Here is a 54,710-nt window from a genome sequence, read left to right as displayed (position 1 = left end):
CTATTGCGGGCGTGGCGGGTGTCGTGACTTGCGCCGACCAGGCCCCGCTGCCTGTCAGCTGAGCGTCCCCACACGCGAGGGCAGTTCATGTCGGCCGCCATCGCGGGCGTGGCGGGTGTCGTGACTGTGCCGACCGGGCCCCGCTGTCTGTCAGCTGAGCGTCCCCACGCGCGAGTGCAGTCGGGTCGGTCGCCGTCGAGAGCCGGGATCACGGCGTGACGGGTGTCGTGGTGCGGCTCGTCCGGTCGCGTCCCAGAATGTGGGGATGACATCCGCCGCGCGAGTGATCCTCGCTCCGGACAAGTTCAAGGGGTCGCTCGCCGCGCCGGAGGTGGCGGCGGCCCTGGCTTCCGGACTGCGGAAGCGGGCGCCGGGTGCCGAGATCCGGCAAGTGCCGGTGGCCGACGGGGGCGACGGCACGGTCGAGGCGTTCGTCGCGGCGGGTTGGACGCGGGTGGAGGTGACGGCGCCGGGACCGACCGGGGTACCGCACCCGACGGCCTACGCCCGGCACGGTACGAAGGCTGTCGTCGAATTGGCGGCCGTGGTCGGGCTGGCGCACCTACCCGGGGGACAGCCCGACCCGTTGGGGGCGAGCACATATGGGCTCGGTGTGGTCTTGGCGCACGCTATGGAGCACGGCGCGAGCGAGATCGTGCTCGGTCTGGGCGGCAGCGCCTCCACCGACGGCGGCGCGGGCATGGTGCAGGCGCTCGGCGTTCGCATCCTGGACGACGAGGGGCGCGAATTGCCGCGCGGCGGAGCGGCTTTGACCCGCGCGGCGCGGCTGGACCGCTCCGGCCTGCACCCCGGTATCGCCGGTACCGAGATCACGCTGGCCTGTGACGTCGACAATCCGCTGCTCGGACCGACCGGCGCGACGGCGGTGTACGCGCCACAGAAGGGCGCCGGGCCCGCCGACCTCGACGTTCTCGAAAACGCGCTCGCGATGTGGGCGCGGCTCGTCGGCCCCGAGTTCGCGCGGCTCCCCGGCGCGGGCGCGGCGGGCGGTACGGGTTTCGGCGCGCTCGCCGTACTGGACGCTCGGGTGCGCAGCGGTATCGAGGTGGTGCTCGAATCGCTCGATTTCCCCGCCTTGCTCACCACCGCGACCCTCGTGGTCACCGGAGAAGGATCGCTAGATCGGCAGAGCCTGCACGGCAAGGCGCCGATCGGCGTGTGCGCGGCCGCCCGGAAGGCAGGCGTGCCGGTGATCGCCGTGGCGGGCCGCACGCTGCTCACGCCCGAGGAGATCCGGTCCGCGGGTTTCGCTGATTGCTATGCGCTCGCCGATCTGACCTCCGACCCGGAACGCTCGATATCCGAGGCGGCGGCGCTGCTCGAACGCGTCGGCGGGCGGATCGCCGAGGAGTGGCTGGGTTAGCTCGCCGACGCCAGCAGGTTCGCGGCCAGCTCGGTCTTGTGCCGGTCGCCCCACTCCTCGAGCGGACGCAGCGCGACGGCCAGTTCCTCGCCGAGGGGGGTGAGCGAGTATTCGACCCGGGGCGGTACCTCGGGATAGACCTCGCGGTGCACCACGCCGCTGGCCTCCAGCTGGCGCAGGTTCTCGGCGAGCACCTTCTCGCTGACCCCGTCGAGCAGCCTGCGGATGTGGCCGAAGCGCTGCGGGCCCGCGCCGAGCACCCACATCAGGTGCATCTTCCACTTGCCGCCGACGACATCGATCGCGACCGTCATGCCACACACTTCGTGATCCGCGTCACCGCTCATGCCCACCGCGCTCCTCTGACCTCGTTTCGGACCTCGAGGTAAGCAACCGCACCTCGACGTTCGGTCTTCCCGACCCTACCTGCGGGAACGACGATGAACACCGGCGCCGATCCACGTAATCACGAGAACCGAAGGGACACATCATGTCCGAGCAGAACACCGCCCGCGCTGTCTCCGTCGTCGGCCTCGGGCCGATGGGTCAGGCGATGGTCCGGGCCTTCCTGGCCGCGGGCGTCGAGGTGACGGTGTGGAACCGCAGCCCCGAGAAGGCCGACGCCATGGTCGAACTCGGCGCGAAGCGCGCCGCGACCGTCGCCGACGCGCTGGACGCCAACGAGGTCACCGTGCTCAGCCTCACCCACTACGCCGCGATGTACGACGTGCTCGGCCCGGCAACCGGCCATCTGAAGGGCAAGGTGATCGCGAACCTGTCGTCCGATTCGCCGGAGAAGGCCCGCAAAGGCGCGCAGTGGGTTCGCTCGCACGGCGCGCAGTTCCTCTCCGGCGGCGTCATGTCGGCGGGGGACAACATCACGCATCCGGCGTCCTACATCTTCTACAGCGGCCCGCGCGCGGTGTTCGACGCGCACGCCGAGCTGCTGCGGCCGTTGAGCCCGCAGGAGTACCTCGGCGCCGACGACGGCTTGGCGCAGGTCTTTTACCAGGGGCTGCTGACCATCTTCCATCCCTGGTTGCTCGCCTTCGACCAGGCCACGGCGATGATCGACCGCTCCGGCCACGACATCGCCGCTTTCGTCCCGTTCGCGATCCGCTCCGCCGCCGCATTCCCCTATTTCATGGAGGAGTTCTCGGTCGCCAATCAGAACGGCGGCTGGGCGTCGCTGGCGAGTTTGAAGATGATGGACGCGGGCGCGCAGCACGTCATCGACGCGAGCGAAGAAGTCGGCGTGGACGCCGTGCTCTCGCACACCGCCCAGGGGCTGTGGCGTAAAGCCGTCGCCGCCAGCGAGGAGGCGGGGAAGCCCATCTCCACTTACGCCCTCCTCCGCAATCCCTGACCGATCCTGTTATCCGGCCTCGCCGAATCGGCCGGTTCCTCGTCCGTGCGAGGAGCCGACCGGCTTCGCGAGGCCGGTTTGCGTTCCGGGGTCGATATGCAGCCCATCAACGCCAACGCCGACCGCTGGATCAACCGGTACGGCCGCGAGCGAGTGAACGCCGTCATCGTGCGGCCGATTCGTGAAACGAGAGCAGTGCTCTTGACTACGCCGCGTCGTGTGTGGAACACTTCTCTCTATAGAGAGCAGTGCTCACAATAAGGAGTAGTCATGGACCTCGGCACCCGCTACATCGGCCCCGCCGGATTCGACGCGATCTTCAACCGGATCGCCAACCTGTTGCCCAAGCTCGGCATCAGCGTGATGGGGTCGCGCCTGCTGGCGGTGCGCGGGCGCAAGAGCGGCGAGTGGCGCACCACGATGGTCAACCTGATGGTGCGGGAAGACGGCGAGCGCTTCCTCGTCGCGCCGCGTGGGCACACGCAGTGGGTGCGTAACCTGCGCGTGGCGGGCGGCGGCGAACTCCGCCTCGGCCGCAAGGTCGAGGCGTTCACCGCCACCGAGGTGGCCGACGCCGACAAGGTGCCGCTGCTGCGCCTCTACCTGCGGAAGTGGGGCTGGGAGGTCGGCAGGTTCTTCGAGGGCGTGACCAAGGACGCCACCGACGAGGAACTCGCCGCCATCGCGCCGGGGTTCCCGGTCTTCCAGCTGAACTAACTCGGGCGGGCGAGGAATTCGATGGCGGCGGCGTAACCCTGGATGCCCATGCCCGCGACCACCGCGGTCGCGATCGGGGAGATGTAGGAGTGATGCCGGAACTCCTCGCGCGCGTGCACGTTGCTGATGTGCACCTCGACGATCGGCAGTTCCGGAATCACCAGCGCGTCCCGCAGCGCCACCGAGGTGTGGGTGAGTCCGCCGGGATTGATCACGATGCCCGACTCGGCACCCCGCGCCTGGTGGATGCGGTCGATGAGCGCGCCTTCGGAATTGGACTGGAAGGCGACGACCTCCCGGTCGAACCTCGCCGCCGTCCGCCGGCACAACTCCACCACGTCCTCCAGCGTCGCCGACCCGTACACCTCCGGTTGCCTGGTGCCGAGCATGTTGAGGTTCGGGCCGTTCAGAACCAGGATCGGGCCCGGCGTCGCGGTCGCAGCCATGCACGGCAAGATACCGCGCCGCCGCCGGGCCCGACCGGCTACAGCCCCTGTGGACCTTCCGAGCGCAGGTCGTCGACCTTGCGCATGGCCTCGCGCAGTTCCTCCAGCCACGTCTCCGCGTGCTTGCCCGCCAGCTTCACGGTCCAAGCCAGCGCGTCGGCGCGGGAACGGGCGACGCCCGCGTCGACCAAGGTGTCGAGCACCTTGCGCTCCGGCTGGCGCAGCCGGGTCATGACGGGGACGGCGAGATGGGTGAACATGATCCGTTCCCCGTCCACCGAGACGCCCCAGGCCACATTGCGCCGGTAGCGGTGCTGTGCTTCGTTCGCGATCTGCATGCGGGCCGGACGGGTCGACTCGCGGAACCGGGCGACCGCGCCCTCCTTCGTCGCGCGCGGCACTTCTTCGGTCGAAGCGCCGGCGTCGTCGGCGTCCGGCTTCTTCTCCGGCTGCGGAATCGGCAGTTCCCCGATGACGACGATCTCGTCCCGGTCCACCTCGATCACCGGCGGGCCGGTGAACCAGTCATTCGGCAATCTTCCGGCGAACCAGTCGGGCACGTCCGACGGGTCCGGCAGATCGGCCTGCTGCCAGCCGCCCGTGCGGCCGAAGCCCCGGCCGCGGTGTGCGTTTCTCATTGGCGGGTCACCTACTTACTGCTCTGCGGTGCTTTCAGTGATTACAAGATTACTTCTCAATGCGCCGCTGGGGGTTCCGCTGTGTGCGAACAGGGGTCCGATTGCTTCGATCCGCACCCTTAGGGGTATTTATTGATTCGAAACGTCGAGGGCGGCGGTAACCGCGCGACTTTTCGAGAAGGCCGGTACGGTAGCGGCGCCGGTTGCCGCCGACCGGCTGGGCGATGATCATGAAAGGCCCCCCGAGATGCGACATCCCGGGGCAGAATTGGGATGCTGAGCATGGGTAACGTCCGCGCTACGGAGGCATCGCGGTCTGGTCTTTTTCGGGTACGGTGGTCTTGTTACTGGAGTGACAAGAGTGAAGAGTGGGCGACATGGACGTGTGGGGATCCCGCCGCTTTCGTGTTCGCGGCGCAATGGCACTCATGGGGGTGGCGGCGCTCGCGCTCGGGATCGGGTCGTGCGGGATACACGAGAAGCAGAACGAAGCCGAAGCGGTCGTCGAGCGCTTCACCGATCTGCTCGACGATCAGGACTACACCAAGGCGGCAGACCTGACGTCGTACCCCACCGCGGCTACAGCAACCCTTAAGCAAATGTTTACCGGGCTGCAGGGCGCCAAGGTCGACTACCGCAAGACCCAGTTCATCGGTCTCGATGCCGAGTCGGCGATCTTCAGCATGGACGTCGAGTGGAATTTCGGTGAGAAGAAGACCTGGAACTACAGCCTGGAAGGCAACGTGCGCAAGCTGGCCATCGGCTGGCGGATCTCCTGGGAGCCCGCGGTCGTGATGCCCCAGCTCACGCACAACCGGAAGGTGCAACTGGTGCGCACCTATCCGACGCCTGCGCCGCGAGTCAACGACATCGCCGGTGAGCCGTTGATGACCGAGCAGGTCATCAACGTCGTCAAACTGGATCCCGCCAAGATGCCCGACCCGATCGCGTCCACCGACGCCCTCGCCAAGGCCATCGAGCCGGTCGCGCCGTTGATCACCGGGGCGTCGCTGATGCAGCAGCTGGCCACCTCGCAGGGCAAGCCGATCGTCGCGGTGAACCTGCGCGAGGGTGACTTCGCGATCCTGGAACCGCGAATGGCGCCGATTCCCGGTGTGGTGATGGAGAAGCAGCCCCGGCTGATCTCCGCCGACCGCCGGGTCTGGTCGCCGATGCTCGACGCGCTGCGCAAGGTACAGCAGGAAAGCCAGGAGGCGCACTCCGGATGGGGCGTCCAACTGTTCGAGCAGGACGGGCGGTTCATCACTCAGCTCGCGGGCCAGCAGGGTCCGCCGGGACCGGACATCGCGGGCACGATGGATCAGCGCTTGCAGCGTGCCGCGGAGGACGCGGTGGTCAGCGTGCCCACGCAGGCCTCGATCGTGGCGATCCAGCCGTCCACCGGCGCGGTGGTGGCGGTCGCGCAGAACAGCCAGGCCAGTGAGCACGGGTCGGTGGCGTTCACCGGGCTGTATCCGGTGGGCGGCGCCATGGAACTGTTCCGCGCGGTCGCGGCGTCGGCGAAGGGAAAGGCGCCGCAGGAAGTGTCGGTGCAGGACGCGGCCGAAGCGGCGACCGCGCTCGGCGTCGGCATCGACTTCAAGGTGCCCGGCCTCGACGAGGTCACCGGCCGTCTGGCCGTCGCGGGACGCAGCGCGGAGCAGGTGTCGCAGGGTGGCGGTTCGGACGCCGTGCTGGCCAGCCCGTTCGGCATGGCCATCGCCGCGGCCACGATCGTGCGCGGGTCGGTGCCGCCGCCGATGATCGAGGCCGGTCGCCCGAGCGCCACCGATGCCCGGCTCGACCCGCTCCCGCCGCAGACCGCCGACCGGCTGCGCGCCATGCTGCGCGACGCCTCGAACGCGCCGGAGCTCGCGAGTGTGCGCCGCTACCGCGACGTCGACGCGTTCGCCGCGACCGCGGGCCCGGACGGGTGGCTGATCGGGGCGATGGGCGATCTGGTCTTCGCGATCCACATCAACGACGTGGACAGCAAGGACGCGACCCCGCGGATGGCGGCCCGGATGCTACAGGCGCTGGCTACTCCGGAACCGTGATCGCCGGACGACTTCGGTCACCGCGCGCCAGCCGAGCAGGAACACCGCGAGCACGACGCCGGCCACCAGGACGAAGCTCACCGCCGTGCCCTGCCCGCTGACCACGCGCAGCAGCATGCCCACGGCCAGGGTGCAGGCCCAGATCACGACCCCGGCGGGCCACAGGGCGGTGATGTCGAACCGCGCGTCAGCGGCGGCGCGCCACCGCGGCGACACCACGACGAGCCAGCCGACGACCAATCCCGTCGCGAACGGCCATACGGTGCGCAGCAGTCCGGCGAGCACCGCCTCGTCGTGGCTGCGCCTGCCGATCGCGCAGAAGACGACGACGAGCAGCGCATCGAGCACGAACGGCAGCAATTTCCTCACGCGGGCCAGCGTAACGGGGACCTCGACGCGGTCGCGGTCACAACCGCCGCTGCTCGAATTCCCGCTCGAACTCGGCGTCGTCGGCCTGCCGCCTGCGGAACAGGAACAGGAACACGATCCACCCGGCGATCGCGACCAGGATGAAGCTCACCATCCGATAGACGAAAGCCGCGGCGACCGCCTGCGCGGCGGGCAGACCGGCCGCGGCGGTGAGGCCGTAGATCAGCGTGGCGTCGACGTAGACGATGCCGCCCGGCGCGAAGGGGATGGACCCGACCGCCTTGCCCACGGCGAAGGCGAGCAGCAGACCGGCGATGCGCGGATCGGCGCCCACCGCGTAACAGGCCGCGCCGAGGCAGGCCACGTCGGCGAAACGGTGCACCAGCGCCCAGAGCGCCACCAACACGCCGTCGCGCTTGCCGAGCTTCACCGATTCGAGCTGGTCGAGTACATCCTCGATCTTGGCGGCGCCGGACTCCGGCGCGCGCTTGCGCAGCCGGTTGACCAGCGCGAGCAGCTTGCGCAGCAGTGCCTCGAGCGAACCGGGATGGCGCGACACGTGGTTGCCCGCCCACACCAGGGCGACGACGGCGGCCACCGAGAGGATCAGCTTGAACGGGCCGACGCGCCCGCCCGCCAGCAGCGTGCCGCCGACGCCGAGCAAGGCCAGGCCCACCGCGGCGACCACGCCGGAGAACACCAGCTGCCAGGAGGCGACGATCGGACTGGCGCCCCAGCGCCTGGTCTGCCGGTAGGTGAACGCGGTGGAGAACACCTGGCCGGCGGGCAAGGTGACCGACATCGCCGTCGCACCGTAGACCACCGCGACGGATTTCCGCTGGCTCACCGCGACGCCGCCCGCGTTGAGCAGCTGCTTCTGCACCCGGCCGAACCCACTCATCGACAGCGCCTGCAGCCAGATCGATGCCGCCAGCCACCCCCAGTGGATCTCGGTGAGCTTCTGCCAGGACTCGTGCAAGCGCGGCCAGAGGTACACGCCCTCGGCGATCAGCAGGGCCAGCAGTGCGGCGCCGAGCACCCATTTCAGCCAGCGGAATCTGCCACGGCGGGAACCCGCCGTGGGCGGCGGCGCAGGATCCCCTGCCAGTTCCCCGTCGGCCGTCACGCGGTTAGCCTAACGAACGCACCGTTTCGACCTCGGTATCGTCGGGCGCGTCGGCCCGTTCGCGGGGCCAGGCCAAGAGCGTTTTCCTGCGTCTGCCGCGCAGCTGCACCTCGTCGCCGGTTTCCCACTGGTCCTGCTCGCTTTCCTCGGCGAAATACAGCGCACTACCCGAGGCCAGCGTTCGGCCGGGACGTTCTTTGGCCAGCTCGGTGAGCCGGGATGCCTCGTTGACCGGGTCTCCGATCACCGTGTACTCGAAGCGGTTGGCCGCGCCGATGTTGCCCGCGACGGCCAGGCCGGCCGAGACGCCGATGCCGATGTCGAGGCCCGGCACTTCCCGCAGGGTTTCGCGCAGTTCGCGCGCGGCGGCGAGCGCGGCGGTCGGTGCGTCCGGGCGATCCAGCGGCGCGCCGAAGATGGCCAGCGCCGCGTCGCCGACGAACTTGTTGACGAAGCCGTGGTGGCGGTCGATCACGTCGACCACGATGCGGAAGAACTCGTTGAGCAGGCTGACCACCTCGGTGGGCGGGCGTTCGGCCGCGGCGGCGGTGGAGCCGACCATGTCGACGAACAGCACCGCGACGAACCGGGTCTCGCCGCCGAGCTCGGTGCCGTAGTCCAGCGCCCGCTGCGCCACCTCCTCGCCGACGTGCTGACCGAACAGTTCCTGGAGTTGGCGGCGCTTGGCGGCCTCCTCCATCATCCGGTTGAAGCCGACCTGCAGCAGGCCGATCTCGCTGCCGTCGAAGACCTCGACCTGCACGTCGCGCGCCCCGGCCTGGACCCGGTCGATGGCCTGGCTGAGCTGGCGTACCGGGTCGGAGATGCTCGAACCGGTGAGCATCGACAGCGCGAGCGCCTGCATGATCACCACGCCGCACAGCAGCAGGATGGAGATGGCCAGCGACTGCGCGGAGAACTTCACGTCCGAGGAGATCTGGGTGACGCACAGCAGCACGATGGCGATGGTGGGGGCGAAGGTGCCCATGCCCCAGGTCATCGCCATCCTGGTGCCGACGCCCGGGGTGAGGGTGTGGTCGAAGGTGCCCTCGGTCAGCGCCTGGGCCGCGACCGGGCGCAGGATGCGTTCGCCCAGCATGTAGGTGAAGCCGAACACGATGGTCGCGGCCATGCACTCGGTGACGATGACCGCTCCGGCCAGCGCGGGAGTGTCCCGGATGATCAGCGCGGCCAGCACGGCGCCGCCGATCAGCCACAGCGCGAGATGCAGGATCGCCTGGCGCAGCGGTGCGTGCAGCGCGGCCATCTGCTCTTGGCGGCTCGGCGGGCCGCCGCGCATCTGCCAGCGCATCACCGGACGCAGCATGAGCGCGGACGCGGCCATGCTGAGCAGGCCGCCCGCCACGAAGACGACGGCCGGGATCAGCAGGCCGGTGCGCCTGGCACCGGAGGCCTCACCCTCCGGGACGGGTAGCCCGTACTGGATGAACGCCCACACCAGAACCGCGCCGAAAGCGTTCGCCAGCAGCATCGATGTCAGGTACAGCGGCCAGCGCGTTCGCATGGTCTGTTTGACCGCTTCCAAGGGCGCCGACACGGGCTCCAATCTAGCGTTTCGATCATGTCGGCATGTCCGCGGCGCTGGCCGCCGGTCGCGCCGCCACTGATCGCGGACGGGGTACGGCCGGGCCGGTTAGGCTCACGGAGGTGACCGACGCGAAGTCAAGTCCAGAGCGGAAAATCACCCTGTCCCGGCCCGCCGCGGAGACGGTGCACCCGGTCGTCCGGGTGTCGGCGGAATGGGGCTGGCGGCTGCTGGTGCTGTTCGCGCTGGCGATCGCGGTCACGGCGATCGTGCAGAAACTGGCGACGGTGGTCATTCCGCTCGCCATCGCCCTGCTGGCGGCGGCCCTGCTCGCACCGCTGGTGGACTGGATGCAGCGATTGGGCGTGCCGCGGGCGGTGGGGGTGTTCGTCGCGCTGGTCGGCTCGATCGGTGTGGTCGCGGGCATCATGACCTTCGTCGTGGAACAGTTCGTCGCCGGTGTGCCGCAGCTGTCGAACAAGTTCACCGACAGCATCCATCAGATCCAGGACTGGCTGATCAACGGCAGGCTGCATCTGAGCAACGAGCAGATCCGCAACGTGGGCGACGCCGTCGTCAAGGCGATTCAGTCCAATCAGGACAGCTTGACCAGCGGGGCGCTCACCACCGCCACCGTGATCGGCGAATTGCTGACCGGCACTTTCCTGACGCTGTTCATCCTGATCTTCTTCCTGTACGGCGGCGACCAGATCTGGGATTTCGTCACCAGGATCGTGCCCACCGACCATCGCGAGCGGGTCCGCACCGCCGGGCGGCTCGGGTTCGGCACGCTGGTCGGATTCGTCCGCGCGACCGTCGTGGTCGCCGCGGTCGACGCCATCGGCATCGGCGCCGGGCTGGCCATTCTCGGGGTGCCCTTGGCGCTGCCGCTGGCCTCGCTGGTGTTCATCGGCGCGTTCATCCCGATCATCGGCGCGTTCCTGGCCGGGTTCATCGCGGTGTTCATCGCGCTGGTGACCAAAGGGCTGGTCACCGCGTTGATCGTGCTCGGCATCATCATCGCGGTGATGCAGCTGGAGGGACATGTGCTGCAACCGCTGCTGCTCGGGCGCGCGGTCAGCATCCATCCGCTGGCCGTGGTGCTGGCGATCACGGCGGGCGTGGTGCTCGGCGGGATCGCGGGCGGTCTGCTCGCCGTGCCGTTCGTCGCGGTGATGAACACGGCGATCCGGTCGCTGCTCGACGGGCCGGAGGAGTTGTACGAGGAGCTGCAGACCGGCGACGATCATCGCGGGCTGTACGCGGCCGAAGCCGACCGACCCGATCCCGGCCGGTTCGATCTGGCCGCGACGCTGACGGAAGCGGCCGCGAAGCGGGCGGCGGAGCGGAGGGCGGGATCCGATGACGACGCGCAAGCAGGCGAAGGCAGCGCGCAAGACTGAGTTGCGCTCGGCCGACGTGGCCACCACCCCGCTGTGGCGGGCCGCGCAGGCGCTGCGCCTGGTCACGCTGCTGTACGCGGTCGGCCAGCAGATCGCCTCGGTGCCGTACTACACGAACCAGCGGTTGAGCTGGGTGCTCGTCGCGCTGATGGCGGTGTGGTCGGGAGCGTCGGCGATCATGCTGTCGCAGTGGCACTTTCCCGAGGTCGCGCGGCTGCGCACCTGGGTGGTGATCGGTGACCACGTGGTCGTGATCGGGCTGATGGCCGCCACCCGCCTGGTCGCCGATTACGGCTGGTACCACGGCCACCAGACGCTGCCGACCACGCTGTGGGCCACCAACGCGGTGATCGGGGCGGCGATTCTGCGCGGACCGTTCGCGGGCGTGCTGTCCGGAGCCTTGATCGCCGCGGTGTCGCTGACCGTGCGCGATCAGTGGGGCGAGGATGTGTGGACGGACGCGACGGTGCCGGTGCTCGTCTCGGTGGGGCTCGCGCTCGGTTTGGCCGCCAACACCGCGCGCCGCGCCCAGGACCAGTTGGAGCAAGCGGTGCGCCTGACCGCGGCGGCCGAGGAGCGCGAGCGGCTGTCCCGCGAGGTGCACGACGGGGTGCTGCAAGTGCTCAGCTACATCAAGCGCCGCGGCAGCGAGATCGGCGGCCCCACCGAGGAATTGGCGTTGCGGGCCGGTGAGCAGGAGGTGGCACTGCGCGTGCTGATCACCGAACAGGCCGATCACCGCGACGCGGGCGGAGCCGAGGTCGACCTGCGTCGGCTGCTGACAGCGCAATCCACCCCCACGGTGTCGGTGTCCACGCCCGGCGACCCGGTGCGGGTAGGCCGCTGGATGGCGAACGAGATCGCCTCCGCCGTGGCCACCGCGTTGTCCAATGTCGAATTGCACGCCGGGCCGGATGCGAGGGCATATGTCCTGCTGGAGGACACCGGCGACGAACTGGTGATCAGTGTGCGCGACGATGGTGTCGGCATCCCGCCGGGCCGGCTGGCCGAGGCGGAAGCCGAAGGGCGCATGGGGGTTTCCCGATCGATCGTCGGGCGGATCGCCGCCCTCGGCGGCAGCGCGGACCTGCTCACCGAGATCGACGGCGGAGTCGGGTTCGGCACCGAATGGGAATTCCGGGTGCCCAGATGAGCAAAAAGGGAGGCGCGGATGACAGACCAGGCGGACGGATCCATCTCGGTGATGGTGGTGGACGACCACCCGATGTGGCGGGACGGCGTCTCCCGCGACCTCACCGAGGCCGGATTCCGGGTGACGGCCACGGCAGACGGTGTCGCCGCGGCGGGCAGGCGCGCGGCGGCGGTGCGCCCGGACGTGGTGCTGATGGACATGCAGCTGCCCGACGGCAACGGCGCCCAGGCCACCGCCGAGGTGCTGCGGGTGTCTCCGCAGAGCCGGGTGCTGGTGCTCTCGGCCTCGGCCGAGCGCGACGACGTGCTCGACGCGATCAAGGCGGGCGCCACGGGCTACCTGGTCAAGAGCGCGTCGGCGGCCGAACTGGTCGACGCCGTGCACGCCACCGCCGCTGGTCAAGCGGTGTTCACTCCCGGCCTGGCCGGACTCGTGCTCGGCGAGTACCGGCGGATGGCGACCGCGCCGGCGCAGCCGGACGAGCCGCACCGGCCCGCGCTCACCGAGCGCGAGACCGAGGTCCTGCGAATGGTGGCGAAAGGGCTGTCCGCCAAGCAGATCGCGGCACGGCTGGGACTGAGCCATCGCACCGTCGAGAACCATGTGCAGGCGACATTGCGCAAGCTGCAACTGGCGAACCGGGTGGAGCTGACCCGCTACGCCATCGAACAGGGGCTCGAGTGATCCGGGCGGACGCCCCCGAATCAGGGATCGCCCTGATGCGGTCGTTGCCCCCGGCTCGGTAACCTCGGTCGCATGGGCGGGCCCGAATCGGTATCGAACGCGGTCGGCTCCGGCGGCGCGGTGGGCGATCGGGAACTGCGCGTGTCGGACGCCGAACGCGAACACGTCGGTCAACTGTTGCAGCGCGCGGTCGGCCTCGGCATGCTCTCGCTCGGCGAGTTCACCGAGCGGATGGACACCGCGCTGGCCGCCAGGACGCGCGGCGAACTGAACGCCGTCCTCATCGATCTGCCCGGCGTCCGCCTGGTCGGGCAGCCCGCCGCGCCGCCGTCGGCCTTCGTGAACTCCTCGCCCGCTTACGCCAGGCAGGCTCCGGGCTCGAACGCCACGGGCAGCGTGATCCGTTCGCGCCTGTCCGGCGTGAACCGTCGCGGCGCGTGGCAGGTGCCGCCCACGCTGCATCTGAACAACTGGCTGTCCGGGGTCACCTTGGATTTCACCGAGGCGATCATGTCGACCCAAGTGGTGGAGCTGCGGGTCGACGACTTCTTCGGTTCGATCACCCTGACCGTGCCCGCGGAGGCCACCGTCGACCTGAACGGGCTGGAGCTGATCGGTTCCAGCGTGAACAACAAGGTGCGCACCGGGCCGCCGCTGGGCCCGTTGCATCTGGTCGTGCACGGCAAGATGCGCTTCGGATCGGTCACCGCGAAACATCCGTTCATCGCGCAGTGGCGCCGCTTGATCGGTCGCTGAGCGGCCGGGTCAGACGGCGGTCGGCACCGCGGCCAGCGTCGGGTAGTCGGTGTAGCCCTCCGCGCCACCCACGTACATCAGGTGCGCCTCGCGAACCGGGTTCAGCGGCGCGCCCGTGCGCAACCGCTCGACCAGATCGGGGTTGGCCAGGAAGGAACGGCCCAGCGCGATCACGTCCGCGCCACCGGCGAGCAGGCGCTGCGCGGCACGCCCGCCGCCGTCCTCGGGCAGCGGGACACCCCAGCCCAGCTTCGGGTTGGCGATCAGGACGCCCGGCCACAGCGCCCGAATCCGCCGGAACAGCGGCTGATCCGGGTCGGCGAAGACGTAGTGCAGGTAGGCGAGGCCCCGGTCCGCCAGCGCCGAGACGAGTGCGGGATAGATCTCCTCGGTGTCGCCCTCGTCGACGCCGTTGACGGTGACTGCGGGGGAGATCCGCACACCGACACGCTCGGCGCCGATCGCGTCGGCGACCGCCTCGACCACTTCCACCGTGAAGCGGATGCGGTTGGTCACGCTTCCGCCGTAGGAATCGGTGCGCCGGTTGGTGTTCTGCGCGAGGAATTGATGCAGCAGATAACCGTTCGCGCTGTGCACTTCCACCCCGGCGAATCCGGCCGCGATGGCGTTTCGGGCTGCGGAGACGAAATCGGCGACGGTGGCTTCGATATCAGCGGTGGACATCTCCAGCGGCACAACGGCATCCTGCGCGCCGCTGGGGGTGTGGATGGGTTCCGGTAGCGGAATCGATGAGGGCGCCATCGGGGTCAGGCCGCTGTTGTCCGGATGGCCGACCCGGCCGCCGTGCTGTAGTTGCAGGAACATACGCCCGCCCGCCGCCGAGACGGCGTCGGTCACCGCACGCCACCCCGCGATGTGCGCGTCGGTGTAGATGCCGGGGATGTTCGCGTAGGTCTGGCCCACCCGGTTCGGCGTGGTCGCCTCGGCGATGATCAAGCCCGCGCTCGCGCGCTGGGTGTAGTAGGTCGCCATGAGCGGGGACGGCGTCCCGTCGGCCGCGGCGCGATTGCGCGTCATCGGCGCCATCGCGAGACGGTGCGGCAGCACCAGGGAGCCGAGGGGCACGGGCTGGAAGAGGGCGGAATCCGCTGCGTTCGTCATGTTGATACGGTAAAACTTGACACTGATGTGAGATTCAAGCCGGAACGGGAAAGGCCAGGTGACGCATGCGAATCGGGGAACTTGCCGAGCGCACCGGCGTGAGTGAACGGTCGCTGCGGTACTACGAGCAGCAGGGCATGCTGGCCTCCGATCGCACGCCCGGAGGTCATCGAGACTATCCGGAGCGGGCGGTGGACCGGGTCATCCACATCCAGGAGTTGCTCGCGGCGGGACTCACCAGCAAGAAGATCGCACGCATCCTGCCCTGCATGCGCGACGCGGACGGCGGTCCCAACGAGTACGCCACCCCGGCGCTGGTCGCCGAACTGCAGACCGAACGGGAGCGGATCACCCGGACCATCAACGATCTCGTGCGCTCGCGCGAGGTACTGGACGAGGTGATCGAACGAGCCGACGAGCGGTCCTCGGCCTAGGTGTTGACCCCGATCCGGCGGGCGAACGCGCGCAACGGCACCTTCCGATCGTGGTCGAGCAGTTCGGACACGATATGCCGGGGCAGGGTCTGGTATTTCAGCCAGTCCGCGCCGCCCACCCGTTCCGCGGTGAGCAAGGCGTCCAGCGCACGCTGATGCCGGCCGGTGCGGGTCAGCGCGACCGCCGTGTCGGCGAGGTGCCGGGCCCGGGACGCCTGCGGGAGACTGCCGTTGGCCGGCATGTCCTTGGCGGCGGCCAGCGCCTCCGGGTAGCGCTCCGAGGAGACGTTGACGTCGACCGTCTGCATGACGACCTGAGACGGGCCGAAATACGTCTCGTAGTCCTGCCGATCCGCGCCGATCCGAAGGGCGATCTCGCTCGCGGCCTCCACCAGGGACAACGCGTCGTGCACGTCCTGCGCCCGGCCCGCCGCGGTCGCGCCCTGCAACACCAGTGAGCCGTAGGCGGACAGGTGCATCGGTGTGACCTCGCCGGAGGGCTCCAGAGCCGCGGCCGCGTTCAGCGCGACGCCGCGTGACTCGTCGTAGCGGCCCTGCACCAGCAACTGCCAGGCCACCGATCCGCGGATGGTGGCCAGCAGCAGGGGATCGCTGCCCAGCTCGGCGGCCGCGAGCGCCTGCCGGATCGCCAGGAACGCCGGATCGGTCTGGCCGAGATGCACCAGCGTGCACCCGGTCACCCAGTACATCCGGGCCAGCAACTCGTTGGCGGGCGCGACCGAACCGTTGCGCGCGGCGTGCACGGTGGCGCGGAGCTGGGTCAATCCGGGCGGCAGGATCGAGGTCAGCAGTTCGTAGCGGCCGGACCAGTAGGCGCCCCAGGCGTATTCGACCGCGCGGCGGCCGTCGTCGAGAGTGACCGCCTCCTCCTCCTTGGTTTCGCCCAAGAGGTCGTCGACCGGCGTCAGGGCGCGGCGGATCGCCACGATGCCCGCGTCCGGGTTGGCGGACGGCACGCCCTGGCGCTTGCCGATCAGGTCGGCGATGTCCACGTCCAAGGCGCGCGCGATCTTCTGCAAGCTGGCGATGGATGCGGTCTGCCGGCCGCCCTGCTCGAGTTTGCGCACCAGATCCACACTGACACCCGCCTGATCGGCGAGTTGGCGCTGCGTGAGCGCCTTCCCGCGGAACTGACGGATCCGAACTCCGATCGACGAGTCGTCCATACCCAAGTCCTTTTGTTAAATCTGGGTTTCAGAGTACGACGCTATGTTATCCGCGACTACCGGAGTGGGACATTGCGTACGACTCGTTCGCTGCTGGTTGGAATACCGTTGCCTTTCTGCAACTTTGACTGCAAAGGGCGGCGGCGATGAAAACCATGCCGAATAACACCGTGCAGGCCGGGCGCGCTGATCGCGCGTGGCGGCCTGGTGCACGGACCACGCGACCGGCGCGCCACAGCGCGATTCGATCGGAACGCCGCGTCAGCGCACGGCCCGCGAACACCGGAACAAGGATGCGCGACCGGCGCGAGTTGCTATGCCGAAAGTCCGCCGTTATGACCGAATTCGGCTCTCATGATGCGGAGTAGAGCGATGTTCGAGGGCTGTCACACACCCCATGAAGTCGCACATCTGCTGCGGCATACCTACGGGCTTCCGGTCCAGCTTCTCGCCGGACGCCCGATCATCACCACCGGCTCCATCATCGGGGCGATCGTCATGCCGCCGGAACTGGGCCGGAAAGTTCTGGCTCCGTTGAACCGCCAGCACACCGCCCCCGTGATCGCCGACCCGGGCGAACGCGCCTGGACCTTTCTCGTCACGCCCCCGAGCCCGGCTCGGCCGGTGGAGGTCCCGGTCCGGCGCTGCCTCGCCGGTCACGGGGTCACCGTGGTCCCCGGCGGTCGCATCGTGCTGCTTCCCAGCTCCGATTCGTCGCTCGGCTGGCATTGGGCGGGCGAACCGGCGCCGGGTGTCCTGCGCATGCCGCCGCGCGGCGCGGTGATCGACGCCGTGCACGAGGTGATCGGATTGCGCGCGCACTGACCACCTGGCGCGACCGGTCCGCATCCGACTGCCCCGGGTGCGGGCCGGTCGGGCGGGACGGCCGGGTAGAACCCGTCCGTCTACCAGGGGTAACTACTCATGCCCGCGCGCGGCGCGGAAACCAGCATGAACGCATGACTACCTCCATCGATCCGGCGCTGCTCGCGCGGCTCTCCGGCGAGTTCACCACCCTGGGAACGCAGCTGGGCGTGCTCGGACGAGACTTGGATCTGCTGCGTGAGCAGGTCACCGCGGCGACCAGCGGCGACCAGGGGGATTCCGGCGCATCCAGGACATCGAGTGCGCGCATGCCCGGAGGAGCGAGCGGTTCGGTATCGCGGCCCTCGGAGCTAGGCGGAACCGGCGGCCAGGCACTCGAAGTTCCCGGTGCAGCGGCATCCGATGCGCCCGGTAGTCCTGTCGCGGTGCCGCCGGGTGGGGCCGATGCGTCCGTGGGCGGCCGTTCCGATGCGAGTGAGTCCGGTGCGGCCCACGGGACCACCGGCGGGGTACACAGAGACACCGGCGGGGTACACGGGAACATCGGCGAGGTACACGCGGGATCGGAGCGCGCCCCGTCCGGTGCCGTCCCACCGGTGATGCCGCCTTGGCCGGGCCATTCGCCGACGACCGGTATGCCGGTTCCCCCTCCGCAGCCCGCGTACGTTCCGCGCTTCGCCCCGCCGCCCAGCGGCGCATGGGGTGGCGCTCCCTGGCCGCCGAACGCGCAGGGGCCGATGCCGCCTCGTCCTCCCGTCCCACCGCGCGCGAGGCCACCGGTGCCGCACACGCCGTGGTGGCAGCGCGACGGCGTGATCAGCCGGATCTTGGCGCTGGCCGGTGTCGCGGTGACGTTGATCGGCGTCGCGATGCTGCTGGTCTTGGCCGCGCAGGCGGGGTTCTTCGGGCCGGTGCCGAGAGTCGTTGCCGGTGCGGTGTTCTCGGCCGCGTTGGTGGGCGCGGGCGTGCGGGTCTTCCAGCGGACCGGCGGACGGGTCGGCGGTATCGCGCTGGCCGTCACCGGTATCGCGGGCGCTTACCTCGACGTCGTCGCGGTGACGGCCGTCTACCACTGGCTGCACCCGGTGTTCGGGCTCGCCGTCGCCTTCGGTGTCGCTGCCGCTGGCATCGGGCTGGCGATGCGATGGCGCGCACAGCCTTTGGCGGTGCTGGTCGTGCTCGCCGCGGCGGCGCTGTCTCCAGTGCTCACCACGCGGCCGGTGCTCCTCGCGTTCTTGATCGTGTTGCAGTGCGCCTGCGTGCCGGTGCAATTGGCCCGGAACTGGCCGTATCTGCACGTGGCACGGACATTGCCGGCCGTACTGGCGACGCTCGCGTTCGTCGCGGGGGCCGTCCTCGGTACGCCCGCGGACGCGGAGCGCGCTTGGGTGCTCGTGGCCGCCGCGGCGGTCGCGCTGGCCGGAGTCGCCGGGACGATCGTCGTCGTCCGGCACCGACCCGCCGATCTCACCGCCTCGCTGACGATGGCGGCGGCGCTCGTGCCGATCCTGGTCGCTCCGGGGATGTACGAGCAACGAGTCGTCACGGTGACGGTGGCGTCGATCATCGCGACGGTGCTCTTGCTCGTCGCTGCGGTGACATTGGTGCCGAAACTGAACGCGCTGCTGCGGGTTCCGGGGCATACCGCTCTCGTTGCCGCCCTCGCGGGCTCGATCGCGCTGCTCGAGGCGTGCGTCGGCGCGACCGAGACGCGAACACTGCCCACGGCTCTGTTCCTGGTGGCGTTGGTTTTCCTCGGCGTGGCGGGCCAGCGGAGGTCGCGTCCGGCGGCGGGCCTCGGCACGGCGTTCGCGGTGCTCGGCGGCTTCGCGTTGCTGAACGTCGCGAGCCCCGAAATCCTCGCTTCGCAGCATCGCTCGGAGGCGAGCCTCGGTGTGGCGACCGTGCTCGGGGCGGTACTGGCCCTCGGTGTGGTGGCCGCGGCGCTGTGGTGCGCGCGGCGACTGCCGGGCCTTGCCGGGGGTAGTGCGTGGCCGTGGATCGCCGCCAGCGTCGCGGGACTCTACGCGGTGACCGCGACGACGGTCTCCCTCGGCGTCGCGACCGGCACGCCGAACGGGTTCCTCCTCGGCCACAGCGCCGCGACCATCCTCTGGATGGCGGCCGCGACCGGCGCGCTCCTGTTCGGACTGCGCGAACTCGCCGACGCGCCCGCGGTCGCCAAACTAGCCTTGGGCTCCGGTCTCCTGGTCACCGCAGCCGCCTTGGCGAAACTGTTCCTCTTCGACCTGGCCACTCTCGACGGCTTGGTCCGCGTCGCGGCGTTCCTGATCGTCGGCATCCTCCTGCTCTTGGCCGGAACCCGCTACGCCCGCGCGTTCGCCGACGCGGGCACCGGCAGCGGACCGGATGGGGACCGCAATGTCGTTGCGGGAGCGGCTGAGCGAAAGACCGACGCTGACAGCTGAGCTGGACTCATCCGCCGGAGGTGCCGGGGCGATCGCGCTTGCTTTCGCAGACCTGGTCGGCGGTACTACAACAGCGCGTCCTGAGCAGAAAGAAAGCCGCTGTGCCCGACGGGCGCAGCGGCTCTTCTGTCTGTCAACGACCACGGCTCATTCGCGTTCGCGGCGGCGCAGCAGTTCGTTGACGCTCACCGTGCGGCCGTCGCCGCCGTGGTGCCTGCCCTCCTCGGGGGCCCTGCCGATGTGGCGGCGGGAGGAGCGCAGTTCGGCCATCCAGCTCTCGATGCTGCTGCGGTTGGTGGTGTCCGGGCCGTTGTACGGCTCCGCGGGCGCCTCGGGCTCGGGCGCGCGGTGCGCGGGGCCTTCGGACGCGGCCGGAGCCTCGGGCGGCAGGTGCCGCGCCGAATGGGGCTGCGGTGCGAGGTCGACGGTCGGGTCCTGCGTGATGCCGGAGAGCGGGCGGGGTTCCGGTGCCCGGGTCGGGCGCGGAGCGGGCGGCGTGATCGGCGAGACGGCGGGCCGGGGGCTCGGCTCGGGAAGGATCACCGACGGCACACCGGCATACGGCGCGTTCGGGTCCTGGGACAGACTGGTGGGCGGCGCCGGTCGCGGTCCCGGGTTCGCGGGCGGTGCCGGCGGCCGCTGCTCCGCCTGGTCGGGTGCCGAGCGAGGATCATTCGGTACCTGCGAGATCCGCCGCGGGCGAATCGGTTCACCCTGTGGGGGCGTGGGATTGCGCGGCGGTTCCGGTCGCTGCCTACCCGGATCGAGCGGCGGCGGCGCGGGCGTCGCCTGCGGTGCGGCTGACGGCGGGACCCGGTCCAGCCGCCTGGTCGGCGCTTCGGCCTCGATCTCGGCGACCGTGCGCGGCTTGCGCCTGCGCGGCACCTTGTTGGCGTCGGCGACCGCGGGGATCTGCATGGTCACCGGATCGGTGATCGGCGTGGTCTTGACCAGGTCGACGACATCGCTCCCGCCGACCCGCTCGTCGTCGAGGATCGGCTCGCCGAGCCCGACCTTCTCCTGCACCTTCTTCATCCAGGCCGGGGCCCACCAGCAGTCGTCGCCGAGGAGTTTCATGGTGGCCGGGACGAGCAGCATGCGCAGCACGGTGGCGTCGATGAACAGCGCCGCGATCATGCCGTAGGCGATGTACTGCATCATCACCAGGTCGGAGAAGGCGAACGCTCCGGTGACGACGAGCAGGATCAGCGCCGCGGCGGTGATGATCCGGCCGGTCTGCGCGGTACCGATCCGGACGGCCTCGGTGGTGCTCGCGCCCTGGGCGCGCGCCTCCACCATGCGCGACATCAGGAAGACTTCGTAGTCGGTCGACAGACCGTAGATGATCGCGATGATCAGCACCAAGACCGGCGACATGATCGGCTGCGGAGTGAAATTCAACAGCCCGGCCCCGTGGCCATCGATGAAGATCCAGGTGAGGATGCCGAGCGTGGACCCGAGACCGAGGGCGCTCATCAGCGCGGCCTTGATCGGCAGCACCAGCGAGCCGAAGGTCAGGAACATCAGCAGCGTCGTCACGAACAAGACGAGCGCGATCATCAGGGGCATCCGGGCCAGCAGCGCGTCGATGCTGTCCTTCTGGATGGTCGGCTGACCGCCGACGAGCATGGTGACGCCGTCGGGTAATTCCAGCGAACGGAGGTAATCGATGGTCGGTTCGGCGTCCTCCGAATTGATCAACGTGACGGAGGTGTTGTAGATGGTCTTGTCTTTAGGGGCCGTGCTCGGGGGATAGGCGAATTCGCCCGCTAGGCCGGGAGCTTTGCTCGCCTCTTTGACCACCTTGCCCACCTGGGGGGCGAGGCTCGGATCATCGACCACGAAAACCAGTTCGATCGGGTCCGATTTGCGCAGCGGAAAGACCTTGTCGAATTCCTTCTGCGCCAGACGAGTCGGATTGTCCGGCGGCAGATACCGCTCGTTGATGCCGCCGAAACTGAGGTTCTTGACCGGGATGATCAGCAGCAGCAGAACGATGCACAGCGGAATCGCGATCTTGAGCGGATGCTTCATCACCCAGCGGGTGGACTGGCCCCAGAAGCCGCTTTCCACTTCGTCGGCGGTCTTCGTCTTGCGGAACCGCTTGAGCCCGAGCATGTCGACGCGCTTACCGAGCACCGCCAGCATGGCGGGCAGGACGGTGATCGAGGTCAGCGCCGCCAGCGAGACCGTCGCGATGGCGCCGTAGGCGACCGATTTCAAAAAACCCTGCGGGAACAGCAGCATGCCGCCGAGGCTGGCGACGATCATCGTGGCGGAGAACACCACGGTGCGGCCCGCCGTCATCACCGATCTGCGGACGGCCGCTCTGGTGTCGTATCCCTCGGCGAGTTCCTCGCGGAATCGGCTCACGATGAACAGGCCGTAGTCGATGGCCAGGCCGAGGCCGATCATCGAGACGACCGGCGAGACGAACGAATTCACCTCGGTGAACTCGGTGATGAAGCGGACGATGCCCCACGCGCCGACCACGGTGAGGCCACCGACGATCAAGGGCAATCCGGCGGCGACGATACCGCCGAAGATGAAGAAGAGCAGCAGGGCCACCGCCGGAATGGCCAGGATCTCCATGCGCTTCTGGTCGTCGGCCATGGTGTCGTTCAGCGTGCCCGCCACCGCTTGCAGACCTGTCACCTGCACATCCACCCCGGGGATGAAGAAGACGTTCTTCACCTTCCGGTAGTTGCGCACCATGTCGGTGTCGTTGTCGCCCTTGATGGCGATGGACGCGAAGGCGTACTTCTTGTCCTTGGAGCCGAAAACGGAAGCCTGGACCGGGATATTCGCGTCGTTGCGCCAGTAGACGCCGTTGACCTTGGTGATCTCGTCCGGATGCTCGCGCGGCAGACTCGCGAGATTCTCGACGATCTTGCCGCTGAATTCCGGATCATCGATGGTCTTGCCCTCCGGCGCCGTGTACAACACGATGACGTCGGAGTTGTGATCCCGTTCGAAGGCTCCGTCTTTGATTCGCGCCGCGCGCGCCGACTCCGAGGTCGGGTCATCCCACCCGCTGGAGCTGAGGTGGTCCTCCAACCCGAGGCCGTAGCCACCGAGAGCCAGAAGACCGGCCACGACCACGCCGATGACGGCGAAACGCAGCCGGTATACCAGATCGCCCCAGCGTGTGAACACTAAGCGACTCCTTGGGCGGGGCGAGAGGTGAGCAGTGCCGACAGCGGCCGGAACGGCTGCAGCCAAGCACCCTCGTCGGGCAACGAGTCGAGGCTCACCCGGGGCAGGGGTTCACGGAACACGCCCGGAATGTCCTCGAGGTCGATGAATTCGAGAGTATCGGATGTGACGGCCCAACTCGCGTGCTCGCGGAAGCCGAGTACCTGAACCGGCACGCCTTTGGCGGCGAGTTCCTCCAGCGGTTCGCGGAACGCCTGGCCGTCGGCCGAGGCGACCATGATGCCCGCCAGGCCCGCGCCGCGACTGCGCAGGGCGATGTGCGCGAGCATGTCGGCGTCGACGTCGGAGTCCTCGTCGATCTTGGGCTTGGCGAAGACCGCGTAGCCGACGTTGCGCAGCGCCTCCACCCAGGGCCGCACGACGTCGGCGGTGCCCGGCGCGATGTTGGTGAAGACGGTGGCCTCGGGCTCCACGCGATGCACCGCGCCCACCGACAATTCAGCGGTCCGGGCCAGCAGCCAGCGGCCGAGCGCGTCGAACCGCGGGCGGTAGGCGGCGGTCGGACGACCGCCCAGGATGGCGCCGAGGCCCATGTCGAGGTTCGGGGCGTCCCACACCAACAGGACGCGGCGCACGTCCGGCCCCGCGCTGCCCAGGCCTTCCGCTCCGCTTCCGTGCACCTCCCCGGCAACATCGACCACTTCGTGGGCCATCTCACTGACGCTCATCGGTCGATCTTCCCCCATATGAGCTCGGTGATGGCGCTACCGGCGCGATGTGCCTTGCCTTCGAATTTCGTGACGGGGCGCTCGAACCCGATCGGCGCGGTGGCGCGATGTTCCGCGCTGACGCCGCCCGTGGCCTCGTTCAATCCCCTGAGCAGGGGCTCCGCCATGCCGACCGCATGGATGTGCTCGGCGTAGCCCGCGTGGTCGGTGGCGACGTGCAGGACGCCGCCCGGCTTCAGGCGGCTGGCGATCAGTGCGACCGTCGCGGGCTGCAGCAGCCGCCGCTTGTGGTGGCGCGCCTTCGGCCACGGGTCGGGAAAGAACACGCGGACGCCGGTCAGCGACTCTTCGGCAATCATGTTTTCCAGCACGTCCACCGCGTCGCCGCGCAGCAGCCGGATGTTCCCGATCGCCTCGCGCTCGATGCGCTGCACCAGCTGTGCGAGGCCGGGCTGATAGACCTCGATGCCGATCAGGTTCAGGTGCGGTTCGGCCTGCGCCATGGCGGCCGTCGCGGTGCCCGTGCCGCAGCCGATCTCGATCACCAGCGGCGCGTCGCGGCCGAACCAGGCGGCCGCGTCCAGTGGCTCGTCGGCGACCTCACGGCCGATCGACGGCCACATCCGGTCCCAGGATTGCTGCTGGGTCGCGGTCAGCGCGCCCCTGCGCGACCGGAAGCTGGTGACTCGTGGGTACAGGCGGGAGCCGGTCTTGTGCCGGGGCCCGCCCTCGGCCGGAGCCGAAGCTGTGGACGGCGGGCCCGGAACTGACTCGGCAGTATGGTTCGCGGCGTCGTTCACGGCGTCCATTGTCCAGCATCCGGCGATCAGCGCGGCAAGCGGTTGTGCGCGCACCGCTGAGCAGGAGGTCAGGCGGCGCGCGCGGGCGCGACTGCGGCCACCGTCGGACGTTCCTGGCGCAGTGGTCTGCCCAGCGCGACCTTGGCCGCCGTCACCGCCATCTCCAGCAGGCCACGCACGCCCGAGGGCGAGGCCGCGACCGACCAGACGGTGCGGTCGCCGACGTCGCTCACCGGTTGCCCGGCGAACCGGTCGGCCAGCCAGTCCAGGCTGATCGGCGTGGACAGCGGCAGCAGCGAGAAGTGCTCGCTGAGCCGGTCGCGGACGTAGGTCACCGCGGCGCCGCCGCGGCGGTAGCGCGCCACCTGGCCGTCGATGCCCTCGATGTGGATGACCTGATCGTGGATGGGTTGCACCACCAGCAGCGGGCAGGCGGGCGTCGTGTTGCCCAACCGCAGGTCGTCGAACATCGCCCGCAACTCGGGGGTGTCGAGCACCTCCGCGAGCGGGCGGTCGAGGTAGTCGTCCACTTTCTTGCCGGCCAGCCCGAGGATCGCGCCCACCGGGGTCGCGTTCTCCGCGCGGACGACGAACCGGTGGCCCTCCGGGCTGAGTTGGTCGTCGATCAGCGAGCTCAATGCGGGATACAGCCTGCGCAGGGCGGCGATGACGATGGCGGGCAGGCCCGCGTAGGGGGTGCCGTTGAGCCGGTCGAAGACCTGGCGCGGGTCGCCGACCGGGGCGCCGAGCACCGCGCCGACGATGTCGAGCTCCGGGGCGTAGGTCGGCGCCATCTCGACCGTCCAGGAGCTGGCCATACCGCCGCCGGAGTAGCCCCACACCGCGACGCGGGTCCGCGGGCCGAGACCCAGCGGGCCGAAGCGCAGGGCGGCGCGGATGCCGTCGAGCGCGCGGTAGCCGGGCTCACGCGGGGCGCCGAAGTTCCCGTGCGGACCCTCGTGGTCGGCGATGGTCACCGCCCAGCCGCGCCGCAGCGCGTTCGCGACCAGCAGCCATTCGAGCTGGGTGACCGAGCCGAGGGCCCGCGCGCCGTAACGCAGGGCGTAGGAGGGGGAGCACTTCTCCGTGACCGCGTCCATCGCGGTCTGGAAGGCCAGCAGCGGGCGATCCTCGTCGGGTTCCGCGTCGACCGGCAGCAGGACCGTGGTGATCGCCGCTTCCGGCGCTCCGTGCAGATCGCAGCTGCGGTACAGTAGCTGCCAGGCCGAGACCTGTTGCGGCACAATTCCGAACAGCGCTACGTCGATCTGCCTGCTGCGCAGGATGGTGCCGGGCGCTTTGGCCGCGAACCCCTTGGGCGGTCGATGGAACGGGTCCGTGCTGGGCAGCAAGGGCTTGCGGTCCGCGGGACAGGACGCCTCCGGGTCGACAGCGCCGATGACATTCGCGGTCATCGCAACCTCCTCATCGTCGAGGTCGGTTGCCGCATGCGAAAGTTCAAGTTGCGCACCGGTTATGGTGCCGACCACTTCTGCAGGGTAAGTGACCGGCGGGCGTCTGGGAACCCCGGAGTACACGGCATTCCCGGCACTAGACTTCCCGGGCATGAGCAGACCGACAGTATTCATCACCGGCGCTGCGGCTGGTATCGGCCGGGCCACGGCCTTGCTTTTCGCTGCGCAGGGGTACCAGGTCGGGGCTTACGACATCGACGAAGTCGGGCTGACCCGGCTTTCCGGTGATATCACAGCCGAGGGTGGCGCCGTTCACACTGGAGTACTGGATGTGACGAACGCCACGCAGTGGGCGGAGCGTCTCGCCGAGTTCCACGCCGCGGCCGGGCGGCTGGACATCCTGGTCAACAACGCCGGCATCCTGCGCGCCGGGCCCTTCGACGCGATCGAACTCGCCGCCCATCGGGCGATCGTCGAGGTCAACCTGGTCGGCGTGCTCACCGGAACGCACAGCGCCTTCCGCTACCTGCGCGACACACCGGGCGCCCAGGTGGTCAACCTGTGCTCGGCGTCGGCGATCTACGGCCAAGCCGAACTCGCGACCTACGGCGCCACCAAGGCGGCGGTGAAGAGTCTCACCGAGGCGCTGGACCTGGAATGGGAGCGCCACGACATCCGGGTGCTCGCGATCTGGCCGCTGTTCGTGGCCACCGCCATGGTGGACGGGGTGACGACCGGGACGACGAAGTCGCTGGGTGTGCGGCTGACCGCCGACGACGTCGCCGCCGGGATCTGGGAGGCCACCCGCAAGCGCGCGCGGCTGCCGAAGGTGCACTACGAGATCGGCGCGCAGGCGAAGGTGCTGGCGACGGTGGCGAAATACGCGCCGAACTGGGCCGTGCGCACCGCGAACAAGTACTTCAGCGGCAGCTGAGCGGTCGAGCCGGTCCAGGGAGCGGACTTCTGACAGAATTGCGCACCGTAAAAGGGGGTGGGCAGCATGCCGACAGCCACTGATTCCGACGGGCCGGTGCGGGAGCGCGGCGTTCCCACGTCCGCCCACGATCAGCTCGACAAGCTGCTCGCCGAGCTGCGCTTCGGCACGGGGCGGGACCCGCAGATCGGGTACGCCGCGGCCGCCGCCGTCAGCGCTTGGCGCAAACCGCCGCGCATCCAGGTGACCGGGCGCGCGCACGCGGGCCGCAGCACGGTGCTGCACGCGCTCGCGCTCATGTCGGCGGTGGAGACCGATCCGGTGGACCGGCCCGGAGCGCCCGACCCCGAACTCGACGCCGACATCGTCGTGTACGTGTTGTCGGCCGCGCCGACGCCCGCCGACCGCAGGGTGCTGGCCACGCTGCCGCCGCAGCGCGCGATCGCGGTGCTGAACAAGGCCGACGCGATCGGCTCCCGCTGGGGCGACGCGGTGGCCGCGGCCCAGCAGTACGGCAGGGAGCTGCGGATCCCGGTGGTTCCGGTGGTCGCGTCGCTGGCCATGCGCACCAGGGCGGGCGCGCTGACCGGCGCGGATCTGGAACTGCTTCGCAAGCTCGCCACGGACGCCGACCCCGCGCTGATCCTCGCGCCGGACCTGTTCCTCGCGCCGGGACCGGACGCCGCCGAGCGTGCACAGCTGCTGCGGCGCTGGGACCTCTACGGCGTGGCCTGCGCGTGCACCGCCCTGCGCCACGATCCGGACCTCGCTCCGCAGGAGCTGTTGCAGGTCCTGCACGCGGCCAGCGGCATCGATGCGCTGCACCAGTTGTTGCACCGGCGCTACGAGCAGGTGGCCGCACTGCGCGGCGGTGAACTGCTCGACGAGCTGGCCCGGCTGGCCGCTCGCGCGGTCCCGGAGGAGGGCGGCCGCGCGCGCGACCTGCTGGAGTCCTACCTCTACGGCGACGACGCCGTCTGGCTCGGTCTCTGCGCGGGCCTCGCGGGGCCCGAGGTGGCCCACCTCGCCGCGGGCTATGCCGCCCCGGCGCCCGCCGACGCCGACGACGCGCTCGCCCGCGCGACCCGCTGGCGCGCCGTCGTCACCAGCGATATGCCTCCTGCCGCCCGCCGCGCCGCGTTGCGCGTGCACAACGGATACGTCCGACTATGGGAACGGATGAGCAGTGCCGGTCTCTGAACCTCCGGAACCGGCGACGGCGAGTACACCGCCCGAGGCGGATGCCGCATCTCGCGCGGGTGGCCCGTCCGCCGACGGCGAATCCGGACGTCCCGCGACCGCGCTGGCGCCCGAGCTCGCGGCCGTGGTGGAGCGGTGGAATCCGCAGGGCATGGCGCTGCTGCGCGCGGTGCACGGCTCCGGCGGCGGTGCCGTCGTGATGATCGGGCCGGACGACGTGAACACGACCTTGTTGCGCACCGAGCTGGCCCGGTTCGAACCGCACGTCACGCTGGCCGAGCCGTCCGCCGACGCGGGCGCGGGGGCCACCTCACCCGCCGGTGCGGCCCCGCCCGCGGTGGCGTTGGTCCTGCTCGACGCGGGCACGATCATCGGCGCGGACCTGCTGGGCGTGATCGGCCGGTTGCGCGCGGACGGCACCCGCCTGCTGCTCGCGATGAACGGCGTCCACGCCTACCAGGACTGGCGGGCGGTGCGGGAGCGCGACCTGGAGTTGCTCGCCGCGCAAGGGGCGGGCGACCTGGACATCGTGCCGGTCTCGGCGCGGCTCGCGGCCGCGGCGCGCACCGCCGGCGACGCCGGACTGCTCGATCGCTCCGGTGTCGGGGCCCTGCACGCCCAGCTCACCGCGGCGGCCGCCGCGGGAGGTGACCGGCCGGGCGCGGTCACCGCACGGGTCCTGGCCGATACCCGCCAGCGGGTGGCCGAGCAGGTGGCGACGCTGCGCTCCGGCGCCGAGCCGGCGCGGCTGCGCGAGGAACGTGCCGTGCTGCTGGCCGGGCGCGACGGCGGACGAGCCACCGCGATGTCCACCTTGCGCGGGCAGCTGCACTTGGCCCGGGTGGATCTCATGACCGAGATCGGCGCGAGCATCCGGGCGCTGCACACCGCCGTGCGCGCCGACCTGGAACGGCTGCGCCCCGCCGACCTCGCCTGCTATCCCGCCCGGCTACAGCAGTCCGTCACCGAACTGACCGGTGCTCTCGACCACGTCATCGACGAACGCATCGCCGAACTGAGCGCCCGGATCGAGAGCGGAGATCGCGGGGCGCCGACGCGACGGCGCGACCCGGCCCCTCGGGTGGGCCCGGATCCCGACCCCCGCCATCGGGGTGTCGAAGATCACCTCATGATCGCGCTCGGCGCGTCGGCCGGTGTCGGCCTCGGTCGCTTGCTTGTTGCTCCGTTCTCCCTCGTCCCGGCCCTCGACGTCGCGACCGTGCCGGTAACGCTGCTGCTCGGCGGGGGCGCGGCGGCGTGGGTGGTGCGCGCCCGACGCCAGCTGGCCGATCGAGCGCACATCCGGCAATGGGTCGCCGACGCGCTGGTCAACGTAAAAGCGCAGCTCGAGCAGCGTGTGGTGACCGCGCTCGTGGAAGCGGAGACCGTTTTGGCCGATCACGTGGTCCAAGCAAGCACCGCGCGAATGGTCGAGACGGATCGCCGGGTGGCCCGGTTGGAGGCCGAATTGCGCCGGATCGCGGCCGAACAGCCGGGGCAGCTCGCCGCGTGCGAGCGCGACATCACGATCCTCGATCGGTGGATCTCCCCTGTTGAAACGAACGACCGATTGGGTACACAGTGAGGAACCCGATACCGTACCGGCCGTCACATCGCGTTAACCTCTATTCAGGAACTTGGGCGTCCGCTAAGTCCTGATCTGCCGCCCTCCTGGGCGCGTGTTCGACCGGTCGGAGCGGGCGCCTTCCCGCCAACGGTGGCGCTCGGTGCATTCGCGCTGGTCATGGGCCTAGGGCCAGGCGGCGAAGCAGCGAGTAGCCGCCCATCTCAGGAGAGTTTTCATGACGTCAGCGACCATTCCTGGTCTTCGTGGATCCGACGGCAAGGCGCCGACCGAGCACAGCGAACTACTCGCCTGGGTACAAGAAGTCGCCGAACTCACCCAGCCGGATCGAGTGGTGTGGGCGGACGGCTCCGACGAAGAGTGGGAGCGGCTGACCGAGCAGCTCGTGGCAGCGGGAACGTTCAAGCGCCTGGACGAGAAGAAGAAGCCGAACTCCTTCCTCGCTCTCTCCGATCCCTCCGACGTGGCCCGGGTGGAGTCCCGCACCTTCATCTGCTCCAAGACCGAGGCCGACGCGGGCCCGACCAACAACTGGGTCGACCCGGCCGAGATGCGCGCCACGATGACCGAGCTGTACCGCGGCTCGATGAAGGGCCGCACCATGTACGTGGTGCCGTTCTGCATGGGCCCGCTGGGCGCCGACGACCCGAAGCTCGGCGTCGAGATCACCGACTCCGAGTACGTCGTGGTGTCGATGCGCGTGATGACCCGCATGGGCGCCGCCGCCCTGGAGAAGCTGGGCGCCGACCGTCCGTTCGTGAAGGCGCTGCACTCCGTGGGCGCGCCGCTGGCCGAGGGTCAGGCCGACGTGCCGTGGCCGTGCAACGACACCAAGTACATCACCCACTTCCCCGAGGACCGGGAGATCTGGAGCTACGGCTCCGGCTACGGCGGCAACGCTCTGCTCGGCAAGAAGTGTTACTCGCTGCGGATCGCCTCGGCGATGGCCCACGACGAGGGCTGGCTGGCCGAGCACATGCTGATCCTCAAGCTGATCTCCCCGGAGAACAAGGCGTACTACATCGCCGCCGCGTTCCCGAGCGCCTGCGGCAAGACCAACCTCGCGATGATCCAGCCGACCGTGCCGGGCTGGCGCGCGGAGACCCTGGGCGACGACATCGCCTGGATGCGTTTCGGCAAGGACGGCCGCCTCTACGCGGTGAACCCCGAGTTCGGCTTCTTCGGCGTCGCGCCGGGCACCAACCGCAGCTCGAACCCGAACGCCATGGCCACCATGGAGGCGGGCAACACCGTCTACACCAACGTCGCGCTGACCGACAACGGCGACGTGTGGTGGGAGGGCCTGGAAGGCGAGCCCGACCACCTGATCGACTGGAAGGGCAACGACTGGTACCTGCGGGAGACCGAGACGCTGGCCGCCCACCCCAACTCCCGCTACTGCACGCCGATGTCGCAGTGCCCGATCCTGGCGCCCGAGTGGGACGACCCGCAGGGCGTGCCGATCTCGGCGATCCTGTTCGGCGGCCGCCGCAAGACCACCGTCCCGCTGGTCACCGAGTCCTTCGACTGGCAGCACGGCGTGTTCATGGGCGCCACGCTGTCCTCCGAGCAGACCGCGGCCGCCGAGGGCAAGGTCGGCACCGTCCGCCGCGACCCGATGGCCATGCTGCCGTTCCTGGGCTACCACGTCGGTGACTACCTGGGCCACTGGATCAATGTCGGCAAGAACGCCGATGCCGCCAAGCTGCCCAAGATCTTCTACGTCAACTGGTTCCGGCGCGGCGACGACGGCCGCTTCCTGTGGCCGGGCTTCGGCGAGAACTCCCGCGTGCTGGAGTGGATCGTCGGCCGCATCGAGGGTTCCGCGCAGGCCGAGGCGACCGCGATCGGCAACGTGCCGACCGCCGCGCAGCTCGATCTGGACGGGCTGGACGTCGACGCCAAGGACGTCGACGAGGCGCTCGCCGTGAACGCCGAGGAGTGGCGTAAGGAGATCCCGCTCATCGAAGAGTGGTTCGAGTTCGTCGGAGACAAGCTGCCTTCCGGCGTGCGTGACGAGTTCGAGGCGCTCAAGCAGCGTCTGGGCTGACACTCCACCCAAAGTAGCATTCGCCCGCACCATCTGGCAGATGGTGCGGGCGTTTTGTTCTGCGCGACAAACGTTTTGCGCGCACTGCCGAGGAATTCGCCTGGGCGGGCGGGCTATTCGTCGAATGGTGCCAGGCGGATCATGGTCAGGAAGCCCGCGCGGTTGAGCAAATGGATCCGGCCTTCCGGCACCGCCTTCGCTTCCGCCCGGAACGCCGCGATCACATGCCGCTCGAACTCCAGGCGCGGGTGCCGCCGCAGCAGTTCGATGACCCAATCCCGGTCCAGTTCCGCAAGCCGCGTCCCGAGTACGTCCACGGACGCCCCCGCGGAGACGAAGCCGCCGGGATCGCCGAGATCGTCGGCGACGCCGGGCGTGATGTGCGCGGCGATCGCCGCGCCGATCGCGTCGGCCCGTTCCGGCGGGGCGCCCGCGTCCCGTGCGATCGCGGCCGCCCGTTCGCCGCCGACCACCGCGAAACATCTTCCAGGCGTGGGAGTTTCGAGTTGCAGGTCGTGCAGCAGACAGGAGACGTAGACGAGTTCGTCGTCGTAGGATGCGCCGTCGAGCTCGGCCAGGACCCGCCCGAAGTAGTAGGTTCGCAACGAATGGTGCAACACGTGCGGAGACAACGACTCCCGCGCCTCGTTTTCCGCCGCGACGGCGAGCTTCGAATCGGGTAGCCGCAGACCGGCGAACTCCAGTTTCCCGCGGCCGCGTCTGCCCAGCGCGATCCGGACCCGGTTGGGTGCCATGGCGGGCAACGTACGGGCGATCGCGACGGCCAATCCACGGCGTTGCTCCTTCGACAACGCGCCCCCGGTACGGGTGGCCCATGCCCAGTCCAGGCCCGTCGGTGCGGCCACGATGCCCTCCTTCGCTCCGGTCACTCGGTATGCCCTTGGAGTCAAGTGTGCGGCGAGGCCCGCGACGAGTGGCGGAAATGACAGTAATGCTCGGATTCATGCCAAACTGCGAGTGATGAAGCAAGTGGTGGCGCTCGCGCTCGACGGGGTGATGGCCTTCGACCTGGCCTGCGCTGTGCAGGCGTTCCGGCACGGGCCCGGGAAGACCGGGGAGCCGTCCGGGTTCGAGATGCGGACGTGCGGGGTGCGGCCCGGTCCGGTGTGGACGCCCAACGGCTTCGACCTGCGGGTCGAGCACGGACTGGAAGCGCTGGCGGACGCGGATGTGGTCGTCGTGCCCGGGATCGGCATTCCGACGCTGCCGACTCCGCCGCGGGCGTTGACCGCGTTGCGGAGCGCTGCCGCGCGCGGCGCGACCATGGTGAGCATCTGCGTCGGTGCGTTCGTCCTGGCCGAGGCCGGGCTCTTGGACGGACGACCGGCGACGACGCACTGGGCCTACTGCGGCGAGTTCGCCGAGCGGTATCCGGCGGTGCGGCTGGATCCCACCGCGCTGTACGTGGACGACGGCGACGTGCTGACTTCGGCCGGGCTGTCGGCGGGGCTCGATCTGTGCCTGCACTTCGTCCGCCGGGAGCTGGGCGCGCACGCGGCGGCGGAGCTGGCTCGGTGGAACGTCACCGCGCCGCACCGGGAGGGCGGCCAGGCGCAGTACATTCCCGATGGACCGGCCGCCCGTGCCGCAGACGGTGGCCTCGCCCCGACGCTGGCTTGGGCGATCGCCGAACCCAGTGCGGCGGTGGACGTTTCCGCGCTGGCCGCGCACGCGTTGATGAGCGAGCGCACCTTCATCCGCCGCTTCAAGGCTGAGGTGGGCACCACGCCGCGGCGCTGGCTGGACGCTCAGCGCACCGCTCGGGCCCGGGAACTTCTGGAAACCACATGTTTGCCAGTGGAAGTCGTCGCGGCCAAGGCCGGGTTCGGCAGCGTCACCGCGTTGCGGGTGCACCTGCGTGCCGCGACGGGCGCCACACCCGCCGCCTATCGCCGATCAGTGGGCGGGTGAGTGCGCCGCAGTGACCACGAATTCCGTTGCCTGAGAGCTCATCCCGCCGAACCGCAGCAGTGATCGGCGGTCCGCCCGGTACGGGGCCGTCGTGGTGTCGGCCGCAAGCCGATGAAATTCCTTCGGATCGAGGGGTTTAGCCGAGTCCGGGAAGGGGTAATGATCTTGTTGAGAGATTTCGTGTATTCGTAACTTATGCTTGGCGTGTTCTTCCTTCCGCATCACCCAGTCGGATTACTGACGGTTAACTGATCGACTGAACTACTTCCCTACCGACATCGGACCCGCGATGCCGCGGCACACGGCGAGATCGACGCGAGAGGTGGATGGAGCATGGCCGATCTGGAGACGGCGACGTCCCTTGCCCCCACGGTGGCCGAATTCGAATTCGCGACCGCGAGCACCCCGCTGCGCCGGGTCGCGGGGCGGCTGCGCGCAGTGCTGCCGCCGGGTTGGCGCGTCGAGATCGTCGACGCGCCAACCCGGCGTTACGGCAACCGTGCGCCGCTGCTGCGGGTGGTCATGCCACCGGAGTGATCACCCGGTCCAGCCGAGCGGCATGAGCAGCGACTTCTGCTCGCAGAACGAATCGAGACCCTCCGGGCCGTTCTCGCGTCCGAGCCCGGAGGCCTTGTAGCCGCCGAACGGTGAAGTCGGGTCGAAGGCATACCAATTGATAGCGTAGGTGCCGGTGCGCACCCGCGCCGCGATCTCGGCGCCGTGCTCGATGTCGGTCGTCCATACCGAGCCCGCGAGGCCGTAGACGGAGTCGTTCGCGATGGCCACGGCCTCGTCCTCGGTCTCGTACGGGATCACCGACAGCACCGGCCCGAAGATCTCCTCCTGGGCGATGGCCGACTTGTTGTCCACGTCGGCGAAGATCGTCGGCTCGACGAACCAACCCCGGTCCAGCCCCTCCGGGCGGCCGCCGCCGAGCACCAGGCGCGCGCCTTCGGCCTTCCCCTTGGCGATGTAGCCCTCCACCCGATCGCGCTGGCCTTCGGAGATCAGCGGGCCCAGCTGCACGCTGGGGTCGTTCGGGTCGCCCACCTTCATCGTCTTCACGTGTTCGACCAGCGCGTCGAGGATTTCGTCGTATCGGCTGCGCGGGGCCAGGATGCGGGTCTGCGCGACGCAGCCCTGGCCACTGTTCATCAGGCCGGAGAACGCGAGCACCGGGATGCCGGCCGCCACGTCCATATCGGGCAACAGGATCGCCGCCGACTTGCCGCCGAGTTCCAGCGAGACGCTCTTGAGCTGACCGGTGGCGATGGCGCCGATCTTCCGGCCGACCGCGGTGCTTCCGGTGAAGGTCACCTTGTCCACGCCGGGATGCGAGACGAGGTACTCGGCCGCGTCGGGCTCGGCGGGCAGGACCGAGAGCACGCCTTCGGGCACTCCGGCCTCGGTGAAGATATCGGCCACCAGGTTGGCCGTGATCGGCGTCAGCGGGGCGGGCTTCAAGACCACGGTGCAGCCGGCCAGCAGGGCGGGCGCGAGCTTGTTGACCGCGAGGAACAGCGGAACGTTCCACGCGGTCACCGCCGCGACGACGCCGCGCGGCTCGCGCGTGACGCGCGTGGTGCCGAATCCGCCCACCCGGGTCTCCTGCCAGGGGAAGGACTCGGCCAGGGCCGCGTAGGCGTCCAGCGCGGCGACCGCGGGGAGCTGGTTCAGGGTCATCGCGATCATCTGCGGCGCGCCGACCTCGGCGGTCAGCGCGGCGAGCAGGTCCGCGGAGCGCTGTTCGATCAGCCGCGCCGCGCGGGTGAGCACTTCGGCGCGCTCCTTCGGCGGTGTGGCGGGCCACGGGCCGTGGTCGAAGGCGTGCCTGGCCGCGGCGACCGCGGCGTCGACGTCGGCCCGGCTCACCGCGGGGACGCTGCCCACCGGCTCGACCGTGGCCGGCGAGATGACCTGGATGCGCTCGTCGGTGGCTGGCGCGGTCCAGCGGCTGCCGATGAACAAGCTGTCGTAATGCATGAGAACACGTTACAGTTTTGCCCGGCTTCTGTCTGTAACCTGTTTCAGTTTTCCGTGCCCTCGAGGCTCTGGCCAGTGTGAATCCCGACCTCTCGGTTCGCTTTTCGCAGAACGCACTATTGCGTTCTGTTGCTGGAAGGGGGATGCTGTAGCGACATATCAGCTCGCTCCATTACCCAATCGTTACCGCAAACTGGGGAGTCCGAGTCATGGCGGTGCAAGTGATCGGCCGGTCGCTGATGACCAGTGATCAAACCGAGCATCAGGCTAAGTGTGTCGGCAGCGGCGGGTGGGTGGTCTCCTTCCTACCCGGCCGCACCCTGACGATCGAGCAGGCGACGGCGGCTATGCAGGCCGCGGAGGCGGTCGCCGCCGTCGGAATGCTGGCCGACCTGGTCGGCCTCACCACGCTCGAGACCGTCGGGTTGGCGATGCGCGAATCGCCGTGGAGCGAGCCCGTGCATGCCCCGTGCGGAAAGCGGCACTGGCGCCGCGGATGGCTGGAGCCTTACCTCGGCTAACTTTTGGTTGCCACCACAACCAGATTGCTAACAAGTAGCTCGCGTACCATAGGCACCCGGACCAACCACCACGCCCAGCGGGGGTGGTAGCGCGGAAACACCGTGTGCACCTCCGCCGGAGTGCCTGCCGCCCAGCGCAATCCATCCGCGGCCCGCACCGCGAACAGCGACGTGCCGAACCTGTTCTTGGGTTCCCGCCCGTGCTTGCGCCGATACCGCCGCGCGGCGTACTCGCCACCCAGGTAGTGCCACGGTCCGGTCTCGTGCCCGCCGAACGGGCCGTGCCACACCGTGTAGGACAGCACGATCAACCCGCCCGGCCTGGTCACCCGCACCATCTCGTCGGCCATCAGCCACGGTTTCGAGACGTGCTCGGCGACGTTCGATGAGAAACAGATGTCCACCGCGTCGTCACGGAACGGCAGTGCCATCCCGGACCCGCGGACCGCGCCCGCGACCGAGAGCCCCGCGGCGTGCATCTCCGTGGGGTCGGGCTCGACCGGGAGGTAGCGCGCGCCCGTGCGGGCGAACTCGTCCGCGAAGTAGCCCGGCCCGCCACCCACGTCCAGGATCGTCGCACCCTGCAGCGACCGGCCGGTGAGGTCGGCGTAGAAGTCGCCGATCATCGCCGCGCTGTCGGCGGCCAGACCCCCGTAGAACAGCGCCGGGTCGGTCTGCTCGAACCGGAAACTGCCGAGCAGTCGCAGCGACCGGCGCAGGGTCGCCCGGCGGGCGAACCGGAGCGAGCTGCTGCGCGTCGGCGTCTTTTCGGCTTCGAGCACGGCGCCGAGTTTCGCACAACCCCGATGCTGGGCATCTCGGGCGGGTGCTCGGGTTAGGGTGTAGCGCGACATCCGGCGTTCCCACCGGGACCTACTGACCGAGAGAAGCTCCACCGTGCGCGAAGTCCTCCTGCTCTGCTGGCGTGACACCGGGCACCCGCAGGGCGGCGGCAGCGAGCGGTACCTCGAGCAGGTCGGCGCGCAGCTCGCGGCCCGCGGGGTCAAGGTCACGCTGCGCACCGCCGGCTACCCGGGAGCGCCGCGGCGGGAACGCGTCGACGGCATCGATATCAGCAGAGCGGGCGGACGCTACACGGTGTATCCGCGAGCGCTCGCGGCGCTGCTGCTCGGCAGGATCGGACTCGGCCCGTTGCGCGGCGTGCGGCCGGACGCGGTGATCGACACCCAGAACGGCATCCCGTTCTTCGCCACCGTCGTCACCGCCGCGCCGTCGGTGGTGCTGGTGCACCACGGCCACCGGGAGCAGTGGCCGGTGGCGGGCCGACTGGTCGGCCGTATCGGCTGGTGGATCGAGTCGCGGCTGTCGCCCCGCGTGCATCGGCGCAATCAATATCTGACCGTTTCGCTGCCGTCGGCGGAGGAGTTGGCCACGCTCGGTGTGGACCGTTCGCGAATCGCGGTGGTGCGCAACGGCGCTGAACCTGTTCCACTCGACGCGCCCACCGGCGCGGCGGAAACCCGCAATGCCGCACCTACTGTCGTGGTTCTCTCGCGTCTGGTGCCGCACAAGCAGATCGAGGACGCGCTCGCGGCCGTGGCCCGGCTGCGCGACCGCGTACCGGGTCTGCGCCTCGACGTGATCGGCGACGGCTGGTGGGCGGACAACCTGCGGGACAACGCCCGTGCACTCGGCATCGCCGACGCCGTCACCTTCCACGGGCACGTGGACGAGCGCCGCAAGCACGAACTCCTGGCCCGCGCGTGGGTGCATGTGCTGCCTTCCCGGAAAGAGGGATGGGGGCTCGCGGTGATCGAGGCCGCCCAGCACGGCGTGCCGACGGTCGGTTACCGAAGCTCGCGCGGCCTCACCGATTCCATCGTCGACGGCGCCACCGGCATCCTGGTCGACGACGTCGCCCAGCTGGCCGATGCCGTGGGCGATCTGCTGGACGATCCCGGCGCGCGCACGGTCATGGGTGAGAAGGCGCGCGCACGCGCCCGGGAGTTCTCCTGGGAGCAGACCGGGAACGGTGTGTACGAAGTGCTGGCCGCGGCCGCACGAGGGGAGCACACGAGCGGATTGCTCGCGCCCCGGACGGTCGACTGAAACGTCGCCGATTGCGGTCGGCCTTTCGCGCAGCGGTTTCCCCATCGTGGTTCAGCGACCGCATGACCTGTCGCCGAGGCGGCCCGAGGTTCCCGAGGTGACTCCGCAGCGGAGCATGGGGCTGTGCACCGACGAATCACTACGGCCTGACGCCCCGTAGCGCGTCCACCACCTCCGCGAGTTCGGTGATTCCGTCGTCGGCCAGGAAGTGGCCCCGCGCCCGGTATCGCTCGAGATGTGCTGCCGCATGTGCCCTGAGCTGCGGACCCGAGCTGGACCGCCTGGCCGCGCAGCAGGCGGCGGTGGAGCGGCGCCGGCTGGTCGCGCTCTACGCCGGGGCGGTCACCACTCGATCGGGTCGCGGGGAGCCTGGGGCAGACGCGACGGCAGGTGCTGGGCGCGGCGGCGTTAGGTGAGCAGTCGGCGCTCGACCAGCTGGAGTGTGCGGCGGGCGGTGTGCGTCACGTCCGCGGTGTCCGGCGGAATCGTGCACGTGTGCCGAGAGCGGCGAGCGGGCCCGCGACGAGCAACGCTGCCCAGAAAAGGTGGGCCGCTGCGGCGGTCCAGCGGTGCGCGGTCGTCGATCGACCGCGTTCGACGGCGCCGGGCACGCGATACAGCGCGAGATCGGCATCTTCATAGGCCTGTTCGAGCCGAGCGAGCGTGGATGCCGATTCGCCGAGCGGGCCGGGGGTGGTTCGTTCGACCAGGACCCAGCCCACCCCGAGGCGGGCCAGCTCTGCGGGCGAGCCGCCGTGCAACAGGAGGTTCTCCACCTCGCTGGCGCGGGTGCCTTCGCCCGACACCGTACGGCCGCGCACGGGCAGTTCGCCGGTCTGCAGGACGTCGTTGGGAAGCATGCGCGGCGCCGGATCGAGCACCGGTGCGGCGCCGCTGTAACGGAACTTGCGGAACATCCCGCCCGGAAGCACCGCGACGTCGCCTGGACCGTCGATCCGGGCGGCGACCTGCTGCCAGCCGGCGGGGTAGTGCACGGGGCGAACAGCTCCACCGACGCCCCAGGCCAGGTCGTACAACGGCAGAACCAGAAGCGCGACGAATAGCACCGCGACCGTGGACGTGACGGCGGGGTGCGCCGTCACGCGCCGGTCCGCTGAGGCGTTGCGATATCCGGATGAGAGACGCCGAGCCGTCACCGCGCATCCAGCCGCTGCGCACAGGACGTAGGCGGGCATAGCCAGGGCCACGTACTTCTGGGTGTCCCGCAGCAGGCCCGCGCCGGGCACGTGGGCGACCAGCCATTCCATGACTGCCATGCCTCCCGCCGTCGCGCCGAGCGCGGGAAGCAGGATCGCGGCGGCGGCGAGCAGCAGCAACGCGCGGCGGGCGTGCCGATTGTCCGGATCGGCGCCACCGGTGGCCACGGCGCGCAGACCCAGCGCGACGATCGCCAGCAGCGCCACGGTGCCGATCACAGCCAATGGTGTGGTGCGCGAATCGGGCACCGCCTCGGCGTTCCAGATCCCGCCGAGGCCGGCCAGGCTGCCCAGCGTGCCGAGACCGGGCTCGGCCCGTGCGGCGAAGGCCGCGATGCCCGCTGGATCGGATGGTTCCGCACCTGAGCCCGACAGCACGGTCGCGGCCAGCCATGGCGCCGAGGCGGCGAGCCAGAGGACGAGCGTCCCAAGAAGTTGGCGCCGCTGGACCAAGGCGAACGCGGTCGCGCCCGCCAGCAGCGCCCCGGTAGGGGTGAGCCCGGCCGCGGCGAGCGATCCGGCGAGGGCCGCCCAAGTGGATGCGGTTCGGATGGGTGTGCGCTGTGCCGCCGTGACACTGGGGCGATCCGTCCCTCCTTTGCCCGCCGCACTGGTCGGTGCGGAGCGGGAAGGCTCTATCGGATCGGCTGGCGCGACGTCGGGAGTGCCCGAGGAACCGGGCGTTTCCAGCGGTATTCCGATGCTGCGGGACTCGGCGGCGTCAGCCGCGGCGACTTCGCCGGTGCGGTCTGCCGAGGCGGGTGCACCCAGCGGTGATCCGGCTCGGTCGGTTGGTGCGGCCTCCTCGCGAATTTCGGTGCCGCCGGTCGGTGGGGCGTGCTCGAAGTGGTCGGCTTCCCACGGTTCAGACGGTTCGAGCAGGTCGTTCGGGGGATTCGCCGGTGTGTTCGACAGCAGGCGTCGGCGTCGCCGCACCGTGGCCGTCGTTCGGAGGCGGTGGGCGGCCAGCGCCGTCCACGGCAGCGCGGCATATCCGGCCAGCAAGCTCCAGTGCCCCTGGAGCAGCCGCTCGGCCACGTACGGATTCCACAGCGCGACCGTCGCGGCGACCAGCTGCGGGCCGAGCGACGCGCGCAGGAGTTCACGCGCGAGCGCAGCCGCCCCGTACGCCGCGGCCCAGAGCGCGACGAGGAGAATCGCTTTGACCAGCAGCCCGCCGTCGATGAACGCCGACAGCACGGCCAGCAGCGCGTCCTGCGGCACCGCCCGGGGCGCCGCGTCGCCTAGACCCAGCGCCGAGTCGGTCGGATAACTGCGCGGCGTGCTCACCGCGTCCCGCAAGAGCAGGTAGCCCGGCGCCGGCAAGGGGGCGGTAACCAGCAGCACCCCGGCCGCGCTGTATGCCGCAGCCACCGCTCGGTCTCGACCGCTCCCACTCACGCCTGAGCACTGTACGTCCCGATTCGCGCCACCGCGGAGCCAGCGGGTTCGGCGGCGATGTCTCCGGGCTCGGTGTCGGCTCCGGCGGGGCGGAACGGGCGACGGCCCGCGCGGGTGGGACGATGGGCGCGTGTCTGCTGTCCGTCGGTTTCCTGTGGTGGCGGATCTGACGTGGGTGACGGCCGGTGCGATGACCGCGAACGTCGCCGGGTATCTGTTGCAGCTGCTGGCCGGACGCTGGCTGGGGGTCACCGGCTACAGCGAGTTCGCGAGTCTGCTCGCGGTGCAGCTGTTGTGCGCGGTGCCCGCGCTGGCGTTGCAGAACGTGGTGGCCAGGGAACTCGTGCGCGGCGCGGGTTCGGCGGCGCTGCGCGGGCTCCAGTGGCGCTGCGCCGTGATCGTCGCCCTGGTGGCCGCGGTGCTGGTGCCCCTGGTGGCCGTCACGCTGAACGTCGGGGTGGCCGCCACCGCGGCGGCGCTGGGTGCGGCGCCCGCGCTGGTGCTGTTGTCCGGTGAACAGGGTGTGTTGCAGGGCGGCAAGCGGTTCCGGGCGTTGGGCACGGTGCTCGGCGCCGCCGGGATCGCCCGGGTAGCGCCCGCGCTGGTGATCCTCGCGCTGGGCGGCGGCGCGACGCTCGCCTTGTGGGCGGCGGCCGGTGGGATCGCGGCGGCGGCGTTACTGGCCAGGCTCGTCGCCGGTGCGCCGTCCGCGCGTGCCCGCGCCCTCGAGCCGGGCGAGGTCGCCGCGGCCCCCGGCGTGCTGCCGGTCCTGCGGGCCGCCCAGGTGCAGGCGGCCATGATGGCGCTGTCGTCGGCGGACCTGATCGTGGTCCGGATCGTGCTCGACGACGTGGACGCCAGCCGCTATGCCCTCGGCACGATCGCCACCAAGATCGCCTTCTGGCTGCCGCAGGCGGTCGGTGTGGTGCTCTACCCGCGGATGGCGCAGCCCGCGCACTCCGCGAGCGCGATCCGGTCGGCGCTGGCGGTGCTCAGCGGAATCGGCCTCATCGCGGTGCTCGGGGCCGCGCTCGCCGCGCCGCTCGCCCCGCTGCTGGCGGGCGAGGACTATGCCCCGATCCAAGGGCTGCTGTGGCTGTTCGCGTTGCACGGCGCGCTGCTGGCCGTGCTGCAAGGCGCGGTGCTGTCGGCTATCGCCGTCGACCGCACGTCCCTGGCGCTGGTCGCCTGGCTGGGGCTGGCCGTCGAAGTCATTCTGATGCTGTCGCTGGCCCGCTCGATTCCCGCGCTGATCACCACGGCCGTGTCGGTCGCGGCCACCACCACGGTCGTGGTCGCCGTCATCGTGCTGCGCGCGGCGTCCCGCACGACGCGGCCGGAACCGCTGCGCCCGGTCGGCTGACCCGGCGCCGCCTACGATCGTTCCATGATCACCGCGGTGCACACCCTGGTCTACGCGGACGATCCGGACGCGGCCCGCGCGTTCTTCCGCGACGTCCTGCACTGGCCGAACCTGGACGCCCACGACGGCTGGCTGTTGTTCGCGACCGGCCCGAGCGAACTCGGCGTTCACCCCACCGAAGGTCCACCGCGTCACGAGATCTCGCTGATGTGCGACGACCTGGATCGAACGATGGCCGATCTGGCCGCGCGTGGCGCGCGGTTCGAGGGCGAGGTCGCCGAGCGGGGCTTCGGCCGCTGCGTGGATCTGCGCGTGCCGGGCGCGGGCACGATTCTGCTGTATCAGCCGCGCCATCCGGTCGCCTATCCGCTCGCCGAGCAGTAGCGGACCCCGAAAACGACTTCGGCTCCCCTGCCGGAAGGCAGGGGAGCCGAAGTCGAGTGCGCTCGATCAGGGTTCTTTGTTGATCCGGATCTGTTCGGTCGGCGCGTCGTCGGCGCCACGGTTGACGCGCGGGGCGGGACCGGCGGGAGCCGCGCCGCTCGGACGCTGGCCCGGAGCGCCGCCCGCCCGCGCCGGCGTCGGAGCCGAGCCGCCGCGAATGCCGAGGACCACACCCACGATGAGCGCGATCACGCCGAGAACGCCCAGGATGATCGGCATCACCCGGCCGTACAGCGACAGCTTGTCGATGTTCTCCTTCGCCACCGCGAGCTGCGACTCGATCGTGTTCTCGTCGAACACGATGTGCGACTTCAGCGCGGTGACCTCCGGCTTGTCCGCGGTGCGCGAGTAGTAGAGGTGCAGCGCCTCGCCGCCCTTGACGACCGTGCCCGTCTCCGGTTCCACCCACAGGTCACGGGTGTTGGTGTAGTAGCGGGTCATGGTCACCGGGGCCTCGCCGCCCTCGACGCCCCACTTGGCGGCGGGCAGGCTCAGCCGGTTGGTCGGCGCCTGGACGACGTCCCACAGGCTGGTGGCGGGCACCGACATCTGGAAGTGGTAGACCTTCGTGTTGTTGATCTCGGTCTCTTCGATGAAGTTGGCGTCGAAGCTCTTGCGCACGTTGAGGTCGAAGTACGGGTAGGTCTTCTTCTCGGTGCCGATCGGGAACCGGTACTGCAGACCGGTGTGCTGCACCGGCTCGGCGATGCTCTCACCCTGCGGGTTCGTGGTCACCGCGATGGAGCCGTTCGGCTCCTTGGCGACCGGCTCGCCGGTCACCCGGTCGATGGTCACCCGGTCGATGGTCGCGGTGAGCAGGCCGGTGTCGCCCTGCTTGTCGATGCGCCGCAGCGTCTGGCCCGCCTGCACCGTCATCTGTTCGGCGTCGGCCGGATCCTCGACGGTGAGGAAGCGCTGCGAGACCAGCGGTACGTTGGTGTCGACCTTCGCCGATCCCTCCGGAGCGGTGAGCGACTTGGAGTCGAGCACCAGGCTGTCCTCGCCCTGCTGGTTCGTGGCGATCGTGGTGATCTCCAGGTCGAGGGGAGTTTTCGCCAGCTTGTCGACGGTGTAGGTCGGGATCATGATTGCGGCGACGATCAGCAACGCGCCGAGACCCACGAGCAGGCAGGCCACCGTCCTTCTGGTACCGGCACTCAGTGCCATGCAAACTCTCCTCGTCGTAGAACACAGGTCGCTCCGGCGAGTACTGCGGGCATGCCGCGGCACTCGTGAGCCCCGACACTAACAGTCCGATGTCGTACCATGCGCCGTCGAGGCCGAAACGGCCGAGAAATCGCCCGAGTCTAGCGCGAAATCTGAAACGTCGGGTTATCAACTGTGGATTCGTCAAGGCAGACTGGAGCCCGATGACAGCGACCCTGCCCACCGCCGCCCCCGCGACCGAACGGGTGCGCCCGCGCGCCTTCGTGCCGGCCTTGGAAGGCATGCGCGGAATGGCGGCGCTCGGCGTGCTGCTGACCCACGTCGCGTTCCAGACGGGCGCCTCGGGCACGCCGGTCATCGGCCGGGTGTGGGGTCGGTTCGACATGGCGGTGGCCGTGTTCTTCGCACTGTCCGGGTTCCTGCTGTGGCGCCCGCACGCCGCGGCCGCGCGCGGGCTCGACACCGCCCCGCCGGTCGGCTACTACCTGCGTCATCGTGCCGCGCGCATCCTGCCCGCGTACTGGGTCGTGGTGTGCGCGGTCCTGGTGCTGCTGCCCGGCGCGTCCGGGACCGCGGGTCTGCGGGTGTGGGTTTCGAACCTGGCGCTGTGGCAGATATACGTACCCCTGACGCTCACCGACGGCCTCACCCAGATGTGGAGTCTCGCGGTGGAGGTCGCCTTCTATCTGGTGCTGCCCGTACTGGCCTTCGCGCTGGTGCGCCTGCGCGGACCCGCGGCGCGGTGGCGAGTGCCCGTGCTGCTCCTCGTCGCTCTGCTCAGTCTCGGCTGGAACCTGATTCCGGTGCCGACTCCCGACGCGATCCACGCCGACAACTGGCTGCCCGGCTACCTGCCCTGGTTCGCCGGGGGCATGATCCTCGCGGAGCTCGCCGAACATAGCGTACGGCTATCACGCTGGTGGAAAGTCGGCGCGAATCAGCCACTGATGTGGACGGTCGCGGGGGCTGCCTTCCTGCTCGCCGCGACCGATCTGGCCGGTCCCGCCGGGTTGACCCGAGCCGAACCCTGGCAGTACGTGGTGAAGATGGGCCTCGGCGCGATCATCGGATTCGCGTTGCTCGCGCCGCTGGTGCTGCGGGACCCGGCGGCGCGGGGCCACCGCTGGCTGGAGTCGCCGGTGGCCGCGACGCTCGGACGGTGGTCCTACGGGCTCTTCATCTGGCACCTCGCGGTGCTGTCGATCGTGTTCCCGGTCTTCGGCCTGCTGCCGTTCCAAGGGGACTTCGGCTACGTCCTGGTCCTCACGATCGCCATCACGCTGCCGGTCGCGGCGGCCAGTTACGCACTGGTGGAGGAGCCGGTGCGGCGCTGGGTGCGGCGCCGGGACCGGGTGCGGCGAAGCCCCGAACCCGAACCCGCGCCCTGATCGGCGGCCGCGAGCTCAGTCGTCGAGCTGCCGGTGGATGTCCAGCAGGTGGTGGCGCAGTTCGTGCAGGGTGTGCACCGCGAGCCAGCGCAGGGAACGATCCGCGGGCTCCGGGTAGGGGAAGCCGAGGGTCCGCTCCCAGTCGTCGTCGCCGAGGCGCTCGAGCACGTTGGCGAACATCAGAGCGGCGTCGCGGATCTGGCGTGCGACGTCCGCGGGATTCTGCTCGGCGTACCCGTCGTGCTCGACGCGCTCGTCCCGGCCCATCGGCGTGGCGGACGGGTTGTCCGAACGGCGCGCGGCCAGCACCCGCTCGCGTTGCGCCAGCAGCACATCGCGCACGTGGCAGGCGTACTCCAGCGGCGACCAGACATCGGGCTTGCCGCGCTCGCGTAACTTGGCGCTGTCGGCGCCGAGCAGGTCGGCGTATTCCACTGCGTGCTCCCGCGCCAGCGACGGCACGTCGGCCGCCGAAGCCAAGTCGTAGACGAAACCACATTCGGCACAGGTGTTCACGCGGGGTCACGTTAGCAACGAGTGCTCTTGCGGCGCACGGCGAATGCGCGTCCAGTCGAGCGGCGACGCCGCGTATCCGCGCGGGCCGGGGCGGGCGGCCGGTGCGCGGTCAGTGCTCGGGCGCGCCGGAATGGGAGTCGTCGGACCGGCTCGCTCGGGGCCGATCGGCGCGTTTCGACGACGGCAGCGCCGCGATGCCCACCGCGATGATCGCGAGCAGGGCGGGCAGCTGCACCAGCACCGATCCGCCCATATATCCGTCCGGTGAGCGCCAAGGGCCTTTGGACAGGGCCGCGGCGGAGAGGGTGGTGCCCACCCCAGCCACGACGACGAGCACACGCGCGGTGACATACGGCGTGAACCGGGTCGCGGCCAAGGCGATCACCGTGCCGGCGGCGCCCACCGGGCCGGCGATCAAGGTGGCCGCCCCGGTGAGTCCTACCGCGCCCATCCAGCGCCTGCCCCAGGTGCCGGGCACTGCCGCGCTCGATTCCAGCCGGTCGGCGGGCCCCTCCGGCTCCGCTCCGTCCGGCTCGGCCCGGGCGGCGTCCGGCCGCGTGCGACGGGGGACGGCCAGCACTATGAGCGGCAGGAGCAGCAGCAGGCCGCCGAAGATGGCGAGGCGGTACCACCGGTCGACCGGGAAGGCGATCGTCACCGGGCCGGTGGCATCGGCGGGCAGCAGCCAGCCTTGCTGCCAGCCGTCGACCACCACGGGGTCGAGAATCCGCCCGTCCGCGCTGGTCGCGCGCCACCCGACGTTGGTGCTCAACGGCAGCACGAGCAGCCGGGTGCCCGTGTCCGACCCCGTCGCGGCATCGGCTTCCGTCCCGCTTCGGTGCAAGCGCAGCCGATCGACGAAGAACAGGTCGGTCGGCCCGACCGCCACGTCGGCCCGGCCCTCCGGCAACGCGAGCTCGCCAGGCGCCCCGGTCGCGTCGTCGGCGCAGACCCGGGCGGGAACGGGTGCGCCGGAGCGCAATTCGCCGACGGTGGCGGTGACCGTGGTGCGCAGGGTCCGCCCGCCCGCGTCGATCGTCGGCCCCAGCTCGCACGGGACGGTGAGCTCGCGGTCCAGCGGAGCCGCCGCGGGATAGTCCGGCCCCAGCACCGTCACCTCCGCCAGGCCGGGCGGCTGGGTCTGCACGAAGCCGAGCGCGGTCTTGTCCAGCACCGGCCGCCACGTGCGCATGCTGAGTTCGATGCGGTCGGTCACGGTGGGGTGCAGGGAGATCCGTGTGGGCGTGCCCGGTCCGTCGTCGTCCAGCTCCCGCACCTGCGGACCGTCACCCAGGTTCACCGTCACCGAGGTGGGCGCCGCGGGCAGGCCGCCGAGGGATGGGGTCAACTCGAGGCCGGTCACCAGGGTGGGCTCGGGCAGCTCGAGGGTGAGCGTCGGCCTGCCGCCGGTCGGTTCGCGGACCGAGTTCTCCGGCGCGGTCCAGCTGGTGCGCGGATCGCCGTCGGTCGCGGCGAAAGCGGCCCCCCGCAAGTCGCCGACGTCGGCCTTGCCCCGCGCCACCGGCCGGGCGTGGTCGGTGAGCAGCGCCTCCAAGGCCGGGCCCTGCCTGGTGCGGACGGTCAGCTCCGGGGCGACCGACATCGGTTCCGGGACGGTCAGCGTGCGCTGATACGTACCGGGTTCCTCCGGCGCCAAGGCGAGACCTTTGCTGCAACGCACCCGGTCGGGCGCGTCGAAACAGGCGCTGCGGCCAGGGAATTCCTGACCGAGATCCCAGCCGCTCAGCTGCGCGCCCGCCGGAGCGGACGGCACCACGGTGCGGTGGCGGATGTCGACGCGGACCGGCGCGTTCCGTATCGAATAGTCGTCCAGCGCGAGTTCGCTGATACCGAATTGCCCTCCACCGGAACCGTTCTCGGTGCGAATGGCGGTGATGGTCAGCCATTCGGTGCGGCCGGCGGGAAGCGAGACCGAAACCGGCGCACCGGGTTCGGACACCCGGACCGAGACGGTGCCGTTCGCGGTGCGCACCTCGATCCATTTGACCGGGTCGCCGATGGCGGCCGAACTCGTGGTCAGGTTCAGCTGCCCGGCTTGGATCGGACGGTCGAGATCGAGCCGCAGCCACTGCCCGAGCGCGTGCTCGGTGCCGTTGCTGATCCACGCGGTGGCCGGATCGCCGTCCACGACGGCCGCGGTCGAACTGCCCGGCGCGGAGCCGCCGAGCTGGGTGGCGTCCGCGGCCGAACTCGACGCGGTGATCGTGGCGCCGGACCATTCGCCGCGCACCAACTCGGCGCCGGGCACCGGATAGTCGGGCACCAGGTTGAAGGTGCGGCGAGCGTCGTCGGGGGCACGCAGAGCCGAGTTGTGGTTGTCCACCCGGCCGAAATCGGCTTCGCGATCCATCGGCGTGTCCGTGACGGTCACCGGACCTAGCGGCAGCCCGGCCCTGGTCGCGTCGGCGGCGAGCAGCGCGGGCGTGCGGGCCGGGCCGGGATCGCGGCGCATCCGCTCCAATACCTCGGGTCCGCCCTGCACCACCGGGACTTCGCCGAGCGGGACGGTGTACGCGCCGGGGAACGCCTTCGGCGCGCCGGTGCCGCCGCGAACCTCGGCGGGCGTTCCCGGTCCCGGTGCGTCCACCCGGTAGATCTCGACCGCCCGATACGGCGGGCGCAGGTCACCGTCGGCGACCAGGCCGTCGGCGATCACCACCGATTCGATCGGGTTGCCGAACTCGGCCACCTTGCGCAGGCCGGGCGATCCGTCGAGCGCCTGGTGGGCCAGCATCGGCCGGGTCGAGCGCGAGGTCTCCGGATCGAGGTCGTTGCGCAGGACGACGACGCCGATGCCCTGCGCGCTCAGCGTCGCGGCCAGCCCCGCCGACGGTCTGCCGTCGGCGATGAGCCGCTGCACGGAGTCCATCGCGCGAATGGTGCCGGGCGGATTCAGCGGCACCGCGTCGCGGATCGCCCACGGCGTCTCGGCCAGCGCTTGCAGCGGTTCGTCGCGCGTGAGGCCCCAGACCTGGCTGCCGAAGGGCGCGCCCGGCACGACCAGGGCGCGGGTGTCGGCGGCATTGTCCTTCAGCCACTCCGCGGTCTGCTGCCAGTACTCGGGCACCCGGTCGTAGGCGCCACGCGGCGCGAGCTTGCCGGTCCAGGCCAGCGAGGTGGACAGGGCCAGCGCGGTCAGGATCAGCGCCGCGACGGCGACCGCGCGGTCGCGCTCCGGGTGCGCGAACGCGCCGCGCCAGACCTTCCACGGCACGGACGCGGGCAGCGGAACCCGCGCGAGCAGTTGCGCCAGCCCCAGCACGAGCGGGATGCGGATCAGCGGCTCCAGCTTGTGCACGTTGCGCAGAGGGGCGCCGTCGGAGTCCAGGAAGACGCGCACCGACTCCGCGAACGGTCCGCCCAGCTCACCGACGAACCCGGCGCAGATGCCGACCAGCCCGACGCACAGGATCAGCACGAGCCTGCCCCGGTACGGCATGGACCGCAGGGCCAGGCCCGCCATACCCGCCGCCGCCACCAGCCCGGTCGCGAGCACCGCGGCGGGCTGGGTCACCAGCACCGCGCCCGCGATGCGTTCCGGCGAGACGAACGGCGTCCAGCTGTCGGTGCCGCGCAGCACCTCGCCGAGCGAGGCCCACTGCGTGGTCACCCCCGACGACTCGATGTAGTCCAGGAACGGCGGGCTCACCTTGCCGAGCAGCAGCAGCGGCACCGCCCACCAGAACGTGGCCAGCACCAGCAGCGGAATCCAGGCCGCGGTGAAGCGCCACCACCTGCGGTCCGGCCGATAGGAGCCCCACCACAGCAGCGCGGGCAGGAATGCGGCCACCGTCGCGACCGCGTTGACCGAGCCCATCAGCGCGAGCGCCAGGGCACTGCCCGCGGGCGATGCGGCCCCGCCCCGTCGCCGGGCGTGCCCGGCGACGCCGAGCGCGGCGGGCGCGAGCAGCACCCACGGCGCCAGCATCATCGGCAGCGTCTCCGAGGAGATCGACCCGACGGTGGTCAGGACCCGCGGCGACAGGGCGAACGCGAGCGCGGCGACGACGCGCGACCCCCGCGTGCCGATGCCCAGCGCCTCGCACAGGCGAACGATTCCCCAGAATCCGGCGAGCAGCAGCAGTGCCCACCAGATCCGTTGCGTCATCCAGGCGGGCACGCCCAGCAGATGGCCGAGCGAGAAGAACGCGCCGTGTGGGAAGAAATAACCGTAGGCCTGGTTCTGCACCTGGCCCATCGGCGCCTGGCTGCTCCACAGATGGCTCGCGCGTTCGAGGAAGCCGAGCGGATTCTGCGCCAGGTCGTATTTCGTGTCGGCGACCGTGAGTCCGGGCGCCTGCACGAAGGTGAGCAGGAACGCCACGACGACGGTCGCGGCGAACCAACGTCTGCCCAGCGGTGCGGTGCTGTGCTGCCCCGGCGCCGCGGACGATCCGAGCGAGTCGGCGGGTGAAGCGGAGGTCAGCGGGTCAGCGGCTGCCGTACTCAACGTTGTTCAGCAGCGAGGAGTCCTTGTCGCCGCTGCGATCGATCTCCGGCCGCGAGTTCTGCTGGACCGCGAGGGTGATGAGGAAGACGCTGAGCACGCCCAGCACGGCGCCCGCGACAGCACTCGCAACACCCGGGACAGCAAACTTCATCGCGGCACTCCAATACGTCGATGCAGGCACGTTCCCGGCCAACCTAGCAGGACGTCCGGTATTTGTATGCGTTCAGGCCGCGGATTCTTCCCCGGATCGCCGCCGAGCACGCGGCGATGACCCGGAAACGGACGCGTCACTGGGTAGGGAGAGCGCAGTGCAGCGCGCCGAGCAGGGTGCGCAATTTCGCGGTGGTCTCGTCGAGTTCCGCCTGCGGGTCGGAGGCCGCGACGATGCCGCCGCCCGCGTACGCCCGCACCGTCCGGCCGTCGGGCGAGAGCTCCGCGCAGCGGATGGCGACCACCCAGGCGCCGTCGCCCTCCGCGTCACACCAGCCGACGGCGCCTCCGTAGAACCCGCGGTCGTCCTCGATCCGCGTGATGGTCTCCAAGGCCGGCTCGGTGGGTGTGCCGCAGACCGCGGGCGTGGGGTGCAGCAGGAGCGCCAGGTCGAGCGCGGTGATCGCGGGGTCGCGCAGGCGTCCGGTGATCGGCGTCGCCAGGTGCCACACCTCGTGGGTGCTGACCAGCTCCGGGCTCCGCGGGATCGACAGCTCGGCGCAGACCGGCCCGAGCCGCTCCCGGATCCAGTCGATGACGAACGCGTGCTCATCGCGGTTCTTGGTACTGGCCAGCAATTCCCGGGCCTGCGCGGCATCGGCCTCCGGGTCGGCCCGCCGCGGCGCGGTGCCCGCCAGCGGGCGCAGCGTCACCAGGTCGCCCTGCCGGGCGATCAGCACTTCGGGCGTCGCGCCCACCAGCGTCGCGCCGGGTCGCCCGGCCGCAGTGAGGTCGACCGCGAAGACGTTCGCGTGCGGATGCCTGGTCAGCAGGTGTCCGGCGACGACTTCCGGGTCGAGCGCGGCCTGCGCCTCGGCCAGCACCGACCGCGCCGCGACCACCTTGCGCAGGGGTTGCGCGGGATCGTTCAGCTGCTCGACCAGTTTCGTCACCCGCGCCACGTGCTCGGCGGGGCTGGGTATCTCGGTCACCACCCGCACCGCGGGCAGGTCGGGCAGTGCGGCGGGCCGCCATGGACCCGCGGTGTGCACCGCGCGCTCCGGCACGCTCAGCGCGGCGGGCTCGCGGGGATCGAACGGCAGCGCGCCGACCACCAGCGGCGCGCGACCCGCGCGCAACGCCGCCTGCGCCAGGCGCGCGTCATCGAAGCGGGCTCGGCTCCCATGACCCCGAACAACCCCGTCGGCCCGAGCAAGCAGGAACCCATCCATGACCCCAACCTAGCCCCGGTGCGACGCCCCGACGCGGTGGAGCGATCCACGTCTCACGGTGCGCGACTCAGGTTTCCTTGCCGGGCGGGACGAGCAGGACGGGACGGTGGCAATGCTTGAGGACGGCGTCGGCGACGCTGCTGTGCAGCAGCGCGCGGATGCCGGTCGCGCCCCGGGTGCCCGCCACGATGATGTCGACGTCCAGTTCGTCGGCGCAGTCCACGATGGCGTTCCAGATGGTGGTGGTGCATTCGGCGGTGCGCGCCTCGGCGTTCAGGCCCGCCAGCTCGGCCAGCCGCACGCCCTCGGCATTGGTGGCGCGCGCGTCGACGAAGGCGATGTCCTCGATCTCGTCGTCCGGCACCCATTCCGGTTGCATGACACCCGACAACCCGGACAGGCGAGCGGCCTGCCGCACCATGGGCTCCCAGGCGGTCAGCACGACGGCACGGTCGGCGCTGAGAAACCGGCCGGCGTAGATGATGGCGCGCTTGGCGTTCTCGGAGCCGTCGTAGGCGATGAGCATCAGATCGCAGGGCACGATGACCTCCTGAGAAGGACGCACGGCGATACCCCGAGATTACCCCGCGCAGGCCCGGGCGAACCGCCGTTTTCCTCGGTATGACCTGCGCAAACGTCAGCGCGGCCGACCCCTCCCTCCCGCGCCGTCGGCGGCGGCATACCGGCCGAACACGCCGGTACATCACACTGCCCGACGGCTTCAGGAGTGCGGGGCCGGATAGGTGAGCCGTCCGGGCTACGGCTCGACCGGCCGGACTTCGCTTGCCTTGCTGTAGTTTCCGTGCCGACCTTCGCCGATGACCCATGTCACCGGCATGCCCGGCGTGATCAGTTGTTCGTCGCCCTGGTATTGCCAGAGGGAGAACCACACGTCGCCGGAGCGGCTGGCGATGAGTCCGTCGTAGGTGTCGGGCAGCCACCACCGCACCACACCGTCGAGACTCGGATCAGGCTCCTTCGCCGTCTTGACCTGCCCGTACGGGATGACGCCGCCCTTCCCGTGCCACCCGTCGGGAGTGGGGAGCAAAGGCTGGTCCCCGCCTTTGGGGTCGGCGGGCCAGATCTTTCCACTGCGGGACAGGACGTCGTCGTGGACTTCCCGGGCCAGTCTGCACGCCACACCGCTGGGAGTGCGCTCGACGGGGGTGGTGCCAACCATGACGCTCAAGGTCGGGACGGTGAATTCGATCCGCCATCCCGGTGGGTCGGCCAACCGGCGAAGACGCTCGGGGATCGTTTCGTCGATGTGTACCTCGAAGCCGAGAGCCGACTCGATGTCGGCCGCCAGCAGGTCAGCACCTCGCCTCGAAATCTCCTGACTCATGTAGCTATCCTGCCGTGTAGGGGACAGTGCAACGGTTGATTGGCGTCACATACAGGTTTTTGCCAGCGGCGTGGGAAGCGATCACCTGGATTTCGTCCCCCGACTCGTACCGGTAATGCCCATCTAGATACCGGGGGATCGTCATGTGAAAGTTGTCGTCCTTGAACCTGTTATCCGTCTCGATAGCCCTGCCGTTGACCAATATCTGGTAGTCGTACCTGCCGGGTATATCGGCGATGTTGTTGAGGAACATGGCCCATGCGATGTTGCCGATGGGGTCCCCGTCCCTCGGCCTGGTGTCGACTTCGACTCTCCCCCATTGGGTGGTGACCCTGTAGTTGGTGCATGGCTGATACGAGGCTTGTGCGGAACCGGAGGCCAGCGCGCTCGTGATCACAGCGATCGTCAAGGTCGCTGTGAAGATGAGCGTTCGACCGACTCGGCTCGTCGGCGCAGCTGATGGATCGTTGCGGACCTTGATCGGATATCCCCCTCTTTCGTCGAAACACGAATCGACTTGCCCACCCGGGACCGGTTCTGTGTCACCCCGAGCACGAGACACCCCCCGGCCTGCGAAATAAAGGCAGTCGATTCATTGGACGCAGCCAGACCCGGATCGGTTCCGCCGCAACATGATTTATGTGTCATGCATCCCCGCGTAGACGGCTCCGCAATCGGCTCGCACACCACTGCCCGCCGGACGTGCTTCCTGGAAACGGCCCGCCCCGCGCGGCCCGGCCTGCGGCAACTCCGCGGCCTGGTACGACCGCCGGCGAAGGGCGCCGGCGCCCGCGTGACCGGTTGTCGCATGTCGATCAGTGCTATGTCCGCGCCCTGCGATCCGGGGCAACCAGCCGCGCCCGCACAATGGCAGATGGTGGGCCGCCATCTGTCATAAATCGTCAGCGCCCGATTTCTGGTCGTTGCTCCCGGGTCCCGGTACGGCCCGCGCGGGGCAACGATTCGATATCGGCGCGTGAGTTACCTGCTCGGTAGCGACGTAGCGAGTGCGGTCGCGCACGTCGCGACGAGTACGGTTGACCTCTATGCGGAAGACGCCCCTGCTCGTCCTCGCCGTTCTCGCCGCCGTCGCGACCGCCTGCTCGAACGGCGGCTCCACCGAATCGGCGTCGTCGAGCACCACCACGCGGGAAGCGACCACCGCCGTGATCCCCGCGACCAGCGCGGCGCCGCCGGACTGCAACGCGGGGTACCTCGGGCAGTTCACCACCCGCGAGAAGCTCGCGCAGTTGCTGACGGTCGGCGTCACCGGCGCCGACGACGCGACGAACGTCGTGCGAAACGAGCAGATCGGCGGCATCTTCGTGGGCGGATGGACCGACCAGGCGCTGCTCGCCTCCGGCCAGATCGCGCAGGTGAAGCAGGCGGCCAAGGTGCCGCTGATGGTGACCATCGATGAGGAGGGCGGCCGCGTCTCGCGGGTGCGCGACCTGATCGGCGCGGCGCCCTCGGCGCGGGAGACGGCGCAGACCATGACCCCCGAGCAGTTCTACGACGCGACGCTGACCAGGGGCCGCGCGCTGAAGGATCTCGGCGTGACGGTGGACTTCGCTCCCGACGTGGACGTCAGCTCCCAGCCGGACGACTCGGTCATCGGCGACCGCTCCTTCTCCGACGATCCGGACGTGGTCACCCGCTACGCGGACGCCTACATCCGCGCCATGCGCGAGGTCGGCGTCGGCACGGTGATGAAGCACTTCCCCGGGCACGGATCCGGTTCGGGCGACTCGCACACCGGAGCGGTGCGCACCCCGCCGCTGGATCAGATGCAGAACGTGGATCTGGTGCCGTTCCGCAACCTGATCGGCTCGGGCGCGGGCGTGATGGTGGGTCACCTGGACGTGCCCGGGCTGACCACTCCGGACGTTCCGGCCAGCATCAGCCCGGAAGCGATGCGGTTGCTGCGGGACGGCACCGGATACGGCGCCGCGCCGTTCTCCGGGGTGATCTTCACCGACGATCTCGGCGGCATGGCGGCG

47 protein-coding genes (1 of these 47 running past the window's edge) are annotated in these 54,710 nt (G+C 70.1%); 23 read left to right on the top strand and 24 right to left on the bottom strand.

Annotated features, from left to right (window positions below):
- The first annotated feature begins 265 nt into the window (after positions 1–265).
- Entirely contained in the window at positions 266–1,384 is a 1,119-nt protein-coding gene (locus ABZ552_RS01300; protein ID WP_281876287.1) for a glycerate kinase, read from the top strand.
- Here ABZ552_RS01300 and ABZ552_RS01295 read toward each other — a convergent pair.
- Positions 1,381–1,731 carry a helix-turn-helix domain-containing protein gene (locus ABZ552_RS01295; protein WP_281876285.1) on the bottom strand — a complete coding sequence of 117 codons (351 nt, stop codon included), beginning with the start codon at positions 1,729–1,731 and terminating at the stop codon, positions 1,381–1,383. The two genes, ABZ552_RS01300 and ABZ552_RS01295, sit on opposite strands and share 4 nt — an antisense overlap.
- Before the next feature lie 143 nt (positions 1,732–1,874).
- Here ABZ552_RS01295 and ABZ552_RS01290 point away from each other — a divergent pair, with 143 nt between their 5' ends.
- Together ABZ552_RS01290 and ABZ552_RS01285 are read left to right on the top strand one after the other, a co-directional pair.
- Complete coding sequence (locus ABZ552_RS01290) at positions 1,875–2,750, top strand: NAD(P)-binding domain-containing protein (RefSeq protein ID WP_281876282.1); 876 nt, start codon at positions 1,875–1,877, stop codon at positions 2,748–2,750.
- Between the two features lie 270 nt (positions 2,751–3,020).
- A complete protein-coding gene (locus ABZ552_RS01285; protein WP_281876281.1) occupies positions 3,021–3,467 on the top strand; it encodes a nitroreductase family deazaflavin-dependent oxidoreductase in 447 nt (148 codons plus the stop codon).
- Here ABZ552_RS01285 and aroQ read toward each other — a convergent pair.
- Together aroQ and ABZ552_RS01275 are read right to left on the bottom strand one after the other, a co-directional pair.
- Entirely contained in the window at positions 3,464–3,913 is a 450-nt protein-coding gene (gene aroQ, locus ABZ552_RS01280) for a type II 3-dehydroquinate dehydratase (protein ID WP_281876280.1), read from the bottom strand. The genes ABZ552_RS01285 and aroQ overlap by 4 nt on opposite strands.
- Positions 3,914–3,951: 38 nt before the next feature.
- The gene (locus ABZ552_RS01275; RefSeq protein ID WP_281876279.1) at positions 3,952–4,551 is read right to left on the bottom strand and encodes a hypothetical protein; all 600 of its coding nucleotides are present in this window, start codon (positions 4,549–4,551) and stop codon (positions 3,952–3,954) included.
- Between the two features lie 419 nt (positions 4,552–4,970).
- On the opposite strand from ABZ552_RS01275, the gene ABZ552_RS01270 reads away from it, so the two are divergent.
- Entirely contained in the window at positions 4,971–6,608 is a 1,638-nt protein-coding gene (locus tag ABZ552_RS01270; protein WP_357435142.1) for an NTF2-like N-terminal transpeptidase domain-containing protein, read from the top strand.
- On the opposite strand, the gene ABZ552_RS01265 is transcribed toward ABZ552_RS01270, so the two are convergent.
- From ABZ552_RS01265 to ABZ552_RS01255, 3 genes are read right to left on the bottom strand one after another with little or no spacing between them, the layout of a single operon-like run.
- Positions 6,579–6,977, bottom strand: coding sequence for a DUF3054 domain-containing protein (locus ABZ552_RS01265; RefSeq protein ID WP_357435140.1), 399 nt, complete (start codon positions 6,975–6,977; stop codon positions 6,579–6,581). The genes ABZ552_RS01270 and ABZ552_RS01265 overlap by 30 nt on opposite strands.
- 37 nt (positions 6,978–7,014) lie before the next feature.
- The gene (locus ABZ552_RS01260; RefSeq protein ID WP_281876273.1) at positions 7,015–8,103 is read right to left on the bottom strand and encodes a YbhN family protein; all 1,089 of its coding nucleotides are present in this window, start codon (positions 8,101–8,103) and stop codon (positions 7,015–7,017) included.
- A gap of 4 nt (positions 8,104–8,107) precedes the next feature.
- Complete coding sequence (locus ABZ552_RS01255; protein WP_281881208.1) at positions 8,108–9,628, bottom strand: adenylate/guanylate cyclase domain-containing protein; 1,521 nt, start codon at positions 9,626–9,628, stop codon at positions 8,108–8,110.
- A 176-nt stretch (positions 9,629–9,804) separates the two neighbouring features.
- On the opposite strand from ABZ552_RS01255, the gene ABZ552_RS01250 reads away from it, so the two are divergent.
- The 4 genes from ABZ552_RS01250 to ABZ552_RS01235 all read left to right on the top strand — a co-directional run bounded on the left by ABZ552_RS01250 (position 9,805) and on the right by ABZ552_RS01235 (position 13,645).
- Entirely contained in the window at positions 9,805–11,052 is a 1,248-nt protein-coding gene (locus ABZ552_RS01250; RefSeq protein WP_357435528.1) for an AI-2E family transporter, read from the top strand.
- On the top strand, positions 11,012–12,205 hold the full coding sequence (locus ABZ552_RS01245) for a DUF5931 domain-containing protein (RefSeq protein ID WP_357435138.1): 1,194 nt from the start codon (positions 11,012–11,014) through the stop codon (positions 12,203–12,205). The genes ABZ552_RS01250 and ABZ552_RS01245 overlap by 41 nt, the downstream gene beginning before the upstream one ends.
- Before the next feature lie 18 nt (positions 12,206–12,223).
- Positions 12,224–12,889, top strand: coding sequence for a response regulator transcription factor (locus tag ABZ552_RS01240; RefSeq protein ID WP_281916320.1), 666 nt, complete (start codon positions 12,224–12,226; stop codon positions 12,887–12,889).
- Between the two features lie 120 nt (positions 12,890–13,009).
- Complete coding sequence (locus ABZ552_RS01235) at positions 13,010–13,645, top strand: DUF1707 domain-containing protein (protein ID WP_281881205.1); 636 nt, start codon at positions 13,010–13,012, stop codon at positions 13,643–13,645.
- A 9-nt stretch (positions 13,646–13,654) separates the two neighbouring features.
- Here the strand turns inward: ABZ552_RS01235 and ABZ552_RS01230 are convergent, their stop codons facing one another.
- On the bottom strand, positions 13,655–14,767 hold the full coding sequence (locus ABZ552_RS01230) for an alkene reductase (RefSeq protein ID WP_357435136.1): 1,113 nt from the start codon (positions 14,765–14,767) through the stop codon (positions 13,655–13,657).
- 65 nt (positions 14,768–14,832) lie between these two features.
- On the opposite strand from ABZ552_RS01230, the gene ABZ552_RS01225 reads away from it, so the two are divergent.
- A complete protein-coding gene (locus ABZ552_RS01225; RefSeq protein WP_281876266.1) occupies positions 14,833–15,201 on the top strand; it encodes a MerR family transcriptional regulator in 369 nt (122 codons plus the stop codon).
- Here the strand turns inward: ABZ552_RS01225 and ABZ552_RS01220 are convergent.
- Positions 15,198–16,388, bottom strand: a complete 1,191-nt coding sequence (locus ABZ552_RS01220; RefSeq protein ID WP_281876265.1) for a helix-turn-helix transcriptional regulator — start codon at positions 16,386–16,388, stop codon at positions 15,198–15,200. The genes ABZ552_RS01225 and ABZ552_RS01220 overlap by 4 nt on opposite strands.
- A gap of 372 nt (positions 16,389–16,760) precedes the next feature.
- Here ABZ552_RS01220 and ABZ552_RS01215 point away from each other — a divergent pair, with 372 nt between their 5' ends.
- Both ABZ552_RS01215 and ABZ552_RS01210 read left to right on the top strand, forming a co-directional pair.
- Positions 16,761–17,213 (top strand): hypothetical protein, encoded by a 453-nt coding sequence (locus ABZ552_RS01215; RefSeq protein WP_281916323.1) that lies wholly within the window; start codon positions 16,761–16,763, stop codon positions 17,211–17,213.
- Between the two features lie 134 nt (positions 17,214–17,347).
- Positions 17,348–19,642: a DUF2339 domain-containing protein gene (locus tag ABZ552_RS01210; RefSeq protein ID WP_357435133.1), complete on the top strand. Its 2,295-nt coding sequence runs from the start codon at positions 17,348–17,350 to the stop codon at positions 19,640–19,642.
- A 147-nt stretch (positions 19,643–19,789) separates the two neighbouring features.
- On the opposite strand, the gene ABZ552_RS01205 is transcribed toward ABZ552_RS01210, so the two are convergent.
- The 4 genes from ABZ552_RS01205 to ABZ552_RS01190 are packed head-to-tail and all read right to left on the bottom strand — an operon-like array spanning position 19,790 to position 25,741.
- Complete coding sequence (locus ABZ552_RS01205) at positions 19,790–22,798, bottom strand: MMPL family transporter (protein ID WP_281916325.1); 3,009 nt, start codon at positions 22,796–22,798, stop codon at positions 19,790–19,792.
- On the bottom strand, positions 22,798–23,526 hold the full coding sequence (locus tag ABZ552_RS01200) for an NYN domain-containing protein (protein ID WP_084488352.1): 729 nt from the start codon (positions 23,524–23,526) through the stop codon (positions 22,798–22,800). Before ABZ552_RS01200 ends, ABZ552_RS01205 begins: the two co-directional genes overlap by 1 nt.
- Positions 23,523–24,335: a tRNA (guanosine(46)-N7)-methyltransferase TrmB gene (gene trmB / locus ABZ552_RS01195; protein WP_281876262.1), complete on the bottom strand. Its 813-nt coding sequence runs from the start codon at positions 24,333–24,335 to the stop codon at positions 23,523–23,525. Before trmB ends, ABZ552_RS01200 begins: the two co-directional genes overlap by 4 nt.
- Before the next feature lie 59 nt (positions 24,336–24,394).
- A complete protein-coding gene (locus tag ABZ552_RS01190; protein WP_281876261.1) occupies positions 24,395–25,741 on the bottom strand; it encodes a lipase family protein in 1,347 nt (448 codons plus the stop codon).
- A gap of 151 nt (positions 25,742–25,892) precedes the next feature.
- On the opposite strand from ABZ552_RS01190, the gene ABZ552_RS01185 reads away from it, so the two are divergent.
- The 4 genes from ABZ552_RS01185 (at position 25,893) to ABZ552_RS01170 (ending at position 31,510) form a co-directional block, all read left to right on the top strand.
- A complete protein-coding gene (locus ABZ552_RS01185; protein ID WP_281916326.1) occupies positions 25,893–26,675 on the top strand; it encodes an SDR family oxidoreductase in 783 nt (260 codons plus the stop codon).
- A gap of 66 nt (positions 26,676–26,741) precedes the next feature.
- Positions 26,742–27,875 carry a hypothetical protein gene (locus ABZ552_RS01180; RefSeq protein ID WP_281876258.1) on the top strand — a complete coding sequence of 378 codons (1,134 nt, stop codon included), beginning with the start codon at positions 26,742–26,744 and terminating at the stop codon, positions 27,873–27,875.
- Positions 27,862–29,460, top strand: coding sequence for a hypothetical protein (locus tag ABZ552_RS01175; protein ID WP_281876256.1), 1,599 nt, complete (start codon positions 27,862–27,864; stop codon positions 29,458–29,460). Before ABZ552_RS01180 ends, ABZ552_RS01175 begins: the two co-directional genes overlap by 14 nt.
- 217 nt (positions 29,461–29,677) lie before the next feature.
- Positions 29,678–31,510, top strand: coding sequence for a phosphoenolpyruvate carboxykinase (GTP) (locus ABZ552_RS01170; RefSeq protein ID WP_281876255.1), 1,833 nt, complete (start codon positions 29,678–29,680; stop codon positions 31,508–31,510).
- Positions 31,511–31,623: 113 nt separating this feature from the next.
- Here the strand turns inward: ABZ552_RS01170 and ABZ552_RS01165 are convergent, their stop codons facing one another.
- A complete protein-coding gene (locus tag ABZ552_RS01165) occupies positions 31,624–32,376 on the bottom strand; it encodes an HD domain-containing protein (protein WP_281916328.1) in 753 nt (250 codons plus the stop codon).
- Between the two features lie 115 nt (positions 32,377–32,491).
- Here ABZ552_RS01165 and ABZ552_RS01160 point away from each other — a divergent pair, with 115 nt between their 5' ends.
- Together ABZ552_RS01160 and ABZ552_RS01155 are read left to right on the top strand one after the other, a co-directional pair.
- Positions 32,492–33,442 (top strand): helix-turn-helix domain-containing protein, encoded by a 951-nt coding sequence (locus ABZ552_RS01160; RefSeq protein ID WP_357435129.1) that lies wholly within the window; start codon positions 32,492–32,494, stop codon positions 33,440–33,442.
- Between the two features lie 333 nt (positions 33,443–33,775).
- Positions 33,776–33,979 (top strand): hypothetical protein, encoded by a 204-nt coding sequence (locus ABZ552_RS01155; RefSeq protein ID WP_357435127.1) that lies wholly within the window; start codon positions 33,776–33,778, stop codon positions 33,977–33,979.
- On the opposite strand, the gene ABZ552_RS01150 is transcribed toward ABZ552_RS01155, so the two are convergent.
- Complete coding sequence (locus ABZ552_RS01150; protein WP_281916330.1) at positions 33,980–35,425, bottom strand: aldehyde dehydrogenase; 1,446 nt, start codon at positions 35,423–35,425, stop codon at positions 33,980–33,982. It abuts the gene before it with no gap.
- Between the two features lie 209 nt (positions 35,426–35,634).
- Here ABZ552_RS01150 and ABZ552_RS01145 point away from each other — a divergent pair, with 209 nt between their 5' ends.
- Positions 35,635–35,946, top strand: a complete 312-nt coding sequence (locus ABZ552_RS01145; RefSeq protein WP_281876246.1) for a hypothetical protein — start codon at positions 35,635–35,637, stop codon at positions 35,944–35,946.
- On the opposite strand, the gene ABZ552_RS01140 is transcribed toward ABZ552_RS01145, so the two are convergent.
- A complete protein-coding gene (locus ABZ552_RS01140; protein WP_281876243.1) occupies positions 35,943–36,728 on the bottom strand; it encodes a class I SAM-dependent methyltransferase in 786 nt (261 codons plus the stop codon). The two genes, ABZ552_RS01145 and ABZ552_RS01140, sit on opposite strands and share 4 nt — an antisense overlap.
- A 115-nt stretch (positions 36,729–36,843) precedes the next feature.
- On the opposite strand from ABZ552_RS01140, the gene ABZ552_RS01135 reads away from it, so the two are divergent.
- A complete protein-coding gene (locus ABZ552_RS01135; RefSeq protein ID WP_281876241.1) occupies positions 36,844–38,016 on the top strand; it encodes a glycosyltransferase family 4 protein in 1,173 nt (390 codons plus the stop codon).
- 461 nt (positions 38,017–38,477) lie between these two features.
- Here ABZ552_RS01135 and ABZ552_RS01130 read toward each other — a convergent pair whose 3' ends face one another.
- Positions 38,478–40,607, bottom strand: coding sequence for a hypothetical protein (locus tag ABZ552_RS01130; RefSeq protein WP_281919435.1), 2,130 nt, complete (start codon positions 40,605–40,607; stop codon positions 38,478–38,480).
- A 217-nt stretch (positions 40,608–40,824) separates the two neighbouring features.
- Here ABZ552_RS01130 and ABZ552_RS01125 point away from each other — a divergent pair, with 217 nt between their 5' ends.
- Together ABZ552_RS01125 and ABZ552_RS01120 are read left to right on the top strand one after the other, a co-directional pair.
- On the top strand, positions 40,825–41,997 hold the full coding sequence (locus tag ABZ552_RS01125) for a polysaccharide biosynthesis protein (protein WP_281919436.1): 1,173 nt from the start codon (positions 40,825–40,827) through the stop codon (positions 41,995–41,997).
- Positions 41,998–42,021: 24 nt separating this feature from the next.
- Positions 42,022–42,381: a VOC family protein gene (locus ABZ552_RS01120; RefSeq protein ID WP_281916331.1), complete on the top strand. Its 360-nt coding sequence runs from the start codon at positions 42,022–42,024 to the stop codon at positions 42,379–42,381.
- A gap of 66 nt (positions 42,382–42,447) precedes the next feature.
- Here the strand turns inward: ABZ552_RS01120 and ABZ552_RS01115 are convergent, their stop codons facing one another.
- Positions 42,448–43,608 (bottom strand): porin PorA family protein, encoded by a 1,161-nt coding sequence (locus tag ABZ552_RS01115; RefSeq protein WP_281876239.1) that lies wholly within the window; start codon positions 43,606–43,608, stop codon positions 42,448–42,450.
- A gap of 203 nt (positions 43,609–43,811) precedes the next feature.
- Here ABZ552_RS01115 and ABZ552_RS01110 point away from each other — a divergent pair, with 203 nt between their 5' ends.
- Positions 43,812–44,996: an acyltransferase gene (locus ABZ552_RS01110; RefSeq protein WP_357435124.1), complete on the top strand. Its 1,185-nt coding sequence runs from the start codon at positions 43,812–43,814 to the stop codon at positions 44,994–44,996.
- Between the two features lie 15 nt (positions 44,997–45,011).
- Here ABZ552_RS01110 and ABZ552_RS01105 read toward each other — a convergent pair whose 3' ends face one another.
- The 7 genes from ABZ552_RS01105 to ABZ552_RS01075 form a co-directional block, all read right to left on the bottom strand.
- Positions 45,012–45,449, bottom strand: a complete 438-nt coding sequence (locus ABZ552_RS01105) for a DinB family protein (RefSeq protein ID WP_281881199.1) — start codon at positions 45,447–45,449, stop codon at positions 45,012–45,014.
- Positions 45,450–45,621: 172 nt separating this feature from the next.
- Positions 45,622–49,890 carry an alpha-(1->3)-arabinofuranosyltransferase gene (locus ABZ552_RS01100; RefSeq protein WP_357435525.1) on the bottom strand — a complete coding sequence of 1,423 codons (4,269 nt, stop codon included), beginning with the start codon at positions 49,888–49,890 and terminating at the stop codon, positions 45,622–45,624.
- Between the two features lie 73 nt (positions 49,891–49,963).
- Complete coding sequence (locus tag ABZ552_RS01095) at positions 49,964–50,134, bottom strand: DUF2613 domain-containing protein (RefSeq protein WP_083864100.1); 171 nt, start codon at positions 50,132–50,134, stop codon at positions 49,964–49,966.
- A 136-nt stretch (positions 50,135–50,270) separates the two neighbouring features.
- Positions 50,271–51,365, bottom strand: coding sequence for an isochorismate synthase (locus ABZ552_RS01090; protein ID WP_281876237.1), 1,095 nt, complete (start codon positions 51,363–51,365; stop codon positions 50,271–50,273).
- Between the two features lie 67 nt (positions 51,366–51,432).
- A complete protein-coding gene (locus ABZ552_RS01085; RefSeq protein ID WP_281876235.1) occupies positions 51,433–51,906 on the bottom strand; it encodes a universal stress protein in 474 nt (157 codons plus the stop codon).
- A 216-nt stretch (positions 51,907–52,122) separates the two neighbouring features.
- Positions 52,123–52,710: a hypothetical protein gene (locus ABZ552_RS01080; RefSeq protein ID WP_281876233.1), complete on the bottom strand. Its 588-nt coding sequence runs from the start codon at positions 52,708–52,710 to the stop codon at positions 52,123–52,125.
- Between the two features lie 4 nt (positions 52,711–52,714).
- Complete coding sequence (locus tag ABZ552_RS01075) at positions 52,715–53,119, bottom strand: hypothetical protein (protein ID WP_281876231.1); 405 nt, start codon at positions 53,117–53,119, stop codon at positions 52,715–52,717.
- Positions 53,120–53,756: 637 nt separating this feature from the next.
- Here ABZ552_RS01075 and ABZ552_RS01070 point away from each other — a divergent pair.
- Positions 53,757–54,710 carry the 5' portion of a glycoside hydrolase family 3 N-terminal domain-containing protein gene (locus tag ABZ552_RS01070; protein WP_281876230.1) on the top strand. The gene runs 207 nt beyond the window's last position, so only the first 954 of its 1,161 coding nucleotides appear in the window; its start codon is at positions 53,757–53,759; its stop codon lies off the right edge, out of view.

The organism is Nocardia sp. NPDC019219, assembly GCF_040632645.1.
Lineage (GTDB): Bacteria > Actinomycetota > Actinomycetes > Mycobacteriales > Mycobacteriaceae > Nocardia > Nocardia sputorum.
The sequence above is the reverse complement of the archived record's forward strand: the minus strand, read 5'-3'. Positions and strand labels throughout refer to the sequence as shown.

What these genes read in the sequence shown, in the direction of transcription:
- ABZ552_RS01300 (WP_281876287.1), top strand. Translation starts at nt 266, where the DNA reads ATGACATCCGCCGCGCGAGTGATCCTCGCTCCGGACAAGTTCAAGGGG.
- ABZ552_RS01295 (WP_281876285.1), bottom strand. Translation starts at nt 1,731, where the DNA reads ATGAGCGGTGACGCGGATCACGAAGTGTGTGGCATGACGGTCGCGATC.
- ABZ552_RS01290 (WP_281876282.1), top strand. Translation starts at nt 1,875, where the DNA reads ATGTCCGAGCAGAACACCGCCCGCGCTGTCTCCGTCGTCGGCCTCGGG.
- ABZ552_RS01285 (WP_281876281.1), top strand. Translation starts at nt 3,021, where the DNA reads ATGGACCTCGGCACCCGCTACATCGGCCCCGCCGGATTCGACGCGATC.
- aroQ (WP_281876280.1), bottom strand. Translation starts at nt 3,913, where the DNA reads ATGGCTGCGACCGCGACGCCGGGCCCGATCCTGGTTCTGAACGGCCCG.
- ABZ552_RS01275 (WP_281876279.1), bottom strand. Translation starts at nt 4,551, where the DNA reads ATGAGAAACGCACACCGCGGCCGGGGCTTCGGCCGCACGGGCGGCTGG.
- ABZ552_RS01270 (WP_357435142.1), top strand. Translation starts at nt 4,971, where the DNA reads ATGGCACTCATGGGGGTGGCGGCGCTCGCGCTCGGGATCGGGTCGTGC.
- ABZ552_RS01255 (WP_281881208.1), bottom strand. Translation starts at nt 9,628, where the DNA reads ATGCGAACGCGCTGGCCGCTGTACCTGACATCGATGCTGCTGGCGAAC.
- ABZ552_RS01245 (WP_357435138.1), top strand. Translation starts at nt 11,012, where the DNA reads ATGACGACGCGCAAGCAGGCGAAGGCAGCGCGCAAGACTGAGTTGCGC.
- ABZ552_RS01240 (WP_281916320.1), top strand. Translation starts at nt 12,224, where the DNA reads ATGACAGACCAGGCGGACGGATCCATCTCGGTGATGGTGGTGGACGAC.
- ABZ552_RS01230 (WP_357435136.1), bottom strand. Translation starts at nt 14,767, where the DNA reads ATGACGAACGCAGCGGATTCCGCCCTCTTCCAGCCCGTGCCCCTCGGC.
- ABZ552_RS01225 (WP_281876266.1), top strand. Translation starts at nt 14,833, where the DNA reads ATGCGAATCGGGGAACTTGCCGAGCGCACCGGCGTGAGTGAACGGTCG.
- ABZ552_RS01220 (WP_281876265.1), bottom strand. Translation starts at nt 16,388, where the DNA reads ATGGACGACTCGTCGATCGGAGTTCGGATCCGTCAGTTCCGCGGGAAG.
- ABZ552_RS01215 (WP_281916323.1), top strand. Translation starts at nt 16,761, where the DNA reads ATGTTCGAGGGCTGTCACACACCCCATGAAGTCGCACATCTGCTGCGG.
- ABZ552_RS01210 (WP_357435133.1), top strand. Translation starts at nt 17,348, where the DNA reads ATGACTACCTCCATCGATCCGGCGCTGCTCGCGCGGCTCTCCGGCGAG.
- ABZ552_RS01200 (WP_084488352.1), bottom strand. Translation starts at nt 23,526, where the DNA reads ATGAGCGTCAGTGAGATGGCCCACGAAGTGGTCGATGTTGCCGGGGAG.
- trmB (WP_281876262.1), bottom strand. Translation starts at nt 24,335, where the DNA reads ATGGACGCCGTGAACGACGCCGCGAACCATACTGCCGAGTCAGTTCCG.
- ABZ552_RS01190 (WP_281876261.1), bottom strand. Translation starts at nt 25,741, where the DNA reads ATGACCGCGAATGTCATCGGCGCTGTCGACCCGGAGGCGTCCTGTCCC.
- ABZ552_RS01185 (WP_281916326.1), top strand. Translation starts at nt 25,893, where the DNA reads ATGAGCAGACCGACAGTATTCATCACCGGCGCTGCGGCTGGTATCGGC.
- ABZ552_RS01180 (WP_281876258.1), top strand. Translation starts at nt 26,742, where the DNA reads ATGCCGACAGCCACTGATTCCGACGGGCCGGTGCGGGAGCGCGGCGTT.
- ABZ552_RS01170 (WP_281876255.1), top strand. Translation starts at nt 29,678, where the DNA reads ATGACGTCAGCGACCATTCCTGGTCTTCGTGGATCCGACGGCAAGGCG.
- ABZ552_RS01160 (WP_357435129.1), top strand. Translation starts at nt 32,492, where the DNA reads ATGAAGCAAGTGGTGGCGCTCGCGCTCGACGGGGTGATGGCCTTCGAC.
- ABZ552_RS01155 (WP_357435127.1), top strand. Translation starts at nt 33,776, where the DNA reads ATGGCCGATCTGGAGACGGCGACGTCCCTTGCCCCCACGGTGGCCGAA.
- ABZ552_RS01150 (WP_281916330.1), bottom strand. Translation starts at nt 35,425, where the DNA reads ATGCATTACGACAGCTTGTTCATCGGCAGCCGCTGGACCGCGCCAGCC.
- ABZ552_RS01145 (WP_281876246.1), top strand. Translation starts at nt 35,635, where the DNA reads ATGGCGGTGCAAGTGATCGGCCGGTCGCTGATGACCAGTGATCAAACC.
- ABZ552_RS01125 (WP_281919436.1), top strand. Translation starts at nt 40,825, where the DNA reads ATGACCGCGAACGTCGCCGGGTATCTGTTGCAGCTGCTGGCCGGACGC.
- ABZ552_RS01120 (WP_281916331.1), top strand. Translation starts at nt 42,022, where the DNA reads ATGATCACCGCGGTGCACACCCTGGTCTACGCGGACGATCCGGACGCG.
- ABZ552_RS01115 (WP_281876239.1), bottom strand. Translation starts at nt 43,608, where the DNA reads ATGGCACTGAGTGCCGGTACCAGAAGGACGGTGGCCTGCCTGCTCGTG.
- ABZ552_RS01110 (WP_357435124.1), top strand. Translation starts at nt 43,812, where the DNA reads ATGACAGCGACCCTGCCCACCGCCGCCCCCGCGACCGAACGGGTGCGC.
- ABZ552_RS01095 (WP_083864100.1), bottom strand. Translation starts at nt 50,134, where the DNA reads ATGAAGTTTGCTGTCCCGGGTGTTGCGAGTGCTGTCGCGGGCGCCGTG.
- ABZ552_RS01090 (WP_281876237.1), bottom strand. Translation starts at nt 51,365, where the DNA reads ATGGATGGGTTCCTGCTTGCTCGGGCCGACGGGGTTGTTCGGGGTCAT.
- ABZ552_RS01080 (WP_281876233.1), bottom strand. Translation starts at nt 52,710, where the DNA reads ATGAGTCAGGAGATTTCGAGGCGAGGTGCTGACCTGCTGGCGGCCGAC.